The sequence below is a fragment of the Klebsiella sp. Shm-1 genome (assembly GCF_040804525.1).
Lineage (GTDB): Bacteria > Pseudomonadota > Gammaproteobacteria > Enterobacterales > Enterobacteriaceae > Klebsiella > Klebsiella pneumoniae.
Genome location: NZ_CP161823.1, coordinates 740,898 through 797,142, shown reverse-complemented (window position 1 = coordinate 797,142; position 56,245 = coordinate 740,898). Strand labels below are relative to the sequence as shown.

At 57.7% G+C, this 56,245-nt stretch carries 57 protein-coding genes and 1 other RNA gene (1 of these 58 running past the window's edge); 23 read left to right on the top strand and 35 right to left on the bottom strand.

The features are described 5' to 3' along the window. Window positions 1–146: 146 nt before the first annotated feature. From ubiI to AB1E37_RS03930, 4 genes are read right to left on the bottom strand one after another with little or no spacing between them, the layout of a single operon-like run. A complete protein-coding gene (gene ubiI / locus AB1E37_RS03945; protein ID WP_002916481.1) occupies window positions 147–1,349 on the bottom strand; it encodes an FAD-dependent 2-octaprenylphenol hydroxylase in 1,203 nt (400 codons plus the stop codon). A gap of 10 nt (window positions 1,350–1,359) precedes the next feature. Next, window positions 1,360–2,538 (bottom strand): 2-octaprenyl-6-methoxyphenyl hydroxylase, encoded by a 1,179-nt coding sequence (gene ubiH / locus AB1E37_RS03940; RefSeq protein ID WP_021440702.1) that lies wholly within the window; start codon window positions 2,536–2,538, stop codon window positions 1,360–1,362. Further along, complete coding sequence (gene pepP / locus AB1E37_RS03935) at window positions 2,535–3,851, bottom strand: Xaa-Pro aminopeptidase (RefSeq protein ID WP_002916483.1); 1,317 nt, start codon at window positions 3,849–3,851, stop codon at window positions 2,535–2,537. Before pepP ends, ubiH begins: the two co-directional genes overlap by 4 nt. A gap of 23 nt (window positions 3,852–3,874) precedes the next feature. After that, window positions 3,875–4,453 (bottom strand): YecA family protein, encoded by a 579-nt coding sequence (locus AB1E37_RS03930; protein ID WP_002916486.1) that lies wholly within the window; start codon window positions 4,451–4,453, stop codon window positions 3,875–3,877. 166 nt (window positions 4,454–4,619) lie between these two features. Between AB1E37_RS03930 and zapA the strand changes: the two genes are divergently transcribed. The 3 genes from zapA to AB1E37_RS03915 all read left to right on the top strand — a co-directional run bounded on the left by zapA (window position 4,620) and on the right by AB1E37_RS03915 (window position 5,869). Further along, window positions 4,620–4,949 carry a cell division protein ZapA gene (zapA, locus tag AB1E37_RS03925; protein ID WP_002916488.1) on the top strand — a complete coding sequence of 110 codons (330 nt, stop codon included), beginning with the start codon at window positions 4,620–4,622 and terminating at the stop codon, window positions 4,947–4,949. 41 nt (window positions 4,950–4,990) lie between these two features. Beyond that, window positions 4,991–5,174: non-coding RNA, 6S RNA (gene ssrS / locus AB1E37_RS03920), on the top strand. A gap of 98 nt (window positions 5,175–5,272) precedes the next feature. Then, a complete protein-coding gene (locus AB1E37_RS03915; RefSeq protein WP_004144746.1) occupies window positions 5,273–5,869 on the top strand; it encodes a 5-formyltetrahydrofolate cyclo-ligase in 597 nt (198 codons plus the stop codon). An 83-nt stretch (window positions 5,870–5,952) separates the two neighbouring features. On the opposite strand, the gene serA is transcribed toward AB1E37_RS03915, so the two are convergent. After that, a complete protein-coding gene (gene serA / locus AB1E37_RS03910) occupies window positions 5,953–7,185 on the bottom strand; it encodes a phosphoglycerate dehydrogenase (protein ID WP_002916493.1) in 1,233 nt (410 codons plus the stop codon). A 269-nt stretch (window positions 7,186–7,454) separates the two neighbouring features. Then, on the bottom strand, window positions 7,455–8,114 hold the full coding sequence (gene rpiA / locus AB1E37_RS03905) for a ribose-5-phosphate isomerase RpiA (protein ID WP_002916495.1): 660 nt from the start codon (window positions 8,112–8,114) through the stop codon (window positions 7,455–7,457). A gap of 167 nt (window positions 8,115–8,281) precedes the next feature. Between rpiA and argP the strand changes: the two genes are divergently transcribed. Next, a complete protein-coding gene (gene argP, locus AB1E37_RS03900; protein ID WP_002916497.1) occupies window positions 8,282–9,175 on the top strand; it encodes a DNA-binding transcriptional regulator ArgP in 894 nt (297 codons plus the stop codon). A 53-nt stretch (window positions 9,176–9,228) separates the two neighbouring features. Here argP and AB1E37_RS03895 read toward each other — a convergent pair whose 3' ends face one another. From AB1E37_RS03895 to tkt, 7 genes are all read right to left on the bottom strand, one after another. Further along, window positions 9,229–9,996 carry an oxidative stress defense protein gene (locus AB1E37_RS03895; protein WP_002916499.1) on the bottom strand — a complete coding sequence of 256 codons (768 nt, stop codon included), beginning with the start codon at window positions 9,994–9,996 and terminating at the stop codon, window positions 9,229–9,231. A gap of 89 nt (window positions 9,997–10,085) precedes the next feature. After that, window positions 10,086–10,721 carry an arginine exporter ArgO gene (gene argO / locus AB1E37_RS03890; protein WP_004144747.1) on the bottom strand — a complete coding sequence of 212 codons (636 nt, stop codon included), beginning with the start codon at window positions 10,719–10,721 and terminating at the stop codon, window positions 10,086–10,088. 151 nt (window positions 10,722–10,872) lie between these two features. Then, window positions 10,873–11,730, bottom strand: coding sequence for a small-conductance mechanosensitive channel MscS (locus tag AB1E37_RS03885; RefSeq protein WP_002916504.1), 858 nt, complete (start codon window positions 11,728–11,730; stop codon window positions 10,873–10,875). A gap of 190 nt (window positions 11,731–11,920) precedes the next feature. Beyond that, window positions 11,921–13,000 (bottom strand): class II fructose-bisphosphate aldolase, encoded by a 1,080-nt coding sequence (gene fbaA / locus AB1E37_RS03880; RefSeq protein ID WP_004144748.1) that lies wholly within the window; start codon window positions 12,998–13,000, stop codon window positions 11,921–11,923. A gap of 97 nt (window positions 13,001–13,097) precedes the next feature. Continuing rightward, the gene (gene pgk, locus AB1E37_RS03875) at window positions 13,098–14,261 is read right to left on the bottom strand and encodes a phosphoglycerate kinase (RefSeq protein ID WP_002916508.1); all 1,164 of its coding nucleotides are present in this window, start codon (window positions 14,259–14,261) and stop codon (window positions 13,098–13,100) included. A gap of 39 nt (window positions 14,262–14,300) precedes the next feature. After that, window positions 14,301–15,329, bottom strand: coding sequence for an erythrose-4-phosphate dehydrogenase (gene epd, locus AB1E37_RS03870; protein WP_002916512.1), 1,029 nt, complete (start codon window positions 15,327–15,329; stop codon window positions 14,301–14,303). A 384-nt stretch (window positions 15,330–15,713) separates the two neighbouring features. Continuing rightward, a complete protein-coding gene (tkt, locus tag AB1E37_RS03865) occupies window positions 15,714–17,705 on the bottom strand; it encodes a transketolase (RefSeq protein ID WP_004174438.1) in 1,992 nt (663 codons plus the stop codon). Between the two features lie 278 nt (window positions 17,706–17,983). Here tkt and AB1E37_RS03860 point away from each other — a divergent pair, with 278 nt between their 5' ends. Both AB1E37_RS03860 and AB1E37_RS03855 read left to right on the top strand, forming a co-directional pair. After that, window positions 17,984–18,742, top strand: a complete 759-nt coding sequence (locus AB1E37_RS03860; protein WP_032448107.1) for a M48 family metallopeptidase — start codon at window positions 17,984–17,986, stop codon at window positions 18,740–18,742. A gap of 377 nt (window positions 18,743–19,119) precedes the next feature. Continuing rightward, a complete protein-coding gene (locus tag AB1E37_RS03855; RefSeq protein ID WP_004211372.1) occupies window positions 19,120–20,388 on the top strand; it encodes an OprD family outer membrane porin in 1,269 nt (422 codons plus the stop codon). A gap of 136 nt (window positions 20,389–20,524) precedes the next feature. Here AB1E37_RS03855 and AB1E37_RS03850 read toward each other — a convergent pair whose 3' ends face one another. The 14 genes from AB1E37_RS03850 to AB1E37_RS03785 form a co-directional block, all read right to left on the bottom strand. Next, window positions 20,525–22,165, bottom strand: a complete 1,641-nt coding sequence (locus AB1E37_RS03850) for a thiamine pyrophosphate-binding protein (RefSeq protein ID WP_004211374.1) — start codon at window positions 22,163–22,165, stop codon at window positions 20,525–20,527. Between the two features lie 13 nt (window positions 22,166–22,178). After that, window positions 22,179–23,648, bottom strand: coding sequence for an aldehyde dehydrogenase (locus AB1E37_RS03845; protein ID WP_004149795.1), 1,470 nt, complete (start codon window positions 23,646–23,648; stop codon window positions 22,179–22,181). Between the two features lie 15 nt (window positions 23,649–23,663). Further along, window positions 23,664–24,428: an aspartate dehydrogenase gene (locus AB1E37_RS03840; RefSeq protein WP_004151778.1), complete on the bottom strand. Its 765-nt coding sequence runs from the start codon at window positions 24,426–24,428 to the stop codon at window positions 23,664–23,666. 9 nt (window positions 24,429–24,437) lie between these two features. After that, complete coding sequence (locus AB1E37_RS03835) at window positions 24,438–25,232, bottom strand: SDR family oxidoreductase (protein ID WP_002916526.1); 795 nt, start codon at window positions 25,230–25,232, stop codon at window positions 24,438–24,440. Beyond that, a complete protein-coding gene (locus tag AB1E37_RS03830) occupies window positions 25,216–25,986 on the bottom strand; it encodes an alpha/beta fold hydrolase (RefSeq protein ID WP_032440314.1) in 771 nt (256 codons plus the stop codon). The genes AB1E37_RS03835 and AB1E37_RS03830 overlap by 17 nt, the downstream gene beginning before the upstream one ends. A 9-nt stretch (window positions 25,987–25,995) precedes the next feature. Continuing rightward, a complete protein-coding gene (locus tag AB1E37_RS03825; RefSeq protein ID WP_004174433.1) occupies window positions 25,996–26,526 on the bottom strand; it encodes a cupin domain-containing protein in 531 nt (176 codons plus the stop codon). A gap of 10 nt (window positions 26,527–26,536) precedes the next feature. Further along, entirely contained in the window at window positions 26,537–27,793 is a 1,257-nt protein-coding gene (locus tag AB1E37_RS03820) for an MFS transporter (protein ID WP_004149797.1), read from the bottom strand. Between the two features lie 26 nt (window positions 27,794–27,819). Beyond that, a complete protein-coding gene (locus AB1E37_RS03815) occupies window positions 27,820–29,016 on the bottom strand; it encodes an NAD(P)/FAD-dependent oxidoreductase (protein WP_004174432.1) in 1,197 nt (398 codons plus the stop codon). Beyond that, complete coding sequence (locus AB1E37_RS03810) at window positions 29,013–29,939, bottom strand: VOC family protein (RefSeq protein ID WP_032448110.1); 927 nt, start codon at window positions 29,937–29,939, stop codon at window positions 29,013–29,015. Before AB1E37_RS03810 ends, AB1E37_RS03815 begins: the two co-directional genes overlap by 4 nt. An 88-nt stretch (window positions 29,940–30,027) precedes the next feature. Continuing rightward, window positions 30,028–30,816 carry an IclR family transcriptional regulator gene (locus AB1E37_RS03805; protein ID WP_004144761.1) on the bottom strand — a complete coding sequence of 263 codons (789 nt, stop codon included), beginning with the start codon at window positions 30,814–30,816 and terminating at the stop codon, window positions 30,028–30,030. A gap of 13 nt (window positions 30,817–30,829) precedes the next feature. Continuing rightward, window positions 30,830–31,579, bottom strand: a complete 750-nt coding sequence (locus tag AB1E37_RS03800) for an SDR family oxidoreductase (RefSeq protein ID WP_032448111.1) — start codon at window positions 31,577–31,579, stop codon at window positions 30,830–30,832. Next, window positions 31,579–32,601 (bottom strand): aromatic ring-hydroxylating dioxygenase subunit alpha, encoded by a 1,023-nt coding sequence (locus tag AB1E37_RS03795; RefSeq protein WP_004151770.1) that lies wholly within the window; start codon window positions 32,599–32,601, stop codon window positions 31,579–31,581. The genes AB1E37_RS03800 and AB1E37_RS03795 overlap by 1 nt, the downstream gene beginning before the upstream one ends. Before the next feature lie 10 nt (window positions 32,602–32,611). Continuing rightward, window positions 32,612–32,920 (bottom strand): recombinase-like helix-turn-helix domain-containing protein, encoded by a 309-nt coding sequence (locus tag AB1E37_RS03790; RefSeq protein WP_004144765.1) that lies wholly within the window; start codon window positions 32,918–32,920, stop codon window positions 32,612–32,614. Further along, window positions 32,917–33,240: a non-heme iron oxygenase ferredoxin subunit gene (locus AB1E37_RS03785; protein WP_004151769.1), complete on the bottom strand. Its 324-nt coding sequence runs from the start codon at window positions 33,238–33,240 to the stop codon at window positions 32,917–32,919. Before AB1E37_RS03785 ends, AB1E37_RS03790 begins: the two co-directional genes overlap by 4 nt. 427 nt (window positions 33,241–33,667) lie before the next feature. Between AB1E37_RS03785 and AB1E37_RS03780 the strand changes: the two genes are divergently transcribed. Next, window positions 33,668–34,888 (top strand): MFS transporter, encoded by a 1,221-nt coding sequence (locus AB1E37_RS03780; protein WP_032448113.1) that lies wholly within the window; start codon window positions 33,668–33,670, stop codon window positions 34,886–34,888. Between the two features lie 127 nt (window positions 34,889–35,015). Here the strand turns inward: AB1E37_RS03780 and speB are convergent, their stop codons facing one another. The 3 genes from speB to yqgB form a co-directional block, all read right to left on the bottom strand. Next, a complete protein-coding gene (speB, locus tag AB1E37_RS03775) occupies window positions 35,016–35,936 on the bottom strand; it encodes an agmatinase (protein WP_002916572.1) in 921 nt (306 codons plus the stop codon). A gap of 233 nt (window positions 35,937–36,169) precedes the next feature. After that, on the bottom strand, window positions 36,170–38,146 hold the full coding sequence (gene speA / locus AB1E37_RS03770; protein WP_004149805.1) for a biosynthetic arginine decarboxylase: 1,977 nt from the start codon (window positions 38,144–38,146) through the stop codon (window positions 36,170–36,172). Between the two features lie 8 nt (window positions 38,147–38,154). Next, window positions 38,155–38,286: an acid stress response protein YqgB gene (gene yqgB / locus AB1E37_RS03765; protein ID WP_002916578.1), complete on the bottom strand. Its 132-nt coding sequence runs from the start codon at window positions 38,284–38,286 to the stop codon at window positions 38,155–38,157. A 701-nt stretch (window positions 38,287–38,987) separates the two neighbouring features. On the opposite strand from yqgB, the gene metK reads away from it, so the two are divergent. From metK to ruvX, 8 genes are all read left to right on the top strand, one after another. After that, window positions 38,988–40,142 (top strand): methionine adenosyltransferase, encoded by a 1,155-nt coding sequence (metK, locus tag AB1E37_RS03760; protein WP_004149807.1) that lies wholly within the window; start codon window positions 38,988–38,990, stop codon window positions 40,140–40,142. Window positions 40,143–40,526: 384 nt separating this feature from the next. After that, window positions 40,527–41,921: a sugar porter family MFS transporter gene (locus AB1E37_RS03755; protein WP_367777018.1), complete on the top strand. Its 1,395-nt coding sequence runs from the start codon at window positions 40,527–40,529 to the stop codon at window positions 41,919–41,921. Window positions 41,922–41,998: 77 nt separating this feature from the next. Next, complete coding sequence (locus tag AB1E37_RS03750) at window positions 41,999–42,499, top strand: SprT family zinc-dependent metalloprotease (protein WP_002916588.1); 501 nt, start codon at window positions 41,999–42,001, stop codon at window positions 42,497–42,499. Window positions 42,500–42,593: 94 nt separating this feature from the next. Beyond that, window positions 42,594–43,301, top strand: a complete 708-nt coding sequence (endA, locus tag AB1E37_RS03745) for a deoxyribonuclease I (protein WP_002916589.1) — start codon at window positions 42,594–42,596, stop codon at window positions 43,299–43,301. 91 nt (window positions 43,302–43,392) lie between these two features. Next, complete coding sequence (gene rsmE / locus AB1E37_RS03740; RefSeq protein WP_002916597.1) at window positions 43,393–44,124, top strand: 16S rRNA (uracil(1498)-N(3))-methyltransferase; 732 nt, start codon at window positions 43,393–43,395, stop codon at window positions 44,122–44,124. Window positions 44,125–44,144: 20 nt separating this feature from the next. Next, entirely contained in the window at window positions 44,145–45,095 is a 951-nt protein-coding gene (gene gshB, locus AB1E37_RS03735; RefSeq protein ID WP_002916600.1) for a glutathione synthase, read from the top strand. Window positions 45,096–45,269: 174 nt separating this feature from the next. After that, on the top strand, window positions 45,270–45,833 hold the full coding sequence (locus tag AB1E37_RS03730) for a YqgE/AlgH family protein (protein WP_002916603.1): 564 nt from the start codon (window positions 45,270–45,272) through the stop codon (window positions 45,831–45,833). Beyond that, the gene (gene ruvX, locus AB1E37_RS03725; RefSeq protein WP_002916605.1) at window positions 45,833–46,249 is read left to right on the top strand and encodes a Holliday junction resolvase RuvX; all 417 of its coding nucleotides are present in this window, start codon (window positions 45,833–45,835) and stop codon (window positions 46,247–46,249) included. Before AB1E37_RS03730 ends, ruvX begins: the two co-directional genes overlap by 1 nt. 52 nt (window positions 46,250–46,301) lie before the next feature. Here ruvX and AB1E37_RS03720 read toward each other — a convergent pair whose 3' ends face one another. Next, window positions 46,302–46,955, bottom strand: coding sequence for a LuxR family transcriptional regulator (locus AB1E37_RS03720; RefSeq protein WP_002916607.1), 654 nt, complete (start codon window positions 46,953–46,955; stop codon window positions 46,302–46,304). Window positions 46,956–47,303: 348 nt separating this feature from the next. Then, window positions 47,304–48,284 carry a type IV pilus twitching motility protein PilT gene (locus AB1E37_RS03715; protein WP_023282988.1) on the bottom strand — a complete coding sequence of 327 codons (981 nt, stop codon included), beginning with the start codon at window positions 48,282–48,284 and terminating at the stop codon, window positions 47,304–47,306. Between the two features lie 16 nt (window positions 48,285–48,300). Here AB1E37_RS03715 and AB1E37_RS03710 point away from each other — a divergent pair, with 16 nt between their 5' ends. From AB1E37_RS03710 to AB1E37_RS03675, 8 genes are all read left to right on the top strand, one after another. Next, complete coding sequence (locus tag AB1E37_RS03710; RefSeq protein WP_004144780.1) at window positions 48,301–49,002, top strand: YggS family pyridoxal phosphate-dependent enzyme; 702 nt, start codon at window positions 48,301–48,303, stop codon at window positions 49,000–49,002. Between the two features lie 20 nt (window positions 49,003–49,022). Continuing rightward, window positions 49,023–49,589, top strand: a complete 567-nt coding sequence (locus tag AB1E37_RS03705; protein WP_002916613.1) for a YggT family protein — start codon at window positions 49,023–49,025, stop codon at window positions 49,587–49,589. Beyond that, window positions 49,586–49,876: a DUF167 family protein YggU gene (gene yggU, locus AB1E37_RS03700; protein ID WP_002916614.1), complete on the top strand. Its 291-nt coding sequence runs from the start codon at window positions 49,586–49,588 to the stop codon at window positions 49,874–49,876. Before AB1E37_RS03705 ends, yggU begins: the two co-directional genes overlap by 4 nt. Window positions 49,877–49,888: 12 nt before the next feature. Continuing rightward, the gene (locus AB1E37_RS03695) at window positions 49,889–50,482 is read left to right on the top strand and encodes an XTP/dITP diphosphatase (protein ID WP_002916615.1); all 594 of its coding nucleotides are present in this window, start codon (window positions 49,889–49,891) and stop codon (window positions 50,480–50,482) included. Next, on the top strand, window positions 50,475–51,614 hold the full coding sequence (gene hemW / locus AB1E37_RS03690; protein WP_004889776.1) for a radical SAM family heme chaperone HemW: 1,140 nt from the start codon (window positions 50,475–50,477) through the stop codon (window positions 51,612–51,614). Before AB1E37_RS03695 ends, hemW begins: the two co-directional genes overlap by 8 nt. 292 nt (window positions 51,615–51,906) lie before the next feature. Continuing rightward, window positions 51,907–52,956, top strand: coding sequence for a sugar ABC transporter substrate-binding protein (locus AB1E37_RS03685; RefSeq protein WP_032448116.1), 1,050 nt, complete (start codon window positions 51,907–51,909; stop codon window positions 52,954–52,956). Between the two features lie 59 nt (window positions 52,957–53,015). Further along, window positions 53,016–53,825, top strand: a complete 810-nt coding sequence (locus AB1E37_RS03680; protein WP_004181271.1) for an ATP-binding cassette domain-containing protein — start codon at window positions 53,016–53,018, stop codon at window positions 53,823–53,825. Window positions 53,826–53,829: 4 nt separating this feature from the next. Then, window positions 53,830–55,077, top strand: coding sequence for a sugar ABC transporter permease (locus tag AB1E37_RS03675; protein WP_004181281.1), 1,248 nt, complete (start codon window positions 53,830–53,832; stop codon window positions 55,075–55,077). Window positions 55,078–55,123: 46 nt separating this feature from the next. Here AB1E37_RS03675 and AB1E37_RS03670 read toward each other — a convergent pair whose 3' ends face one another. The 3 genes in view from AB1E37_RS03670 to trmB are tightly spaced (at most 50 nt apart) and all read right to left on the bottom strand, a layout consistent with a single transcriptional unit that may run on beyond the window. Then, the gene (locus AB1E37_RS03670) at window positions 55,124–55,843 is read right to left on the bottom strand and encodes a DUF2884 domain-containing protein (RefSeq protein WP_004889772.1); all 720 of its coding nucleotides are present in this window, start codon (window positions 55,841–55,843) and stop codon (window positions 55,124–55,126) included. Window positions 55,844–55,893: 50 nt separating this feature from the next. Beyond that, on the bottom strand, window positions 55,894–56,220 hold the full coding sequence (locus AB1E37_RS03665) for a YggL family protein (RefSeq protein ID WP_002916620.1): 327 nt from the start codon (window positions 56,218–56,220) through the stop codon (window positions 55,894–55,896). Next, window positions 56,220–56,245, bottom strand: partial view of a tRNA (guanosine(46)-N7)-methyltransferase TrmB gene (gene trmB / locus AB1E37_RS03660; RefSeq protein ID WP_002916627.1) — the 3' end only. Its footprint extends 694 nt past the window's final position; only the last 26 of its 720 coding nucleotides appear in the window; the start codon falls outside the window, past its right edge — the gene reads right to left on this strand; the stop codon is at window positions 56,220–56,222. The genes AB1E37_RS03665 and trmB overlap by 1 nt, the downstream gene beginning before the upstream one ends.

Below are 56,245 nucleotides of genomic sequence, written 5' to 3'. Positions count from 1 at the left end.
GTTTTATGCGATTTTACGGCTCTAATTTCTTTAACAAAAAAAAGGACGCATTAATAAATCTAATGCGAAAAAAGAGGTGAAATTAGAATATTTCAAATGAGGGGGAAAACCCGGCGCCCAGGCCGGGTGAAAGAAGTGTGACGCGGTTAACGTAACCAGGCAGGCAGATCGTTGAGGCCCATCGCCTGGCGAATCAGCTGCGGTTTCACGCCAGGCAGCGTATCGGCCAGTTTGAGTCCCACATCGCGAAGAAATTTCTTCGCCGGATGGCTCCCGGAGAACATTTCGCGGAAGCCCTGCATGCCCGCCAGCATCAGCGCCGCGCTGTGCTTGCGGCTGCGCTCGTAGCGGCGCAGATAAAGATGCTGGCCGATATCTTTGCCCTGAGCGTGCAGGCGCTTCAGCTCGTCAATAAGCTCGGCGGCATCCATAAAACCGAGGTTGACCCCCTGCCCGGCCAGCGGATGGATGGTATGCGCGGCATCGCCGACCAACGCCAGTCGGTGGGCGGCAAACTGACGGGCATAGCGGCCGGTCAGCGGGAAAACTTCACGTTCACTTGCCAGCTGGCAGAGGCCAAGGCGATTATCGAACGCGATATTCAGCGCCTGGTTGAAGGTGGTTTCATCAGCCTGCTGCATCCGCTGCGCTTCCCCCGGCGATAGCGACCAGACGATCGAGCACAGGTGCGGATCGCTGAGCGGCAGGAAGGCGAGGATCCCGTCGCCATGGAACGCCTGGCGGGCCACCGCCTGATGCGGCTCAGCGGTACGGATGGTCGCCACCAACGCATGATGATGGTAATCCCAGAAGGTCAGCGGAATATCGGCTTTATTGCGCAGCCATGAATTGGCACCATCGGCGCCGATCACCAGCCGCGCGGTCAGCATGCTGCCGTCCTGCAGGCTGAGAAAGGCTTCATTCTCGCCCCACGCCACCTGCTGAAGTTCCGCCGGAGCCAGCAGGGTAACGTCAGCGCAACGCTGCGCCTTCTGCCACAATGCATGATGCACTACGGCATTTTCGATAATATAGCCAAGGTGGCTAAAGCCCATGCTCTGGTCATCGAAGCTAATGTGGCCAAAGCTGTCTTTATCCCACACTTCCATACCGTGATAGCAGCTGGCCCTCTGGGCGACGATCTCGCGCCAGACGTCCAGCTTTGTCAGCAGCTTTTCGCTGGCGGCATTAATTGCCGAAACGCGCAGCGCCGGCGGCGCATCGGCGGCCAGCGGTCGCGGCTCTGCTTTCTCCAGCACTGCGACGCGCAGGCCGCTACCCTGTAGACCGCAGGCTACCGCCAGCCCCACCATTCCACCGCCAACAATGGCAACATCAACACTTTGCACGTTCTACTCCTTAACGGGGAACCCAACCGAGGGTACGCTGCGCCAGCGCATCGCGCGCCGGGGTAAATAATTCCATCGCCATCAGACCGACGTTGCGCCCCGCCACCAGCGGCGCCCAACGGTTGGCAAACAGATGCACCAGCCCATCGGTCACGCCGATGGTGGCGGCTTTATCCCCTGCCCTGCGCGCCTGATAGCGGCACAGCAGTGGATAATGACCGACATCTTCGCCGCTGAGATGGGCGTCAGCGAGTAATTCCGCCAGGCTCATCACATCGCGCAGGCCGAGATTAAAGCCCTGCCCGGCGATCGGGTGCAGCGTCTGCGCCGCGTTGCCGACCAGCGCCAGGCGGTGCGACACCGCGCGGCTGGCGGTGGTGAGGGCCAGCGGATAAACGCTGCGCTTCCCGGCGTGGGTAATACGCCCCAGCCGCCAGCCGAATGCCTGCTGCAGCTCCTGACAAAAGCGTTCGTCAGACCAGCTCTGCACCTCATCGCGGCGCGACTGCGGATGACACCACACCAGCGAGCAGCGCCCTTGCGACATCGGCAGCATCGCCAGCGGGCCATGCTCGGTAAAGCGCTCGAAGGCGCGACCTTCGTGGGGCAACGCGGTGCTGACGTTAGCAATGATCGCTATCTGCTCATACGGCTGCTGCTGCCAGCTGATGCCGCAGCGGGCGCCCAGTGCCGAACGGGAACCGTCCGCCGCCACCAGCAGCTTACCGTTAATGATTTCGCCGCCCTCAAGCGTAAGGCTGACGCTCTCCTGGCTGCGACTGACCGCTTCCACTTTCGCCGGACAGTGCAGCGTGACGCCCGGCGCCTCGCGCAGCAGACCAAACAGCCGCTGGCCGACATCGTGGAGTTCAACCACCTGGCCCAGCGCCGACAGGCCATAATCCGCGGCCGCCAGATTCACAAACCCGGCATGACCGCGGTCGCTGACGTGTACTCGCTGGATGGGCGTCGCGCGTTCGGCGAGGCGTTGCCAGATACCGATACACGCCAGCTGCTGGCAGGTGCCCGCAGCCAGGGCGATCGCCCGGTCGTCAAAGCCAGGGTGGCGTGAAGAATGCGGATCCTGCGCTTCAATGAGGTGGACCGGCAGCGCGCCGCCGGTCAAACGGGAGATGGCCAGCGCGAGCGTCGCCCCGGTCATCCCGCCGCCGACGATCAGCACGCTCATGACTGGCGCGCCGCCGCCATCAGCGCCTCGATCTCATCCGCCTTCTTCACCACGCCGGCAGTGAGATTTTCGTTACCGTCTTCGGTAATCACGATGTCATCTTCAATACGGATGCCGATGCCGCGATACTGCGCCGGCACGTCGGCATCGGTGGCGATATACAGTCCCGGCTCGACGGTCAGCACCATTCCCGGCTCCAGGACGCGCGAACGGTCGGTGTCGTAATTACCGACATCGTGCACATCCAGACCCAGCCAGTGGCTCAGGCCATGCATAAAGTACGGGCGGTGGGCGTTGTTGGCGATAAGCTCGTCAATCTCGCCTTTCAGGATCCCCAGCCGCACCAGGCCGGTAATCATAATGCGCACCACTTCCTGGTTGACCTGACAGATCGAGGTGCCCGGCCGATAGAGTTTCAGCGCGGTCTCCAGCGATTCGAGCACAATGTCGTAGATCTCGCGCTGCGGCTGGGTAAATTTACCGTTTACCGGGAAGGTGCGGGTAATGTCCCCGGCATAGCCGCGATACTCGCAGCCGGCGTCAATCAGGACTAAATCGCCGTCGCGCAGTTCAGATTCGTTTTCGGTGTAGTGCAGAATACAGCCGTTTTCGCCGCCGCCAACGATGGTGTTATAGGAGGGGAAACGTGCCCCGTGGCGGTTGAATTCATGGAGAATTTCACCTTCCAGCTGATATTCGAACATGCCAGGGCGGCATTTTTCCATCGCCCGGGTATGGGCCAGCGCGGTGATCTCCCCGGCGCGGCGCATCACGGCAAGCTCTTCCGCGGATTTAAACAGGCGCATCTCATGCACAATGGGCCGCCAGTCGATAACCGAGTTCGGCGCCTGCAGATTCTGGCGCGAGCCTTTGCGCAGTTTTTCGAGGGCGTTGAACACAATCTCATCGGCATAGGCATATTCACCCTGGGCGAAGTAGATCGCGTCCAGACCGTTGAGCAGCTGATACAGCTGCTGGTTGATTTCGCTGAACGCCAGCGCCCGGTCGACGCCAAGCTTCGCCGGCGCGGCCTCCTGGCCCAGACGGCGTCCAAACCAGATCTCAGCGGTAAGATCGCGAACCCGGTTGAACAGCACGCTATGGTTGTGGGTTTCATCGCTTTTAATCAACACCAGCAGCGCTTCCGGTTCGTTAAAGCCGGTGAAGTACCAGAAATCGCTGTTCTGCCGGTAGGGATATTCCGAATCTGCACTGCGCACCGCTTCCGGTGCGGCGAAAATCAGCGCCGCGCTGCCTGGCTGCATCTGCGCCAACAGCGTCTGGCGACGCGATAGAAATTCCTGCTGAGTCATGACGCCCCCTGAACGAATTTTAGTTAGTGTAATGTCGGTTTGCGGACTTCCGGTGCGGTTGGCTGCTGACGGGCAAAGGTGTCGTGGCACAGCAGTGCGGCAACGCGGACATACTCGATAATCTCCTCCAGAGACATCTCCAGCTCTTCCTGATCTTCGTCTTCATCGTAGCCCAGCTGGGCAATATTACGCAGATCGTCAATCGCTTCCCCGGTTTCATCCTTCACTTTATCCAGCTTCGGCTGGCTAACGCCAAGACCAAGCAGGAAGTGGTTGACCCAACCGGCGAGGGCGTCGGCACGGTCAAAGACGCTCACCGCATCGCCTTCCGGCAGATACAGTTGAAAGAGGAAACCGTCGTCATCCAGTGAATCGCTGATGGCGGAATGCATGTTACGCAGCGCCTGAGCCAGTTCATGGCCAAAGGCGAGACCTTCGTTGGTCAGGTCGTGCACCAGCGGCTGCCAGCTGCTGTCCGTGTTGCCGCCGCACAGCAATCCGCTGATCAAACCGTGCATTTCGGCCGGGGTGAGACCTACCCCTTGTTGGTTCAGTAACTGGTCTACATCGTTGTAACCAGGCATTTCGTTCTGTATAGACATGCGCATTCGTCATCGTTGGGAGGAATATTCATGGTATGCTACCACTTTGGACCCTGGTGAACCAGAATAGGGCTTGTATCTTCGCACCAGGGTAGCTATAGTGTCGCCCCTTCGCAGACCCGGGCCAGGGTGTGAAGGCAGCGCAGTCAATCAGCAGGAAGGTGGCATGTCTGCACAACCCGTAGATCTCCAAATTTTCGGCCGTTCACTGCGAGTGAATTGCCCGCCTGAACAAAGGGATGCCCTGAATCAGGCAGCTGAAGACCTTAATCAGCGGTTGCAAGATTTAAAAGAACGCACTAGAGTCACAAATACTGAGCAGCTGGTCTTCATCGCGGCGTTGAACATCAGCTATGAGTTGACTCAGGAAAAAGCGAAGACCCGCGACTACGCTTCCAGCATGGAGCAGCGCATTCGCATGCTTCAGCAGACCATCGAACAAGCATTGCTTGAGCAAGGTCGCATAAGCGAAAAGCCAGGGTCGAAGTTTGAATAACACTTTGCAGTTAACTGTGTTAGAGTAATCGCAAGAACAAAATTTCTCTGAGATGTTTGCAAGCGGGCCAGTCCCCTGAGCCGATATTTCATACCACAAGAATGTGGCGCTCCACGGTTGGTGAGCATGCTCGGTTCGTCCGAGAAGCCTTAAAACCGTGACGACACATTCACCTTGAACCAAGGGTTCAAGGGTTACAGCCTGCGGCGGCATCTCGGAGATTCCCTTCTTTACTTCGCATCATCCCCCATACGTGTTTTCGGCTGAAGCCGCCCTGTATTACACTTGCTCCTATTGTTTCGCCAGCCCGTAACGAGACCTGCATGACTATACAGCCCGATACCCTGCTCTCCCGTCAGCATATTCGCCAGCAGATCCGCGATCGTCGACGCGCACTCAGCCCGGAGCAACAGCGCCTGTTTGCCCAACAGGCCGCCGAGCGGATGATGGCCTGGCCGCCGATAGTTCTCGCTCACAACGTGGCGCTGTTTCTCTCCTTTGACGGCGAGCTGGACACCCAGCCGCTGATCGACCAGCTCTGGCGCGCCGGCAAGCGGGTATATCTCCCGGTGCTGCATCCCTTTAGCCCCGGCAATCTGCTGTTTTTACACTACCATCCGCAGAGCCAACTGATCGTGAATCGCCTGAAGATCCGCGAACCGAAGCTCGATGTGCGGGATGTGCTGCCGCTGGCTGAACTCGATGTGCTGGTGACCCCGCTGGTGGCCTTCGATGTCAGTGGCCAACGGCTGGGAATGGGCGGCGGTTTTTACGACCGGACGCTGCAAAACTGGCAGCAGTATCGCCTGCAGCCGGTGGGCTACGCGCACGACTGCCAGCAGGTGGATAGCCTGCCGAGCGAAGAGTGGGATATCCCGCTGCCGGCGGTCATCACCCCGGGAAAAACCTGGTGTTGGTAGGTACGCGGGGACGAAAAATTCAGCCTGGAAAGTATTAACAAAAAAACGGGCAGGTACGCGACCTGCCCGAGAGGCAAAAATGATTAGAACAGCAGACGGGCGCGGATAGTCCCCGGGATCGCTTTCATTGCCTGCAGCGCCTGCTGGGCAACATCTTCTTCCGCTTCAATATCAATCACCACGTAGCCCATCTGCGGCGACGTTTGCAGATACTGGGCGGCAATGTTGATGCTCTGCGCGGCGAAGATTTGGTTGATTGCGGTCAGGACGCCCGGCCGGTTCTCATGGATATGCAGCAGACGGCGGCCGCCGTGCAGCGGTAGAGAAACTTCCGGGAAGTTAACTGCCGACAGGGTTGACCCGTTGTCAGAGTATTTCGCCAGCTTGCCAGCTACTTCCAGACCGATGTTCTCCTGCGCTTCCTGAGTGGAGCCACCGATATGCGGTGTGAGGATCACGTTATCAAACTCGCACAGCGGCGAAGTGAAGGGGTCGCTGTTGGTCGCAGGTTCAGTCGGGAAGACGTCGATAGCCGCCCCGGCCAGATGCTTACTGGCCAGCGCATCGCATAGCGCCGGAATGTCCACCACGGTACCGCGGGAGGCGTTGATCAGCAGCGCGCCCGGCTTCATCAGCGCCAGTTCTTCCGCGCCCATCATATTTTTGGTAGAGGCGTTTTCCGGCACGTGCAGGCTGACCACATCGCTCATGTTCAGCAGGTCGGAGAGATGCTGTACCTGAGTGGCGTTGCCGAGCGGCAGTTTGTTTTCAATATCATAGAAGAAGACGTGCATTCCCAGCGATTCCGCCAGAATGCCAAGCTGGGTACCGATGTGGCCGTAACCGATGATGCCCAGCTTTTTACCACGCGCTTCGAAGCTGCCGACCGCCTGCTTGTTCCACACCCCGCGGTGCGCTTTGGCGTTGGCTTCCGGCACGCCGCGCAGCATCAGCAGCAGTTCGCCGATCACCAACTCGGCCACCGAGCGGGTGTTAGAGAACGGCGCGTTAAACACCGGAATACCGCGCTTCGCAGCGGCGTTCAGATCGACCTGGTTGGTCCCGATGCAGAAGCAACCGACGGCAACCAGTTTTTCCGCTGCGGCGAAAATCTCTTCAGTCAGATGGGTACGGGAACGCAGGCCGATGAAATGGGCATCACGGATCGACGCTTTCAGCTGTTCTGAATCCAGCGCGCCTTTATGAAATTCAATGTTGGTGTAACCCGCTGCGCGAAGGCTATCGATTGCCTTTTGATGCACACCTTCAACCAGCAGAAATTTAATCTTGTCTTTTTCCAGTGATACCTTAGCCATTTCCCCGTCCTGTTTTGTCTTAACTGATGTCGTGCTGAACGAAAGTTCGTCTCAGCAACATATCAAAAAAAACTATCGCGGCAATATGAACGTTTGCGTCGCCGTCCTGAAGAAATGTCATCCAGAGGGAAATCGCAGGACAAAACACCAGAAAGAGAAGAAATGGTAGCGTGTAAATCAGAATGGTTGCATAAATGTGACAGAAGTCACCAAATTGCACCTGGTGAAAAAATATTTGCGAGGGAGCCGGTCGGCTCCCTGCGGACAGACTATTTTACGATGGTCTTCACGCCGTCGGCAGTGCCAATCAGCGCCACGTCGGCGCCACGGTTGGCGAACAGTCCCACGGTGACGACGCCAGGAATACCGTTGATCGCGTTTTCCAGCGCGATCGCATCAAGAATTTCCAGGCCGTGCACGTCAAGGATCACGTTGCCGTTATCGGTCACCACGCCCTGACGGTACTCTGGACGGCCGCCCAGCTTGACCAGCTGACGCGCCACGGCGCTGCGCGCCATCGGAATGACTTCCACCGGCAGCGGGAACTTGCCCAGAATATCGACCTGCTTGGAGGCGTCGGCGATGCAGATAAATTTATCCGCGACCGAGGCGATGATCTTTTCACGGGTCAGCGCCGCGCCGCCGCCTTTGATCATCTGCATATGGCCGTTGATCTCATCCGCGCCGTCAACATAGATCCCCAGGCGATCGACGCTGTTAAGATCGAAGACGGTGATCCCGAGGCTTTTCAGCTTCTCGGTGGAGGCGTCGGAGCTGGAAACCGCCCCTTCGATCTGCCCCTTCATGGTGCCCAGCGCGTCAATAAAATGGGCCGCCGTCGAGCCGGTGCCTACGCCGACAATAGTCCCTGGCTGTACATATTGCAGTGCTGCCCAACCTACCGCTTTTTTCAGTTCATCCTGCGTCATAATTCTGGTCCGAGATGTGAATGCCTGTGGCGCATTATAGAACATCGATAGTGGAAATGTCCCTGCGATGCAGATCACACAACTGAACAGACCAATTTCGTCTGTATCAAATAAAAATTTATGTCATAGTGCGAGATAACGATTAGTTATGGGGGCACGCCAGAATAATGAAACGACCGGACTACAGGACACTACAAGCGCTGGATGCGGTGATTAGGGAACGAGGATTTGAGCGCGCCGCGCAGAAGCTATGTATTACCCAGTCCGCCGTCTCACAGCGTATTAAGCAGCTGGAAAATATGTTTGGCCAGCCGCTGCTGGTGCGTACCGTGCCGCCGCGCCCCACCGAGCAAGGACAGAAACTGCTGGCTCTGTTGCGCCAGGTTGAACTGCTGGAGGAAGAATGGCTGGGCGATGAACAAACCGGCTCTACGCCGCTGCTGCTGTCGCTGGCGGTGAACGCCGACAGTCTGGCGACCTGGCTGCTGCCGGCGCTGGCCAACGTTCTGTCAGACTCCCCTATTCGTCTCAACCTGCAGGTGGAAGATGAAACCCGCACCCAGGAGCGCCTGCGCCGTGGCGAAGTAGTGGGCGCAGTGAGTATCCAGCCGCAGGCGCTGCCAAGCTGCCTGGTGGATCAGCTGGGGGCGCTCGATTACCTGTTTGTCGCATCAAAAGAGTTTGCGCAACGCTATTTCCCGAATGGCGTGACGCGTTCGGCGCTGCTTAAGGCGCCAGTCGTCGCCTTCGACCATCTGGACGATATGCATCAGGCGTTCCTGCAGCAAAACTTCGACCTGCCGCCGGGCAGCGTCCCCTGCCACATCGTCAACTCGTCGGAAGCTTTCGTGCAGCTGGCGCGCCAGGGCACCACCTGCTGTATGATCCCGCATCTGCAGATCGAAAAAGAGCTCAACAGCGGCGAACTTATCGATCTCACCCCGGGCCTGTTCCAGCGCCGCATGCTCTACTGGCACCGCTTCGCCCCGGAAAGCCGCATGATGCGCCGGGTGACCGATGCGCTCATTGACTACGGACACAAGGTGCTGCGTCAGGATTAAACCGCGGGCATAAAAAAGCCACTTCGCTGAAGTGGCTTTTTTGTTTCTATCGCTTACTGGGCCGGTTTCGGCGTTTCCGCCGGTTTCGCCGGGGTGGCTGGAGCAGCGGCTTGCGCCGGCTGCAGCTCAAAGACTACATCGACCTGGTCGTCAAACTGGATAGTCGCCTGCTCGTAGGTTTCCTGGGCAGAAACCGGCGCAGCGTCAGCGGCCTTCATCATGCGAACCATCGGGCTCGGCTGATAGTTGGAGACATGGTAGCGCACGCTGTACACCGGACCCAGCTTGCTGTGGAAGCCTGCGGCCAGCTCCTGCGCCTGATGCACGGCGTCGTCGATCGCCGCTTTACGCGCTTTATCTTTGTAGGCGTCCGGTTGCGCAACGCCCAGCGAGACGGAGCGAATCTCGTTGAGACCCGCTTTCAGGGCGCCATCCAGCAGACCGTTGAGTTTATCCAGCTGGCGCAAGGTCACTTCCACTGTGCGCACCGCGCGATAGCCTTTCAGAATGCTTTTCCCGTTCTGATAGTCGTAATCAGGCTGGGTACGCAGATTCGCCGAGTTGATGTCCTTTTTAGCAATACCGCTCTTTTCGAGGAAAGAGAGATATTGCGCAACGCGATCGTCAGCCTGTTTTTTTGCCGACGCGGCGTCTTTTGCCGACACGTTCACTTCGATCGCCAGGGTGGCGATGTCCGGAACCGCGGCAACGCTTGCTGTGCCTGAAGTCACAATGTGCGGGCCATCCGGCAATTCGCTGGCCTGTGCCGCCATCGTGGTCAATCCGAGTGTTGCCGCCAGGGCTAAGACTTTTAACTTCACTGTCGTTTCTCCATGTTACTTAAATCGCCCTTACGGGACGCATGCCAGCAAGCTTAGCGCGTACAGCAGGAAAGTCCATCGGACAACGCTTAGTTAAGCAACGCCTGGATATGGCTGACGCCTTCTCTTGCCAGCTGAAACGCAATAAACCACATGACGGCGCCGACCACAATATTGATGATCCGCTGGGCTCTGGCGGTACGCAGTCGCGGCGCCAGCCAGGCGGCTAACAGCGCCAGGCCAAAGAACCACAGGAAAGAGGCGCTAATGGTCCCTAGCGCAAACCAGCGCTTCGGCTCCACCGCCAGCTGACCTCCCAGGCTGCCTAACACCACAAAGGTGTCCAGATAAACGTGCGGATTAAGCCAGGTCACCGCCAGCATGGTGATAATGATTTTCCAGCGCCCCTGCTGCATTACCTCTGCATTGGCGAGTTCAAGACTCTGACTGAACGCCGTTTTCAATGCGCCGAAGCCATACCACAGCAAAAAGGCCACGCCGCCCCAGGTCACTAGCGCCAGCAGCCACGGGGATTGCATCAGCAGTGCGCTACCGCCGAAAATGCCAGCGCAGATTAACAGCAAGTCGCTGACCGCGCATAGCAGGGCAATCATCAGATGATACTGACGACGGATCCCCTGATTCATCACAAAGGCATTTTGTGGGCCAAGCGGCAATATCATAGCCGCTCCCAGGGCAAGCCCCTGAAAGTAATAAGTAAACATAAGGATTTATCCGCTGAGTTCGAGAGTGGCGCTGACTATAGCGCGAATGAATTATTAGCGGAAATTGAAAGAATTAATCATTAATTAGAACAACTAATGATGAGCTATTGAAAAAGGCCGGCATGGCCGGCCTAAGTTATTGAGAGGCGGTTTACTCTGCTTTTTCCGGCAGGCGCACCACATGAACATCCATCTGCGGGTAAGGGAAGCTGATGCCGTTGGCGTCAAATTCACGCTTGATACGCTCGAGGATATCCCAGTAGACGTTTTGCAGATCGCTGCTTTTGCTCCACACGCGCACCACGAAGTTCACCGACGAGGCGCCGAGTTCGTTCAGACGAACGGTCATTTCCCGATCGCGCAGAATTCGATCGTCAGATTCGATAATCGAGGTCAGTAGCTGCTTTACCTTGTCGATATCAGCATCGTAAGCGACGCCGATAATAAACTCATTGCGACGCGCAGGCTCCCTGGAGAAGTTAATGATATTGCCGGCGATGATTTTCCCGTTCGGGACCACCACTACTTTACCGTCCGCGGTACGCAGGGTGGTGGAGAAAATCTGCACGTTCAACACCGTACCTGCCACGCCGCCAAGGTCGACATACTCGCCAGCGCGGAACGGGCGGAACATCACCAGCAGTACGCCTGCGGCAAGGTTCGACAGCGATCCCTGCAGCGCTAAACCCACCGCCAAACCGGCAGCACCCAGCACCGCAATCACCGAGGCGGTCTGCACGCCTACCCGCCCCAGGGCGGCAATCAGCGTAAAGGCGATAACCGCATAGCGCACCAGCGCAGAGAGAAAATCGGCCACGGTAGCGTCAATTTTACGCGCCAGCATCAGGCGGTTGACGGTATTAGAGACGACGCGCGCCACGATCATCCCGACGATCAGGATAGCGATAGCCGCGACGATGTTGACGGCATAGCTCAGCAGCAGCTCCTGGTTGCGTGCCAGCCACGTCCCGGCGTGGTTGATGCTATCGACAACGTTCAAATCTTCCATTTAACATTCCTTATGAATCCCCTGGGGGGAAGTAAATAACTCAGCCTGCGACAGGGCAGTCAGGTTATAGGGTAAACAATAAGTGCACGTTTTGCCAAATGGATCACAGTTTTCTGCCGCGCTATCCTGTTGTTAAGATAATAAAAAAGCCCGCATTGCTGCGGGCTTCCGGGTAAGAAACAGATTTTTCTTACAGAACGTCGATCGCGTTCAGCTCTTTAAATGCCTGCTCCAGACGAGTCACCATGGAAGTCTGGGCAGCACGCAGCCATACGCGCGGGTCGTAGTATTTCTTGTTCGGCTGGTCTTCGCCTTTCGGGTTGCCCAGCTGGCCCTGCAGGTAAGCTTCGTTCGCTTTGTAATACTGCAGGATACCGTCCCAGGTTGCCCATTGGGTGTCGGTATCAATGTTCATTTTCACCACGCCGTAGCTGACGGAGTCTTTAATTTCCTGAGCGGAAGAACCGGAACCGCCGTGGAACACGAAGTTCAGGCTGTTGTGCGGCAGGTTGTGTTTCTTGGAAACATATTCCTGAGAGTCGCGCAGGATGGTCGGGGTCAGAACTACGTTACCTGGTTTGTACACGCCGTGTACGTTACCGAAGGAAGCGGCGATGGTGAAACGCGGGCTGATTTTGCTCAGCTCGGTGTAGGCGTAATCCACGTCTTCCGGCTGGGTGTACAGGGCGGAAGCGTCCATGTGGCTGTTATCCACGCCGTCTTCTTCACCGCCAGTGCAGCCCAGTTCGATTTCCAGGGTCATGCCCATTTTGGCCATGCGAGCCAGGTACTTAGAGCAGATCTCGATGTTTTCGTGCAGGGACTCTTCAGACAGGTCGATCATGTGGGAAGAGAACAGCGGTTTGCCAGTAGCGGCGAAGTGTTTTTCACCGGCGTCCAGCAGGCCGTCGATCCACGGCAGCAGTTTCTTCGCGCAGTGGTCAGTGTGCAGGATAACCGGCACGCCGTAGTGTTCAGCCATCTGGTGCACGTGGTGGGCGCCAGAGATAGCGCCGAGGATAGCAGCACCCTGAGGAACGTCAGTTTTCACGCCTTTACCTGCGATGAACGCTGCGCCGCCGTTAGAGAACTGAACGATAACCGGAGAGCGAACTTTCGCTGCAGCTTCCAGAACGGCGTTGATGGAATCAGTACCTACGCAGTTTACCGCCGGCAGTGCAAAGTTGTTTTCTTTCGCTACCTGGAACACTTTCTGAACGTCGTCGCCAGTGATGACGCCCGGTTTTACGAAATCAAAAATTTTAGACATGTTACTTAGTCCTGTATCTGTATCTTCGACCGTTGAAGAAGGTTCGCGAGCCCTTAAGCGCGCTGAAAAACAGGCGGGTTTCCCCGCCTGAACTGAATTACTGCTTAGCGCGCTCTTCGAGCATCGCTACTGCCGGCAGGACTTTGCCTTCGACGAATTCAAGGAATGCGCCGCCGCCAGTGGAGATGTAGGAAATTTTGTCAGCGATGCCGAACAGGTCGATCGCTGCCAGGGTGTCACCGCCGCCGGCGATGGAGAAACCTTCGCTGTCCGCGATAGCGTTAGCCACGATTTCAGTCCCTTTACGGAAGTTAGGGAATTCGAATACGCCAACCGGGCCGTTCCACAGGATGGTTTTGGCGTTCTTCAGGATTTCAGCCAGTTTCTGTGCGGAAACGTCGCCAAGGTCCAGAATCTGCTCGTCATCTTTGATGTCGTTAACAGACTTCAGGGTTGCCGTTGCGGTTTCGGAGAACTCGGTCGCTACGCGAACGTCGGTCGGAACCGGGATATCGCAGGTGCCCAGCAGGCGCTTGGCTTCATCAACCAGATCTGCTTCGTACAGGGATTTACCGACGTTGTGGCCCTGAGCGGCAACGAAGGTGTTAGCGATACCGCCGCCCACGATCAGCTGGTCAGCGATTTTAGACAGGGAATCCAGAACGGTCAGTTTGGTGGACACTTTAGAACCACCAACGATAGCGACCATCGGACGAGCTGGCTCTTTCAGCGCTTTACCCAGCGCGTCCAGTTCAGCGGCCAGCAGCGGGCCTGCGCACGCCACGTCAGCAAATTTGCCGATGCCGTGGGTGGAAGCCTGCGCGCGGTGCGCAGTACCGAAAGCGTCCATCACGAACACGTCGCACAGCGCAGCGTATTTCTTAGACAGTTCTTCGTCGTCTTTTTTCTCGCCTTTGTTGAAGCGAACGTTTTCCAGCACCACCAGTTCACCGGCAGCCACTTCCACGCCGTCCAGGTAGTCTTTAACCAGGCGTACCGGGTTGGACAGTTTGTCTTTCAGGTAATTAACAACCGGCAGCAGAGAGAATTCTTCGTTGTACTCGCCTTCGGTCGGACGACCCAGGTGAGAAGTAACCATGACTTTCGCGCCCTGCTTCAGCGCCAGTTCAATGGTCGGCAGAGATGCACGGATACGTGCGTCGCTGGTTACTTTCCCGTCTTTAACTGGTACGTTCAGATCCGCACGGATAAAAACGCGTTTACCAGCCAGATCCAGATCGGTCATCTTAATTACAGACATGGTGAATCCTCTCGTTGATTCATAAAGTTTTGTCGACGTTTACGCGTCGAACCTGAAACCAATAGCCGCCATCGCTAACGTCGTGTCGAGCATTCGGTTAGCAAAGCCCCATTCGTTATCGCACCAGACCAGCGTTTTGATCAGATGCGCGCCACTGACCCGGGTTTGCGTACCATCGACGATGGCGCTGTGCGGATCGTGGTTAAAATCTGTCGAGACCAACGGTAATTCCGTATAGTCAACTATACCATGAAATGCACCTTGTGCTGCTTTTTGCAGCAACTGGTTGACTTCACATGCTTTTACCGGTTTTTTCACCGTCACGCTCAGGTCAATTGCCGTCACGTTAATCGTCGGCACCCGCACGGCAATCGCTTCAAAACGGTCGTTAAATTGCGGAAAAATACGGGTGATCCCTGCCGCCAGTTTGGTATCCACCGGAATGATCGACTGGCTGGCCGCGCGGGTACGCCGCAGATCCGGATGATAAGCGTCAATCACCTGCTGGTCATGCATCGCCGAGTGAATGGTGGTGACGGTGCCGGACTCAATGCCATAGGCGTCATCGAGCAGTTTAATGATCGGAATAATGCAGTTGGTGGTGCAGGAGGCGTTGGAGACAATGCGATGCCCGGCGCGAAGTTCATCCTGATTTACGCCGTACACCACCGTCGCGTCGAGGTCGTTGCCGCCGGGGTGGGAAAAGAGCACTTTTTTCGCCCCCGCCTGAAGATGGGCCTCACCGTGTTCACGACTCCCGTATACCCCGGTACAGTCAAGCACGACGTCCACCGCCAGTTCGCGCCAGGGCAGCGCCGCAATGGTCGGCTCATGCAGCAGACGGATGGCATCGTCGCCAACAAACAGCTGCTCGCGCTCCTGACGGACATCCCAGGCGAAACGGCCATGGCTGGTGTCATATTTCAATAAATGCGCGATGCCCGCGGCATCCGCCAGCTCATTGATTGCCACCACGGTGATTTCCGCACGACGCCCGGATTCATATAGAGCACGAACCACGTTGCGTCCAATGCGACCGAAGCCATTAATCGCGATGCGAATGGTCATAGATCTCCTGCAAGGCTGTCCCTGTTATGAGGTGGCTGACAGAGTAATCCAGCAACGCTCTGAGGGGAACCTTACCAGCTGCAAACTGCGACTGATTGATTAATTGTCGAACATTTAAACGACTGAAACGCTTCAGCTAGAATAAGCGAAATGAGGAATAAAAGGAATGTTTGTCCAGCGCAATAAACCAGCTATATGACTCACATCACATTTTTGCTGGAATAATTTACAACCGTATTACATGGTTCAGGAATAGCAGATACAAAAAAGCCGGGTGGCGAGATAAAAGCAAAACGGTAACCCAGGGGTTACCGTTTTGGTGTTTGCACCCTCTCCTGTGGGAGAGGGTTGGGGTGAGGGCATCAGCCCGCACCGTACCAGCGATTACAGCAGCGCTTTCGCTTTAGCGACCACGTTATCAACGGTGAAGCCGAACTCCTCGAACAGCTGCTCAGCCGGCGCAGACTCACCGAAGGTGGTCATGCCAACGATAGCGCCGTTCAGGCCAACGTATTTGAACCAGTAGTCAGCGATACCCGCTTCCACGGCAACGCGCGCGGTCACGGCTTTCGGCAGTACGGATTCGCGATAAGCCGCATCCTGCTTGTCGAACGCGTCGGTGGACGGCATGGAAACCACGCGCGCCTTCACGCCTTCGGCAGTCAGTTTGTCCCATGCGGCAACCGCCAGCTCCACTTCTGAACCGGTGGCGATGAAGATCAGCTCCGGCTGGCCGGCGCAATCTTTCAGCACATAACCGCCGCGGGCCACGTTCGCCAGCTGCTCTGCGGTACGCTCCTGCTGCGCCAGGTTCTGACGGGAGAGGATCAGCGCGGTCGGGCCGTCCTGACGCTCCACGCCATATTTCCACGCAATCGCGGATTCAACCTGGTCACACGGACGCCAGGTGGACATGTTCGGGGTCACGCGCAGGGAAGCCACCTGCTCTACCGGCTGGTGAGTCGGGCCGTCTTCGCCCAGACCGATGGAGTCGTGGGTGTAGACCATCACCTGACGCTGTTTCATCAGCGCGGCCATACGTACCGCGTTACGCGCGTATTCCACGAACATCAGGAAGGTGGAGGTGTACGGCAGGAAGCCGCCGTGCAGCGCGATACCGTTGGCGATAGCGGTCATACCGAACTCGCGCACGCCGTAGTGGATGTAGTTCCCGGCAGCGTCTTCGTTGATCGGCTTAGAGCCAGACCACAGGGTCAGGTTGGACGGCGCGAGATCTGCGGAGCCGCCGAGGAATTCCGGCAGCAGCGGGCCGAAGGCTTCGATGGCGTTCTGCGAGGCTTTACGGCTGGCGATTTTCGCCGGGTTGGCCTGCAGCTTCGCGATGAACTCGTTAGCTTTCGCGTCGAAGTCAGACGGCATCTCGCCTTTCATACGGCGGGTGAATTCGGCTGCTTCCTGCGGGAAGGCTTTGGCGTAAGCCGCAAACTTCTCGTTCCATGCGGCTTCTTTCGCCTGGCCGGCTTCTTTGGCATCCCACTGGGCATAGATGTCAGACGGGATGTCAAACGGCGCGTGTTTCCAGCCCAGCGCTTCGCGGGTCAGGGCGATTTCGGCGTCGCCCAGCGGCGCGCCGTGGGAGTCGTGGGTACCGGCTTTGTTCGGCGAACCGAAACCGATGATGGTTTTGCACATCAGCAGGGACGGTTTGTCGGTGACCGCCCGCGCTTCTTCTACCGCGCGTTTGATGGCGTCAGCGTCGTGACCGTCCACGCCGCGCACCACGTGCCAGCCGTAGGCTTCAAAGCGTTTCGCGGTGTCGTCGGTGAACCAGCCTTCAACGTGGCCGTCGATGGAGATGCCGTTGTCATCATAGAACGCCACCAGTTTACCCAGTTTCAGGGTACCGGCCAGGGAGCACACTTCGTGAGAAATGCCTTCCATCATGCAGCCGTCGCCCATGAAGGCGTAGGTGTAGTGGTCGACGATATCGTGTCCCGGACGGTTGAACTGCGCCGCCAGGGTTTTCTCGGCGATAGCCATCCCGACCGCGTTAGCGATACCCTGGCCCAGCGGACCGGTGGTGGTTTCCACGCCTGCGGTGTAGCCGACTTCCGGGTGACCCGGGGTTTTGGAGTGCAGCTGGCGGAAGTTTTTCAGCTCTTCAATCGGCAGATCGTAGCCAGTGAGGTGCAGCAGGCTGTAAATCAGCATCGAACCATGGCCATTTGACAACACAAAACGGTCACGGTCAGCCCAGGCCGGATTGTTCGGGTTATGGTTCAGGAAATCACGCCACAGCACTTCGGCAATGTCAGCCATACCCATCGGGGCCCCCGGGTGGCCGGATTTGGCTTTCTGTACAGCGTCCATGCTCAGCGCACGAATAGCGTTAGCAAGCTCTTTACGTGAGGACATTTTGACTCCAGTTCGGACTGTTGAAGGCCATGCCCTTAACGACTTGACGAGAGCGCGTTTTGGGCTACGCCGGAAAAAAGTGTGAACAATGTAACCCAAGCGACAAGTCATGTACATGGAGCATCCTTTTGCCCTTTAAGAAATCTCTGGAACAGGTTGTGCTACGCCGGAATCCGCTCGCCCGCATCCTGCGATACTCTTTATAATTTACGCAGAATACGGTTCCCTGCCGTCGCCGTATTTTCGGATAAACAACCATAAGATTGTGGAAGATAAAAATGAAAATTCGCTCAACCGTACTTGCTCTTGGGATCGCAGCAACCCTCACCGGATGTCAGAACATGGACTCCAACGGTCTGCTCAGCTCAGGCGCCGAAGCCTTCCAGGCATACTCTCTCAGCGACGCGCAGGTGAAAACCTTAAGCGACCAGGCCTGTAAAGAGATGGACGCCAAAGCGAAAATCGCCCCGGCCAACAGTGAATACAGCCAGCGGCTGAACAAAATCGCGGCTGCGCTGGGCGATAACATCAATGGTCAGCCCGTGAACTACAAGGTCTATGAGACCAAGGATGTCAACGCCTTCGCCATGGCCAACGGCTGCATCCGCGTCTACAGCGGGCTGATGGATCTGATGAACGATAATGAAGTCGAGGCGGTGATCGGCCACGAAATGGGCCACGTCGCGCTGGGCCACGTGAAGAAAGGCATGCAGGTCGCCCTGGGTACCAACGCCGTGCGTGCGGCGGCGGCCTCCGCGGGCGGTATCGTCGGTAGCCTGTCGCAGTCTCAGTTGGGCGATCTGGGCGAAAAACTGGTGAACTCGCAGTTCTCCCAGCGTCAGGAATCGGAAGCGGATGACTACTCTTACGACCTGCTGCGTAAGCACGGTATCAATCCGTCGGGACTGGCCACCAGCTTCGAGAAACTGGCCAAGCTGGAAGCCGGTCGTCAGAGTTCGATGTTTGACGATCACCCGGCCTCAGAAGCGCGCGCCCAGCATATTCGCGATCGCATGAAGGCCGACGGGATTAAATAATCATCAGCGGGAGGCATTATTGCCTCCCTTTTTTATATATCCGTAAAAATATTTAGCCGCATTAATTGATAATTTAAGCGCACAAACCGTTAATTATTATCACAGCGCATCACAGCCAATTATTTTATGCCCGGCGATTCAGAAATATATTATTTGGTAAATTAAAAAGGCCGCACACTATCTGGCTTCCAGAATCGTCTTTACCCGAATAATAAATAGTCCACCCCTTACTGCCTGGCGCACGGCTCATGCACCATACAACCTGTTTCCGGCTGCAATAACTGCTCACACAATGATTGCTTTCGACATTATTTCAGGAGAATATCTGGTCAGCAGTGATTCCCTTGAATATATCGACAGACAGAGAAGTGCCCTCAGTGAAAAAAGAATTACCATTAATCGCACTTGGCATTATTGCCGCCGCGCCGGCTTTCGCCAGCCAACAATCTACCAGTCAGGGCTTTATTGAAGACAGCCACCTGGATCTCTTTTTACGTAACGCTTATATCAAACGCGATTATCGCGATGGTTTGCCGGATAAAGCCGAATGGGGTCAGGGTATCATCGCGACCTTTGAGTCCGGCTTTACTCAAGGGCCGGTCGGCTTCGGCGTTGACGGCATTGCGCAGTACGCCGTGCGCCTCGACGGCGGCCGCGGCCGCAGCGGCGCGGGCGGTATCGACTTTTTCGCCCAGGATGATGATGGCCGCGCGAAGTCCGATTTAGCAAAATTTGGCGCTACCGCTAAAATGCGCTTCTCGAATACCGTCCTCAGCTACGGTAGCCAGCGCCCGATGCTGCCTATCGTCTACGCCGATGACTCGCGACTGCTGTACGAGAGCTATACCGGTACCATGCTGACCTCAAGAGAAATCGACGGTCTGGAAATTAACGCCGGTTATCTCACCGATCAGCAGCGCAAAAGCGACGACAGCCACAACAGCGGCCTGAAAAGCCTGACCTTTGGCGGCGTCAGCTATCAATTCAACGACCAGCTCAGCGGCGCGCTTTACGCTTCGCACGTCGAAGACGTGCTGAATAAGCAGTATCTCGGCCTGAACTACAAGCAGCCGTTCGCCGCCGACCAGCAGCTGATTGTTGACTTCAACGGCTATAACTCGCGCTTAAATCAAGAATATGCCGACGCCAATGGCACCGGGCGCAGCAACAGCATCTGGAGCCTTGCCGCCAGCTATATCTGGGATATTCACACCTTTAAGGTCGCTTACCAGCAAAGCAGCGGCAGCACCGGCTACCATTATGGCGGCTACCAGAACCAGGGCGGCGTCGGCGATGGCGGCAACACCATCTGGCTGGCTAACTCCTACTGGTCAGATTTTAACGGCGAGGATGAACGTTCCTGGCAGGCCTCCTATGGCCTGGATTTTGCCGGACTGGGCGTACCGGGCCTGAGCTGGACCACCGCCTACGTTCGCGGGGATAACATTAAAACCGCCGAGACCAGCAACGGTAAAGAACACGAATGGTTCAACCAGGTGCAGTACCAGGTGCAAAACGGCATGGCGAAAGATTTGAAATTGAGACTCCGCTATTCGGTGCTGCGCGTTTCCAGCAACGCCAGCGACTATAACGTCAGCGGGAATGAAGTGCGGTTCTACGTCGAATATCCGTTTAACGTGTTTTAACCATATAATGAACCCTCTCCAGTGAGCCGGCCCTCTCCCGGCGCGCAGGAGCAACCGTCCGGCGCCTTGATTAACCCCCTGTGCCGTGCGGTACCCTCTCCCCGGAAGGGAGAGGGTTGGGGTCACTGGGTTATCATTAATACAGCGTCTTCTGCGGCGGGCCGGCAAAGCGCAGCGCGCCAATCTGGCCCATCTTCACTTCCACCACCGATGGCCCCGGCATCGCCAGCGCTTCGGTCATCACCGCCTGGAAATCCTCAGCCCGATCCACGCTCCACGCCTGCAGACCCATCGCCTGCGCCAACAGGGAAAAGTCTGGCGTGTGCAGCTCGTTGTAATACTGGCGGCCGCCAAAATACTTATCCTGAATACCGCGCATTACGCCGTAGCCGCCGTCATTCATAATCAACAGCGTCACATTGGCCTTCTCCTGCGCCAGGGTCGCCAGTTCGCCAAGGTTGAGGCTCAGGCCGCCGTCGCCGACCAGGCCGACCACTTTACGTTGCGGATTGGCAATCGCGGTACCCACCGCCATCGGTAGCCCCATACCGATGGCTCCGGCCAGAGAATGGATATTCATCAGCGGGCCGTGAGCGCGGAACAGACGGCTGCCCCACAGGCTGCCAGAAACGGTAATATCGCGCACCAGGATGCCGTCATCGGGCAGCGCCTGCGCAATCGCGTCATTCAATTTAGCGTAATCGCCGCACTGGTCGCGCAGCCCCTGCTCCGCCGCCTCTACCGCCTCTTTAAGTTGGCTATCCCAACGCGCATCGCCCCATATCCGGCCCTGCACCCGCGCTGCCAGCGCCGCTAATAGCGCCCGGCAATCCGCCACCAGGGTATTGTCCATCAAGTAGTTACGGCTGGCCGCCGCCGGGTCAATATCAATCTGCACCCGCGGCGTGGGCAGTTCCAGCGTCCACGAGCGCGTTTCGTTGCTGCGCAGCCGGGAACCGGCAACAAGTGTGAAATCACATTGTGAAATCAGCGCTTCAACCGAGGGAGAATTATGAAACGCGCGCAGGCTGGCGCGATGGCTGTCCGCCAGAATGCCGCGGCCGTGGGTACTGGAAATCACCGTCACCCCGGCATCCGCCAGCGTCTTCACCGCCTCGCCGCTCTCTAACGCGCCGCCGCCAAGCCACAGCAGCGGCTGCTTCGCCTGCTTAAGCTGCGCCCACAGCGCATCGACCAGCGACGCTTCCGGCTCAACCGCCGGAGCGCGTTTCAGCGGCGCGGTCAGCAGTGAAAGCGGAATTTTGGCGCTCTGAATGTCGATTGGGATCTCCACCGAGACCGGGCCGCACGGCGGCGTCTGCGCCTCCTGAATCGCCTTATGCAGGATAGCCACCGCCTGGTTGGCGTTGCTAATGCGGTAAGCGCGCTTCGAACTGGCTTTCAGGAAGGTCAATTGATCGCGGGTTTCATGAATGAAACCGGTGTCGGCGTCCAGCCAGGCTTTTTCGACCTGTCCGGTCAGGTGCAGCAGCGGCGTACCGGCGTTCATCGCCTCAACCAGCGCGCCGACCGCATTACCCGCACCCGCGCCGGTACTGGTCAGCGCCACGCCGAGCCCTGAAAAACGGCCGTGGGCGTCAGCCATGGTCACCGAGCCCGCTTCACCGCGCGCCGGAACAAAGCGGATTTTTTCCCGCTGGCCGACGGCATCGGCGATCGGCAGGTTATGGATGGAAATGACGCCATAAATGGCTTCAACGTGATACTGCTCCAGCGTTCTGGCGATGGCATCGCCGACGGTTATCATTTCGCTCATTGCTCACCCTTTCTCAGTCGCACCAGTGGTTGACGCTATTACCCGTCGCCAGATAAATGCTCTTTTGTTGCATCCAGGCTTTCAGCCCCTGGATCCCTTTTTCGCGGCCCAGACCGCTCTCTTTAAAGCCCCCAAACGGGGTCGAAATGGAGAAAACTTTGTAGGTGTTGATCCACACCGTACCGGCTTCCAGTTGTTCGCTCAGACGCAGCGCGCGGCCGGTATCACGCGTCCAGATCCCCGCCGCCAGTCCGAAGACCGAATCATTGGCCTCGCGGATCAGCGCCGCTTCATCGTGAAAACGCATCGCCACCAGAACCGGTCCGAAGATCTCTTCCTGGCAAACGCGGGCCTGATTGTTCAGCCCTTCAATGATGGTCGGCAGGAAATAGCTGCCTGCCGCCAGCGCCGGATCCGCCGGGATCTCGCCGCCGCATAGCACGCTGCCGCCTTCGCGTTTCGCCAGCTCGACGTACTCCAGCACGCTCTGCCGGTGTTTATCGTTGATCAGCGGCCCGACGTGGGTGCCAGCGCTGAACGGATGACCAACCCGCAGCCCTTGGGTTAACTCCAACAGGCGGGCCATTAATTGCGGATACACTTTGTCATGAACAAACAGCCGCGAGCCGGCAATGCAGGCCTGGCCGCCGGAGCTGAAAATGCCGTAGCAGATGCCCCGCGCCGCCTGTTCGATATCGGCATCTTCCAGCACGATGGTCGGCGATTTGCCGCCCAGCTCCAGCGACGCCGGGATCAGCTTTTCCGCCGCCACGTGCGCCAGGTGACGTCCGGTGGTGGTGCCGCCGGTAAAGGAAATTTTGCGCACCTTAGGATGGCGGGCCAGCGCATCGCCGATAATCGATCCTTTACCCGGCAGCACGCTCAGCAGTCCGGCGGGTAAACCGGCCTGCTCAAAGATCTTCGCCAGCTCCAGCGCCATGAGCGGCGTGGCTTCCGCCGGTTTGAGGATCACCGCATTTCCGGCGGCGATCGCCGGGGCCACCTTCTGCATTTCGCTGGCGATCGGCGAGTTCCATGGGGTGATCGCCGCCACCACGCCCAACGGCTCATAGCGGCTCAGAGTCAATAGATCCGCCTGCCGCGGCGTCGGCAGCTCGCCTTCCAGTAACTCGCAGGCGGCGGCAAAATAGCGCGCCGTCCCCGCCGCGCTCATCACCAGCCCTCGCGCTTCCGCCAGCGGTTTACCGTTATCGCGGCTCTGCTTTTGGGTGAGCTCATCAAGCTGTGCTTCAATCAGATCGGCGACTTTATGCAGGATCTTCGCCCGCTGATGCGGCAGCATCGCCCGCCACGTTGGCTCCCGCCAGGCGCGGTCGGCGCTGTCGATCGCCTCCTGTAAATCATCGAGGCTTGCCGCATGCAGCGCCGCGTTAATAGCGCCATCCGCCGGAAACTGGCTGTGCATCAAATTGCCGCCGCCGCGACGCCATTGGCCGCCGATAAAAATGTCTAATTCGTCCATCTCAGCCTCTCTGCGTTATGCCAGTTCACGGCAGGCGCGTACCGCGCTCAGTGCCGCGAGGGTCGATGTTTTCGGATTGCTGGCGAGCGGCAGGCCGCTCAGCTCCAGGTGAAACTCGCCGAACAATCCTTCGGCGTGTAGCGTATGGGTGTTGCGTTGCGTCGCCGGATCGACCATCAGCTGTACTCGGGTCGCGTCAAGGCCAATACCGCCCAGCGCGATGGTTGCCGCCACGTTGGCATTTGCCGGGAATAGCCGCGCCGCCTCGCGGGCGCTGCCTTCGAAGAAAATTTTCGCTTCATTGACCGCGCTGAGGTCGATAAGCTGTTCGGCATAGCTGCCGCGCCAGCTGGCCGGGCTTTTACGCGACCGATAGGTCACTCGTTCAAGCCCCCCCTCTTTGGCCGCCGCCAGGCCGTCAATCCCGGCTACTGCGCCAGCCAGCAGCGTCAACTTGCCGCCCGCCTGACGTAAACGCTGTTCCAGTTCGCTGTCCGCCAACGCACCGGTCGAGATCACCGCCAGATGCCAGCCGCGCGCCAGTACCGCTTCGCCGTATTGCGCGACCGCCTGCTGACTGGCGCATTCCAGCACCAGATCCGGCGTCCCACCGCATTGCAGCGGATCGGTAAGCGGCGTCACCGCTTGACCAAACTGCAGGCAGATCGCTGCGTGATGCGATTCGCGCGCCACGATCCACTCCACCCTCACCTGCGGCGGCAGGCGTTCAATCACCGCCTGGGCCATCGCGCCATAGCCAATTAACATGACCTTTTTCATCATCTTTCCTTACAGATGGCGACAGAAACCGCCGGAAACGTCCAGCGCCGCGCCGGTGGTAAAGGAGGCCAGCGGCGAAGCGAGGAATAGCAGCGCTTGCGCTGGCTCCTGCGGCTTACCGAGACGCGCCATCGGGATCCCCCGCTTACGGGCGATATCGGCGGTCCACTGCTGCCAACTCTGGCTCTTATCGCTTCGGCTCTCAAAACGGCGCTGCCACTGCCCGGACTCCACCATCCCCAGCAGAATGGAATTCACACGAATACCTTTATCCACCAGCTCTTTCGACAGAGTCAGCGTCATATTGAGCAGCGCGGCGCGGGCGGCAGAGGTGGCGATCATGTGCTCTTCCGGCTGCAGAGCCAGCAGCGAGTTCACACAGGTAATCGAGGCGATATCCGACGCCTCTAGCAGGGACTGAAAGGCCTTTACCGGGTTAATCACGCCGAACAGTTTCAGTTCGGCTTCGTGCAGCCAGGCCTCACGTGGCGTATCGGCGAAGTGGGCGACATAGCCCTGGCCGGCGTTATTAATCAGCATATCGACGCCGCCGAAACGCGCGGCGACCGCGGCGGCGAACGCCTCAACTTCAGCTTCGTTCAGTACGTCACAGCGCCAGGAGAACACCTCACCTTCTGGATATTCGTTTTGCAACGCCGCATGGGCGCTAGCCAGCCGATCCGGGTTGCGGCCGCAAAAGGCGACTTTCGCCCCTTCGCCCAGCAGCAGGCGCAGCGTTTCAAAGCCGATTCCTGACGAACCGCCGGTGACTACCGCGACGCGTCCTTCAATTTGTGCATTCATCGCGCACCTCTTCCCCTATGCGTAAAAGCTGTTGATTAAAAAAGATTTCGTTATCGAGATAGCTGGCATGTCCAGCCTGAGGGATGGCGATGTAAGGAGCGCCGTAACGCAGCGCCACTCCCTGCACTAACTCCGGTTGGGTAATGGCATCCTGCTCGCCACACCACACGGAGAGACGACCGCGATAGTCGGCGAGCCAACGGTGAATGTCGTCATGGGCCAGCATCCAGGCCGCGGCGAGATAACCGTCGCGGCGTAGCCTGCGCATCCCCGCCGCCACCGTCGCCACATCGGCTTCGCGCGCGCCAGGGCGCAGCAGTTTTGCCGCCCGCCCCTGGGCCATCGCCTCGCCGCCCAGCGCTATCTGCTGTTGACGCCCCTGCCAGACTTTTTCCCGCTGTGCGGCTTCCGCCTGGCCGTAGCCCTGCGCGACGTCGGCGAGCACCAGGTAAAGCACCCTCTGCGGGTATTTCGCGGCGAAGGCGGCCGCCACCAGCGCGCCCAGCGAATGGCCGACCAGTATGGTTTGCTCTACTCCAGCGCGGTCCAGCATTCGCGCCAGCGCGTCGGCGTAATCGCCGGCATCCGCCGGCGCCGCCGCCAGCATCGGGCTTTCGCCATAACCGGGCATATCCCAGGCCAGCACGCGGTAGCCGGGCAGCGCCATCTGTTTATGCCAGGAGGCCGCGCCGGAACTGATGCCGTGCAGCAGCGTCAGCGGAATACCGCTTCCTTGTTCACGAAACCCCGTCATCATCGCCCCTTAGTTACGTTTTACTTTTGCCAGCGGATGATCTTCCGGGTAGGTCGGAATATGCGGCTTATGGGTGCCGAGCATCACGCACATCAGCGCCTCTTCTTCGCCGTGGTTAAACAAACCGCGGTAAATTCCAGGCGGCACCGAGATCAGATCGCGTTCGCGCAGCACGGTTTCGGTATAGTTGTCGCCGTCCTGAATCATCAGAGTGATCTGCCCTTTGAGCATGAAGAACACCTCTTCTACGTCATCATGCAGGTGCAGCGGGCCTTCACATTTGGACGGCAACACCATGGTGGAAAAGGTGAAGTGCTCGGCCGGAACGGTGTTGGTATCACTGGCGACGCCGGTGGCGCCGGTGCCGATGTAGCGCATCTGCGCGCGGCGATATTTCGGATCGAAATCGGCCTGGAATTTCAGCGCATTCCAGTCGTATTTACGGCCTTCAAAGCGCGCGATACGCGACTCCACCCACTCTTCCATCGTCATATGGTCAGGTTTCAAACTCTGTTTTGCAGTTACGGTTGAATCAGTCATCGTTTTATCCTCAGTAACGTCTCAGCAGCGGCAGTAACAGGGCGCAGCCCACCGCCGCCATCACCGCCAGAAAAATCAGCCCGGAATCCATGCTATGGGTGAAGGCGATAAGCGCGCCCATCACCGCCGGCGATAGCGCCCCGGCAAAGTTTCCCAGCCCGTTGAAAATTCCACCCGCCGTGGCGCTGACCCGTGGATGGGTCGCTTTAGCCAGCAGCGCGAAAATGTTTGGCGCGCCGGTGCCCCACATAAAGGTGCTAAAGCTCATCGCCGCGATTACCGGCAGCGGCGTGGTGAAATGCATCACTGCCGCCAGGCCAATACCCGCGCCTGCCAGGGAAATAAAGCAGGCGGCGGCGCGCCTATCGACGCGGTCGGACAGCCAGGCGCCGATAATTTCGCCTAGCAACATGGCGATAAATGGCATCGACGACAGCCAGCCGGCGTGTTCCAGATGAATGCCTTTGCCTTTAATCAGGTAGCCCGGCAGCCAGCCGTTGATCCCCCACAGATAGGCGAGAAAGGCGATGTTGAAGATGCAGATCATCCAAAAATGCGGACTCACAAAGAGCTCGAGACGCGCGCTGCGGCGCGCTTCCTGCGAGGTTTTATCGCTGCTCGCTCTCGCCTCCAGTTGTACGCCGCGCAGCCCGATGCGTACAAAAATCAGCACCGGTATCGTCAGCATCGCCATCACGAAAAATGTGCTCTGCCAGCCGAAGGTATTGAGTAGCCAAATTGACAGCGGGAAACCCAGCGCCGCGCCAACCGGCGTGCCGAGCAGCCACAGCATGGTGGCGCGGGCCTGTAGCCGCTGCGGGAAGGTGTGGCGCACCACGGCGAACGCCAACGGAAACAGCGGCCCTTCAGCAATGCCCAACAGGATGCGCAGCGTCACCATCAGCGCGTAGTTGTGGGTGAAGCCCATGATCACCATCAGGATGCACCACACCACCATCATTCCAGTCAGCAGACGCAGCGGCGCAATCCGGTCGCCAAGGCCGCTTAATAACACTGACGAGAAGCCGTAACTCAGCAAAAAGGCACTCATCAGAATGCCCAACCGGGTGGTGTCGAAATCGATGCCCATCGCCTGCTGGAAGTGACTATCGGAAAACAGCGCGGCGATACTGATTTTGTCGAAAAAAGCCAGCAGCACGCAGGCCAGCAGCGACAGCGGAATGGCCCAACGAACTGCTTTTTCAGGCGTGCGGACGCCCTCGCCGCTCGCCTCTGCAGGCGCGGCGTTGGTCTCTAATGTGGTCATTTCTCCCCCTTAAGGGTTCGCGTTTCTTATCGCAATGACATCAGCGAGAAAGTCGGGTCAGCGAGCGGGACGTTAGAGAGATCCCTTCCCGCCGCCATCCAGCGCTTCGCCAGCTTCACGATACGTGCATTATTGAAGGCCACCAGCTGAGTTAAGCGTCCATCGGCATTCAGGGAGAAGTAGATCGCGCCCTGCGGCTCGTCACGCACAATGGTCCGGCTGCCCGCTTGCGGGATCCCGAGGATCTGGATATTGCGATCGTATTGATCTGACCACAGCCACGGCGCCTCGTCGTAGCCGCTGGCCTGTGGATCGAGCATCGCTTTCGCTGTCGCGATGGCCTGATTTTGCGCAAAGGCCCACGACTGAATGCACAGACCGTACTGATGGTGCTGGGCGACATCCCCAGCGGCGAAAATCGCCGGATCGTTACTGCGCCCTTGGGCATTAACGACAATCCCGCGATCGACAGTGAGCCCGGCATCGCGCGCCAGTTCGAGATTCAGATCGACGCCGATCCCCACCACTACCGCATCGAAGGTTTCCCGCTGGCCGTCGCAGTGCAGCGTCGGCAAGCCGTTATCATCTTCCAGCTCCAGCGCGCCGCAGCCGCGGCGAATATCAACGCCCTGCCCGCGATGCAACTCATCCAGCGCCTGCGAGACCTCCATACTGACCGAGCGCATGCACAGCGCCGGCTGCTGTTCATAAAGGGTCACGGCTACGCCGCTTTTGCGCGCCGAGGCGGCGATTTCGAGGCCAATCCAGCCGCCGCCGACGATCGCCAGCCGCGTTGCCGATGCCAACCGCTGCTTCAGACGCTGCGCGTCCTGCCAGTGGCGCAGGGTATATACCTGAGGATGCTGCCCCCAGGCCTCGGACGGCAGCCGCGCGCGGCCGCCGGTGGCGATCAGCAGTAGGTCGTACGCCAGCGTTTCGCCGTTGCTCAGCGCCAGGGTTTTATTTTGCCGGTCGATCGATTTCGCGCGCAGCGGGCGGTACCAGCGCAGATCCAGTGCCTGCTGCACCTCGGCGCTGAATAACCGCGGCAGCGCCGGTTCGGCCTCCAGCAATGCCGCTTTCGACAGCGGCGGGCGCTCGTAAAAATCCCATTGCTCTTCGGCAACCACGCAAATCTCGCCGCTAAACCCTTCATCACGCAGCGTTTTCGCCGCCCAGCCGCCAGCCTGGCCGCCGCCGATAATGACTATCCGCGCCGTCATACCGCCTCCGGTTTTTTCTGCTGGCGACGGGTATCGTGATCGATACCGCCTTCCACCGCCCATTCGGTAAAGGACACGAGTGAATGCTCCAGCTCGCGCGGCTGCCAGTTTTCCGTCAGATAGTCATCGTTGGTGTAGTACTCAAAAGCGCCGCCGGTCGGGCTGTTGACATACCAGAAGTAGGCCGAGGAGACCGGATGGCGGCCGGGACCGATAAACGTGCTCCACGCGTTTTTGTTCATCGCAATGCCGCCGCCGATCACTTCATGAATATCCCGCACGGTAAACGCGACGTGGTTTAGCCCGCGTTTGCGGTTGGGCAACTGCAATAAGAAGAGGTTATGGTGTCCGCCGCGCACGCCGCAGCGCAGGAACACCGCGCGATTGATATAGCGGTCTGACACCTGAAAGCCCAGCACTTCGCGATAGAAACTTTCCACCGCCGCCAGCTCTTCAACAAAGAATACGACGTGGCCGACGTTAATCGGCTGCGCGCGGTCGTATACCGGGCTCGGAGTGTCGATGCGACGCACATCGCCCCACTGGTTGATCGGTTCAACGTTCAGTTCAACCGCCGTTTGCTGGCTAACCTGCACCCGCAGCGTCATACCGTTGGGATCGCGGCACTCCAGCGCGCCGTCGATTTCACGGAAACCGGGCTGGCGTTCCAGCTTCGGGCGCAGCGCATCCAGCGTCGCCCGATCCGCCACGCCCCAGGTCATGCGACGCAGAGTGTTGCCCGCCTCAAAGGCTGGCGGGAGATCGGCGGCATCGGTCGGGTTAAGTTCGACCCGCGCGCCGCTGAGGGTGGTAAACGCGCGGCCGCTGGCGTCGCCGGTCAGGCCAAAATCGCGCATAAATTTGGCGCTGTGGTTCAGGTCGTCTACGCCAAATTCCAGCTTTTCAATTCCGGTAATACTCATTATTCGTCGCCTCTTTACCGTTCAGTCGCCCGAATTTGGGCGTAAAACATGCCCGACGCAATCAAGCGCCTGCCGTTAAGTTGTTGATTTAACTTGCCTGTGACAAATATCCGAGGAAGCCGGAAATTTTGTCCGCCGCCATACTGACTTCGTTCTGCAACCGCTCGCGATCGCTTTGCGGGATCTCGTCCGACGGCACCAGAATGCTGACGACCGCCGCCACCCGGCCGCTGCGGTTAAAGACCGGATAGACAATCGATGAGATGCCGTGGCGGTAGAACGATTCGCCAATCACGTAGCCGCGGGCTTTATCCTGCTGCACCATCTGCCACAGCGCTTCGCGGTCGTACAGCTGGCCCGGCGCATTGCCCGGCAGCCGTTCATCCGGGAACAATTGTTCAAACTCGCTGCGGGAAACATCGGTCAGCAGCATGCGGCCAAGCGAGGTGCAGTGCACCGGTAGCCGCGTTCCGACGCTGACCTGGTTGATACGCGAACCGGCGGCGCTGACGCGGGCGATGTAGATAATGTCGCGGCCGTCGCGGATCGCCAGATGGCTGCTGCACTGGCTGATATCGCGCAGTTGCTCGATGACCGGCTGACCCACCTGAGCGACATCCAGTGAGGCGATATATTCAAAGCCCAGACGCAGTACGTTCATGCCCAGCGAAAAGGTATTGGTGCGGGCGTTGCGCTCGAGAAAGCCCATATATTCCAGCGTCTGCACCACGCGATAGGCGGTCGCTTTCGGCATATCCACCAGCCGATGCAGCTCGGCAAAAGTCAGATCGCGATGCTGTTCGCCAAACGCCAGCAGCAGTTGTAAACCGCGCTCCAGACCCGGTACCAGGTACTTCACTTCCTGATCGTTCGCCATACCGCCTCACTTGTTAGTTAAAGACAAAACCGCCGTTGACCGGGATCAGTTGGCCGGTGATAAAGCGCGAAAGATCGCTCAGCAGCCAGACCACGCTGCCGGTGACATCTTCCGGCTGCTGCGCGCCGCTGAGCGCGCGGCCGTTCTCATACAGCTGATGACGCTCGGCGGGAACGTATTCCGTGGCCTCAACGCGGGTCAGTCCCGGCGCGATGGCGTTGATACGGATCCGCTTTTCACCCAGCTCGCGGGCCATGGAGCGGGTCATCGCAATCACCGCGCCCTTACTGGCGACATAGGCCATCAGCCGCGGCGCGCCCCACAGCGCGGTATCCGAAGCGACGTTGACGATCGCCGCCCCTTCGCGCAGCAGCGGTACCGCCGCGCGGGTCACCAACCAGGTGCCTTTAACGTTGACCGTCATTACCCGATCCCACAGATCCGGATCGTAATCGATCATATTTTTTCCGCCGACGCCGGTGGCCATCGCTGCGTTATTGACTAAGCCATCGATAGACCCCTGCGCGCCGATGGCGCTGAAGACCTGCTCGATCGATGCTTGACTGGCAAGATCGATGGCGTGAGATTCGACCTGATAGCCCTTCTGCTGCAGGCGATGAGCGCTTTCCGCCAGCTCTCCCTGCAGGATGTCGCACATCACCACCGTCGCGCCCTGAGCGGCGCAGGCTTCGGCAAAGTGGTACCCGAGGCCGCGCGCCGCGCCGGTGACGACAATACGTTTACCGGTTAGCAGGCCGTTCATCAAGCGGCACCCTGCTGCGCTTCGCGGAGCGCTAACTGCTCTTTCGCCGCTTTCTGCATCATGCGGCGCAGGCGGGACAGACCGACGTCATGTTGATAAAGGTATTCATGATCGCGGGCGTTCGGCGCCAGGCTTTCCAGCACCACGCGATCCTGCTCCAGTACTTCCCAGTGCAGTTTTTCCAGACGGTTGCGGTACATAAAGCGCCACAGATCGCGCTGCCAGCCCTGAACGCCGCGGATGCGCCAGAAGAAGACGCGACAGTTATCGTTATCTTCCGGAACCACCATGCCGACGATCCAGAAGTGGCCGCCCGGCCCGAAACGCTTTTTGTACGGAATAGACAGACGCATCCAGTAGGCGCCGCTGTTGCCCAGTTCAACCCAGTCAAAGTTAACGCCGCTCTGCCCTTTTTTCTCGAAGATAAAGCCGGTTTTCGTCGGCTGCAGGACCATATCGGCTTTGCGATCGCCTTCTGCCATCGAGTGCGATGATGAGTGCAAATAGGTGCCATGCATCGGGTCCATCACGTTTTCCAGCGCGTACTGGTAGTTGCATTTCCACGCCGCGGTGCACAGGAAGTTACTGTATTTTTCGCTATCGGCTAGTTCCTCAGGGAAGCTCAATTCATCAGGCTGCTGATCGGCGGTGACGCCAAACCACAGGAAGATTGCCCCGTGCGCTTCGTGCACGCTGTAGCTGCGCACGCACTGCTGGCCGACCAGCGGGCAGCGATCCACCGCCGGAACGTCTTTCACTTCGCCGTTGCCGGCGACTTCCACGCCGTGATACCAGCAGGCGATACGATCGCCTAAGTTCCAGCCCATCGACAGGCGCGCGCCACGATGCGGGCAGCGGTCTTCCAGGGCCTGCACCTGGCCATCTTTATTCCGCCAGACCACGATCTGCTCGCCGAGACGGGTTATGCCTACCGGCGCAGACTGCACTTCCCAGCTCGCCAGCACCGGATACCACAGGCCGCGCAACCCTTTATCAAGATAGTTTTGTACCGTTGTCGTCATCGCTGTGTCCTCAGTAGCCGTTAACCTGTAAAAATGCCTGGAAGCTGCTTTCGCTCCACGGTTCGCCCTGTTGGTCATGCATCCTGACGCCATTGAGGCCGTTCACCAGTTCACCGAGACTTTCCGCTCCCTGCTCGAACAACGTTTCCAGGGTGGCGATAAGCTGCAGTTCCCAGTTTTCCGGTACCCGGCTGCGGGTTTGCCAAATCAGATTGTGATAGTCGCCAGGCTTATGGATATTGCCGTTTCCGCCTTCCGCCGGTGGCGTAAACTGGCGGCTTTCCGGTAGCGCCGGGTTGAAGTCCAGGGATTCGCTCATGCCACGTTCTCCTCGATAAAGGTAATCTGGATCTGATTGTCGTATACCCGCACCGGGTAACGATTAAGGTTGCGACCGCCGGGTCCATGCAGGCACTGGCCGGTTTTGACGTCGAATACCGCCTCATGCAGCGGGCATTCCACCTTGCCATCTTCGACAAAGCCCTGGCTCAGGAGCGCATAGGCATGAGGGCAAACGTCTTCCAGCGCGTAATATTCGCCATCAATCAGATAAATACCGATTTCCTTACCATCGATATTGCCGCTATATGGGAAATCTTCCTGTACTTGCTCCGCGTCACATACGCCTATCCAGCTCATCGCAATCCTCCAGGCTTTTGTTTCATATATGAAACTCTGTTTCTTATTTAATACGGTCAATATAAAAGCGGTGAATGTTTCGTCAAGCATTAATGTGACGAATTTGTTAATGAGTGGCTTTTAAATTAGCTAAGTGTGCAATTGATCACGAAAAACTGCATTCAGATGAAATGATGATATTTAAAGCGGTGATCCATTATAAATAAAAATGCCGATTTAAATTTCACATACGACTATTGACTTCTTTTCAAATCGATCATTAAAAATGGGCAACAGCGGAAACCATGGTGTTTCACCCATGAAACAGCTATTTATTTAATCATTCAAAAACAATGAGTTTCATAGGTGAACCATTTTACTCATGTAACTATTTCTGGCGTTAAAAAATAATAACTGGCAATCATTAAATTAAGCGTGGAGACAACGAATGGCGGCAAGATGGCAAGGGGTAATAGCATTACTTTTGTTAATAATTATTTCCTACGTCGATCGGGTTAATATCTCGGTGATGATCCTTAACCCGGAATTCGCTGCCCATTTTCAGTTAAATGAAAACAGAATGTTACAAGGTATGCTAATGACATGCTTTCTTCTGGGTTATGGTTTTTCGGCATTATTATTAACCCCAGTTATAGAAAGTAGATGGCATTATCGTCAGGGACTCTTAAGCAGCATTGCTATATGGGCGCTGGTGTGCGCCATTTCCCCGCTACTCGGCTCACTGCTGGGAATGTTGATCGCGCGCATCGTTCTTGGCGTGGCGGAGGGGCCGCTGTTCTCTCTGAAAACGCGCTTTATCAACGACAACTTCGCCGCTGATGAAATAGGCAAGCCGAATGCGCTGACCGCCCTTGGCGTATCGTTGGGGCTGGCGGTAGGCTTCCCGCTGGTCACCTGGCTGATGGCGCACGTTGGCTGGATCGGCTCCTTCTATGCGCTGGCGCTGCTTAACCTGCTGCTCGGCGGCGGATTAATCTGGCGGTTTCTCCCCGCGCCACAAGTAACCTCACAGCGCGCGAAGCCGGGTTTCAGGCAGACTTTCGCCCTCGCCTGGCGTACGCCGCTGCTAGGCTGGATCCTGCTGGTAGAAATCGCCACGCTCAGCTATCTGTGGGGGAGTAGCGCCTGGTTGCCCGCCTGGCTGCGCGACGAGCACCACTTCTCGCTACAGGCTACCGGCCTGCTGGCGGCTGTCCCCTTTCTGTTAAGCCTCGGCTCAAAGTTTCTTGGCGGCGTGCTCCTCGACAAAATGCGCCCGGAGCAGGCGCCGCTGCTGTTTATTATCGGCGGCCTACTCACCGCCGGTTCTGTGCTGGCGCTGATGCTCAGCCAGCAGCCGGCGATGCTGGCGCTGTTTATGCTGGCGGCGAACGTTTTCTGGGGATTACAGGGGGCAGCGATCCCCGCGGTGGTTCAGCATCACGCCCCGCGCGAAGCGGTGGGCAGCGCCTATGGGATCATTAACGGCATTGGCAATATTTGCGCGGCGTTTATTCCGCTGCTGATGGGAGTGGTGATGAAATCGGTGGGATCGGTCAGTTCAGGTATTTCCGTTCTGGTGGCATCGCAGCTGATCACGCTGTGCGCCGGCGGCGCACTGCTGCTGCGTATGCGTCGCGCAGCAGCAGTAAACGCGTCTATACCCTAAATAAGTTGCAGGACAAAACGGCTAGTCGTTTTGAACAGCGCTTGCGCTGGCCCCGTAAGGACGAGGCCCAGGGATGGGCCGATTTATTGCCCACGCCTATGCAACTTGAAGTATGACGGGAACAGATTTATTCGCCCTTTTTCGCCGCCTGGATGTACAGCATCTCCAGCGCCAGGGTCGCCGCCGCCAGAGCGGTAATTTCGGACTGATCGTAGGCCGGGGCGACTTCCACCACGTCCATCCCGACGATGTTCAGGTCCTTCAGGCCGCGCACCAGCTTGATCGCGCGGTCGGAGGTCAGCCCACCGATAACCGGGGTACCGGTGCCTGGCGCAAACGCCGGATCCAGACAGTCGATATCAAAGGTCAGGTACACCGGCATGTCGCCGACGATCTGCTTCACCTGGGCAATCACGTCATCAACGCTGCGGTCGTTAACCTGGCCGGCGTCGAGCACCGTAAAGCCATTGTCTTTGTCGAACTCGGTGCGGATCCCGATCTGTACGGAGTGGTTCGGATCGATAAGCCCTTCGTTCGGCGCGGTATAGAACATGGTGCCGTGGTCGAACTCGCAGCCGTTGGCGTAGGTATCGGTGTGAGCATCGAAGTGCACCAGCGCCATTTTACCAAAGTGCTTGGCATGGGCGCGCAGCAGCGGCAGGGTAACGAAGTGGTCGCCGCCAAAGGAGAGCATACGTTTGCCGGCCGCCAGCAGCTTCTCGGCGTGAGCCTGCAGCTTCTCGCTCATTTCGCGCGCGTCGCCGAAGGCGTACACCAGATCCCCGCAGTCCACCACGTTCAGGCGCTCGCGCATATCGAAGTTCCACGGGAAACGGTTGTGCTCCCAGGCAAGGTTAGTGGAAACCTGACGGATCGCCGCCGGGCCATGACGGCCGCCCGCGCGCCCGGAGGTCGCCATATCGAACGGCACGCCGGTGATGACCCAGTCCGCATCGCTTTCATACGGCATAAAGTTCATTGGCAAACGCAGAAAGCCAAAGGCATTGGATACCAGGGAGTTATCGTATTGATGACCTAAAGTGCTCATGGATATGACCTCTTTTGACAGTCGTGGAACGTAAAAAATAAGTATAAAAAAACCCCTCCGCGTCGTTAGGCCCGACGAGGAAGGGTTTGATAGATAAATCGCTTATTGGCGTGAATTATCGCCGGTAATGCATACGGGTTCAAGTGAGTATCGCATGCTGCCGGATGACGGCTTCGCCTTATCCGGCCGACATACGCAGGCCCGGTCAGCGCAGCGCCACCGGGCATCAGCGGCTACTCGTCTTCCAGATAAGTATAGCCGTACAGTCCCGCCTCGAACTCCTCGAGGAACTGCTGCTGCAGCGCGTCGTCCAGACCGGTATTTTTCACCTGATCGCGGAACTGGGTCAGCAGCGTGTTCGGATCCAGCTGCACATACTGCAGCATATCCGCCACGGTATCGCCCTCGTCGGACAGCTCAACCTCAACGCTGCCGTCAGGGAAGACGAACACGTCCACCGCCTCGGTATCGCCGAACAGGTTATGCATGTTGCCGAGGATCTCCTGATAGGCGCCAACCATGAAGAAGCCCAGCATCGGCGGGTTCTCCGGGTCGTATTCCGGCATCGGCATGGTGGTGGCGATCCCGTCGCCGTCCACGTAGTGATCGATGGCGCCATCGGAATCGCAGGTGATGTCCAGCAGCACCGCGCGGCGCTCCGGCGACTTGTTCAGCCCTTCCAGCGGCATCACCGGGAACAGCTGATCGATCCCCCAGGCATCCGGCATCGACTGGAACAACGAGAAGTTGACGTAGATTTTATCCGCCATTCGCTCCTGCAGCTCATCGATGATGGGACGATGGGCGCGGTTGCTCGGGTCGAGCTGCTTCTGCACCTCATGGCACATGTTCAGATACAGCTGTTCCGCCCACGCGCGCTCCTGCAGGTTGAAGGTGCCTGAGGAGTAGCCGATGTGGATATCGTGCAGGTCCATCTGGCTGTCGTGCAGCCATTCGCGCAGCGAGCGGCGGTTGCCGGTCTCGTGCATCTCCAGCCAGGTTTCCCACATGCTCTGCAGCGGACGCGCAGCGTCTTCCGCCGGCGGGGTCGCCTCGGTGTATTCGTTACGCTCAACGCCGATGATGTTGGAAACCAGCACGGTATGGTGCGCGGTCACCGCGCGGCCGGACTCGGTGATCACCGTCGGGTGCGGCAGGCCATTCTCTTCGCAGGCATCGCCGATCGCCCAGATGATATTGTTGGCGTATTCGTTCAGACCGTAGTTCACCGAGCAATCGGACTGCGAGCGGGTGCCTTCATAGTCCACGCCCAGGCCGCCGCCGACGTCGAAGCACTGAATATTGACACCCAGCTTATGTAGTTCGACGTAGAAACGCGCCGATTCACGCACGCCGGTGGCGATATCGCGAATGTTAGCCATCTGCGAACCGAGGTGGAAGTGCAGCAGTTGCAGGCTCTCAAGATGGCCTGCCTCGCGCAGAATTTCGACCAGTTGCAGCACCTGGGTCGCTGCGAGGCCGAACTTGGACTTCTCGCCGCCGGAGGACTGCCATTTACCGGAGCCCTGCGAGGCCAGACGCGCACGTACGCCGAGGCGCGGCACCACGTTCAGGCGCTCGGCCTCTTCCAGTACGATAGCGATCTCGGACATCTTCTCAATGACCAGATAGACCTTGTGGCCCATCTTCTCGCCCACCAGCGCCAGACGGATATATTCGCGGTCTTTATAACCATTACAGACGATGACGCTGCGGGTCATCCCGGCGTGCGCCAGCACGGCCATCAGTTCCGCTTTCGAACCGGCTTCCAGGCCCAGCGGCTCGCCGGAATGGATCAGCGATTCAATCACGCGACGGTGCTGGTTAACCTTGATCGGGTAGACGAGGAAGTAATCGCCGTTATAGCCATACGATTCACGCGCGCGTTTGAAGGCGGCGTTGATCGAGCGCAGGCGGTGCTGCAGGATCTGCGGGAAGCAGAACAGCGCCGGCAAGCGCTGCCCTTGCGCCTCGCGGGCTTTGACTAATTCCGCGAGGTCAACGCGCGCTTCCGGGACGTCCGGATCCGGGCAAACGCTGATGTGGCCCAGTTCGTTGACGTCATAATAGTTATTGCCCCACCAGGCAATATTATAAGTACGCAGCATCTTGCTGGCTTCCTGGGAGCTCATCGCTACCTCCTGCATGGAACGTAGTACACCGTGTTCGCCTGCTGACGAAGGCGAAACCATAGACATGTCGTCAGACATAGCGAACCTCAATTTTTAATAATAAGTGTAAGACAGTTAACTACTATCGCAGTCCAAAGATGCGATAACAACCCATGAACAGTCCTAAAGCCCAGCACTATCTGCTGGTTTTGCGACTGCGCGACCGGTTTCTTATTCATATCATCGTAAAACACGTAGCCGAACAGAGTATGACAGTCCGGAGAAACCACGAGAAAACTCTTGCCAGGCAAGAGCGCCCTTGTTCAGTTTTCTGACGGCCGACCGGCCCTGGAATCCTGAGAAGCGCCGAGATGGGGTGAACATCGGCTGGTTTGCATGAGAGAGATGCAGGTTGCGGAGTGCTGACGCGCGACAGAACGACGCGACGAATCAAACGAAAAACATTGGTTCATTATCTGGTATCACCTCCACACCGCCCTGCGACAGGGTCGGCGACAAGCCAAAGCTATACATACCGGGCAACAGGCGCTACGCCGCTGCGAGATTCTGTAAATACAGACTGCTTAACCCGGCTGGAAGTGGCACCACAGGGCCATGCCCCGTGCGCTTTTTTAATGAGCCGCGCGCGGCGTTTTATACCGAGAAGCGGGGTAAAAAGCAAAATAAAAATGTGCCTGTTTGCGCGGTTGTCAGGAAATTTTGCCAGGCGGGTTTTCCCATAAATGCGACCGCCATCAAAAAAGGCTGGAAATGGGCTCAAGATTTGACCTAAAATGGCCGTCCAGAAGTTAATCCGTCTATACTGATTAACACTCAGACTGCTCGTGTCGCTACCTGCGCGGCTTTGCGCTGATTATCCACCAAAGCCACATTACACAACAGTATGAGCTATCCGAATCGTCCACAGGTGAAATAAAATATGGCAAAACACCTTTTTACGTCTGAGTCCGTATCAGAAGGGCATCCTGACAAAATTGCTGACCAAATCTCCGATGCCGTGCTGGATGCGATCCTCGAGCAGGATCCGAAAGCGCGTGTCGCATGTGAAACCTATGTCAAAACCGGCATGGTGCTGGTAGGCGGCGAAATCACCACCAGCGCATGGGTTGATATCGAAGAGATCACCCGCAACACCGTCCGCGAAATTGGCTACGTGCATTCCGATATGGGCTTTGACGCCAACTCGTGCGCCGTACTGAGCGCCATTGGTAAACAGTCTCCGGACATTAACCAGGGCGTTGACCGTGCCGATCCGCTGGAACAGGGCGCCGGCGACCAGGGGCTGATGTTTGGCTACGCCACTAACGAAACCGACGTGCTGATGCCGGCGCCGGTGACTTACGCTCACCGTCTGGTGCAGCGTCAGGCTGAAGTGCGTAAAAACGGCACCCTGCCGTGGCTGCGCCCGGATGCGAAAAGCCAAGTGACCTTCCAGTATGACGACGGCAAAATCGTCGGCATCGACGCGGTCGTTCTGTCGACTCAACACGCGGAAGATATCGATCAGAAATCCCTGCAGGAAGCAGTGATGGAAGAGATCATCAAGCCGATTCTGCCGACCGAATGGCTCAACGCGTCCACCAAATTCTTCATCAACCCGACCGGCCGTTTCGTTATTGGCGGCCCGATGGGCGACTGCGGTCTGACCGGTCGTAAGATCATCGTTGATACCTACGGCGGCATGGCTCGCCACGGCGGCGGCGCGTTCTCCGGTAAAGATCCGTCTAAAGTTGACCGTTCCGCAGCCTACGCGGCGCGCTATGTGGCGAAGAACATCGTTGCCGCAGGCCTGGCCGATCGTTGCGAAATTCAGGTTTCCTACGCTATCGGCGTTGCAGAACCGACGTCCATCATGGTGGAAACCTTTGGCACCGAGAAAGTGCCTTCTGAACAGCTGACCCTGCTGGTGCGCGAGTTCTTCGACCTGCGTCCATACGGCCTGATTCAGATGCTGGATCTGCTGCACCCGATCTACAAAGAAACCGCAGCCTACGGTCACTTTGGTCGCGAACATTTCCCATGGGAAAAAACCGACAAAGCGGCGCTGCTGCGGGAAGCGGCCGGTCTGAAATAATCTCCGCGCTTCCTCTCTTCAAGGCCAGCCTCGCGCTGGCCTTTTTATTTACACCTCCCCCCCTTTTCTGCGCCCCCATTTCAACGCGCGGCCGCCACAAAATGAAAGCGATTACATAGTAAAGACTGTCACCTTCTGCCCAAAGACGCTATCTCCTGTACCCATTTTTCACAATGTTACATATTGTTTCGGTCAACTCTGATTACCGTTTTTCAAAATGTCGTCTATCCTTGTTTATGTTGCTGATTTAAAAAGCATTTAATGAATTACGTTTCTTTACCTTTGTGGAAACGATTACACAGCCGTGATTATAGTCACGTTTTTTTACCGACGAGTGTCCTACCCTAACCATCGACAGAATCAATAACTCAACTGGAGGGCGTTATGCCTGACAACAAAAAACAAGGGCGTTCGAACAAGACTATGACGTTCTTCGTCTGTTTCCTCGCCGCGCTGGCTGGCCTGCTGTTCGGCCTTGATATCGGTGTTATTGCGGGTGCCTTACCCTTTATTGCCAATGAGTTCCAGATTTCCGCCCACACCCAAGAGTGGGTGGTCAGCTCCATGATGTTCGGGGCTGCCGTCGGCGCGGTCGGCAGCGGCTGGCTCTCTTTCAAACTGGGCCGGAAAAAGAGCCTGATGATCGGCGCAATCCTCTTCGTCGCCGGTTCGCTGTTCTCTGCCGCCGCGCCAAACGTCGAGATCCTGCTGGTTTCCCGTGTGCTGCTCGGCCTGGCGGTGGGCGTCGCCTCATATACGGCTCCGCTGTATCTGTCGGAAATCGCGCCAGAAAAAATTCGCGGCAGTATGATTTCCATGTACCAGCTGATGATCACCATCGGGATCCTTGGCGCCTATCTCTCTGACACCGCTTTCAGCTACAGCGGCGCATGGCGCTGGATGCTCGGGGTTATCATCATTCCGGCGGTATTGCTGCTGATCGGCGTTATCTTCCTGCCGGACAGCCCGCGCTGGTTCGCCGCCAAACGTCGCTTTGTCGATGCGGAACGCGTGCTGCTGCGCCTGCGCGATACCAGCGCCGAAGCGAAACGCGAGCTCGATGAAATCCGTGAAAGCCTGAAGGTAAAACAGTCCGGCTGGTCGCTGTTTAAAGACAACAGCAACTTCCGCCGCGCGGTGTTCCTCGGCATCCTGCTGCAGGTGATGCAACAGTTCACCGGGATGAACGTCATCATGTACTACGCGCCGAAGATCTTTGAGCTGGCGGGTTATGCCAACACCACTGAGCAAATGTGGGGGACAGTGATCGTCGGTCTGACTAACGTGCTGGCCACCTTTATCGCCATCGGTCTGGTCGACCGCTGGGGCCGTAAACCGACGCTGATCCTTGGCTTTATCGTGATGGCCGCGGGTATGGGCGTCCTGGGTACGATGATGCACATCGGCATTCACTCCTCTACCGCCCAGTACATCGCCGTCCTAATGCTGCTGATGTTCATCGTCGGTTTCGCCATGAGCGCCGGCCCACTGATTTGGGTACTGTGCTCCGAAATCCAGCCGCTGAAAGGCCGCGACTTCGGTATCACCTGCTCCACAGCGACCAACTGGATTGCCAACATCATTGTCGGCGCCACCTTCCTGACCATGCTCAACTCGCTGGGCAGCGCCAATACCTTCTGGGTGTACGGCGGTCTGAACGTGCTGTTTATCCTGCTGACGCTGTGGCTGATCCCGGAAACCAAAAACGTCTCGCTGGAACATATTGAACGTAACCTGATGCAGGGTCGTCCACTGCGCGAGATCGGTGCCCGCGATTAACCTTCCTGAGCTTCCTCCCATCCCGGGAGGAAGCTTCCTCTTGCTCTCCCCCCTCCGCCGCACTATCCTCTGGCGCTATGAAAACGCCCCGTATTCCCATCGCTATTCAGCAGGCCGTCATGCGCAGCCTGCGGGAGCATCTCGCCAATGCGAATCGCAAGCTGGAACGCCGCTATGCGGAACCGACGCTGGTCTACCAGCAGCGTGGTACTTCCGCCGGCACCGCCTGGCTGGAGAAAAACGAAATTCGTTTAAACCCGGTGCTACTGCTGGAAAATCAGCGGGAGTTTATCGATGAAGTGGTGCCGCATGAGCTGGCGCACCTGCTGGTCTGGCAGCATTTCGGCCGCGTCGCGCCGCACGGGAAAGAGTGGAAATGGATGATGGAGAGCGTCCTTGGCGTTCCCGCGCGTCGCACCCACCGCTTTGAACTCGCTTCGGTCCGCCAGAACACCTTCCCCTATCGCTGTCGCTGTCAGCAGCACCAGCTCACCGTCCGTCGCCATAACCGGGTGGTTCGCGGCGAGGCCACCTACCGCTGCGTTCGCTGCGGCGATCTGCTGGTGGCTGAAAAATAACCATCGGAATTAATTAGAAACTTTCTGATCTGACTGATTGCATCCGGCACCCTCATTCGCTACGTTGCGGGCTCGTTTTGACACGGAGTTAACGATGTCCCGTATGCATGTTTTAGCCGTAGCGGTATTGAGCGCGGCAGTCAGTGGTCCGCTTGCGGCCGCTGGTATTAATAGTTTTTCCCAGGCCAAAGCCGCTGGCGTCAAAGTGAATGCCGACGTTCCGGGCGATTTTTATTGCGGCTGTAAAATCGACTGGCAGGGGAAAAAAGGCGTTATCGATTTGGAATCCTGCGGCTATAAAGTGCGTAAAAATGAGAACCGCGCCAGCCGGGTTGAATGGGAGCACGTAGTGCCGGCATGGCAGTTCGGCCATCAGCGTCAGTGCTGGCAGGAGGGTGGACGTAAAAACTGCGCCAAAGATCCGGAATACCGCAAGATGGAAAGCGACATGCACAACCTGCAGCCGGCGGTGGGAGAAGTGAATGGCGATCGCGGCAACTTCATGTACAGCCAGTGGAACGGCGGTGAAGGCCAGTACGGCCAGTGCACCATGAAGGTCGATTTTAAAGATAAAATCGCCGAGCCCCCTGCCCGCGCTCGCGGCGCTATCGCCCGCACCTACTTCTATATGCGCGACCGCTATCAGCTGAATCTTTCCCGCCAGCAAACTCAGCTGTTTACCGCCTGGAATAAACAGTACCCGGTCACCGCCTGGGAATGTGAACGTGATGAGCGCATCGCGAAAGTGCAGGGCAACCATAATCCGTATGTCCAGCAGGCTTGCCAGGCGCAAAAGAGCTAACCTACACTAGCGGCAATTGTTAATTTGCAGCCCTGTGCTTCCCGCCCGATGGCGGGAAGCTGGCATCTGCGCAACGAACGGAATATCAAGCATGCGCATTCCTCGCATCCATCATCCAGAACGCCTCATTGTCGGCAGCCAGATCGCGCTGAGCGATGACGCGGCCAACCACGTCGGCCGCGTCCTGCGCATGACCGCCGGTCAGCACCTACAGCTTTTTGACGGCAGTAACCAGGTGTTTGACGCGGTCATCACCGAGGCCGGTAAGAAAAACGTTACGGTTGAGGTGCTCAGTGGCGAACCCGACGATCGGGAATCGCCGCTGCATATCCATTTAGGCCAGGTGATGTCCCGCGGCGAAAAAATGGAATTCACCATCCAGAAATCGATCGAACTCGGGGTAAGCCTCATAACGCCACTGTTTTCCGAGCGCTGCGGCGTTAAACTGGATGCCGAACGTTTGCAGAAAAAGATCCAGCAGTGGCAGAAAATCGCTATTGCCGCCTGCGAACAGAGCGGTCGTAACGTGGTACCGGAAATACGTCCGGCGATGCAGCTGGAGGCGTGGTGCGCCGAGCAGGACAGCGGGCTGAAGCTCAACCTGCACCCGCGCGCCAGCGCCAGCATTAACACGCTGCCGCTGCCGGTTGAACGCGTCCGTCTGCTGATTGGCCCGGAAGGCGGGCTGTCGGCTGAAGAGATAGCGATGACCGCGCAATACCAGTTTACTGATATCCTGTTGGGACCGCGCGTTCTGCGTACAGAGACTACTGCGCTCACCGCCATCACCGCCCTACAGGTGCGTTTTGGCGACTTAGGTTGAGGCGTTAACGGAGAAGAACCATGATCAAGCTCGGCATCGTGATGGATCCCATCGCAACCATCAACATCAAGAAAGACACCAGCTTCGCTATGTTGCTGGAGGCGCAGCGTCGCGGCTATGAACTCCATTATATGGAGATGAACGACCTCTATTTGATCAACGGCGAAGCCCGCGCCCGGACGCGCACGCTGAGCGTCGAACAGAACTACGATAAATGGTATGACTTCACCGGCGAGCAGGATCTGCCGCTTGCGGACCTTGACGTCATCCTGATGCGTAAGGATCCGCCGTTTGATACCGAATTTATTTATGCCACCTACATCCTGGAGCGAGCGGAAGAGAAAGGCACGCTTATCGTCAACAAGCCGCAGAGTCTGCGCGACTGTAACGAGAAGCTGTTCACCGCCTGGTTCTCTGAACTGACTCCGGAAACGTTGGTCACCCGCAATAAAGCCCAGCTGAAAGCCTTCTGGGAAAAGCACGGCGATATCATCATGAAACCGCTCGACGGCATGGGCGGCGCCTCTATTTTCCGTGTTAAAGCCGGCGATCCAAACCTTGGGGTGATTGCCGAGACGCTGACCGAACTGGGCAGCCGCTACTGCATGGCGCAGAACTATCTGCCGGCCATTAAAGATGGCGACAAGCGCGTGTTGGTAGTGGATGGAGAGCCCGTGCCTTACTGCCTGGCGCGAATTCCGCAGGGTGGCGAGACCCGCGGCAATCTGGCCGCCGGCGGCCGCGGCGAAGCCCGCCCGTTGACCGAAAGCGACTGGGAAATCGCCCGCCGCGTCGGCCCGACGCTGAAGGCCAAAGGCCTTATCTTCGTCGGCCTGGATATCATCGGCGACCGTCTGACGGAAATTAACGTCACCAGCCCCACCTGCGTACGCGAAATCGAAGCCGCCTTCCCGGATATTTCGATCACCGGTATGCTGATGGACGCTATCGAAAGACGTATCGATAAATAAGCACGACGGCGGACCAACGTCCGCTTTTGGCGCAGCGAGCGCGGATTACCGCGCTCGTGAAACGTTGCCAGCCTGACGCCACTCGGGCGCCAGCCAGATAAAGTGCATCGACACCATTCTACTTTGCCCGCATACTGGGTGTTGCTTTTTTGAACCAGGAACGAACCTCTGACAATGAATTTACAGCATCACTTTCTGATTGCCATGCCCGCGCTTCAGGACCCCATTTTCCGCCGCTCCGTAGTCTATATCTGCGAGTACAACGACGAGGGTGCCATGGGCATTATTATCAATAAGCCGCTGGAAAATCTGCAGGTGGAAGGGATCCTTGAGAAGCTCAAAATTGTCCCGGAGCCGCGCAATCCAGAGATCCGTCTGGATAAACCGGTGATGCTGGGAGGCCCGCTGGCGGAAGACCGCGGCTTCATTTTGCATACCCCGCCCTCTGACTTTTCCTCGAGCATTCGCATCTCGGATAACACGGTGATTACCACCTCGCGGGATGTTCTTGAAACCTTAGGTACCGATCGGCAGCCGGGCAACGTGCTGGTTGCGTTGGGCTACTCTTCGTGGGAGAAAGGGCAGCTGGAGCAGGAGATTTTAGATAATGCCTGGCTCACCGCCCCGGCGGATCAGAATATTCTTTTCCGTACGCCGATCGCCGATCGCTGGCGCGAGGCGGCTAAACTGATTGGTATCGACATTGTGACGATGCCAGGCGTCGCGGGGCATGCGTGATGAGCGGAACCTTTCTCGGCTTTGACTTTGGCACCAAAAGCATCGGCGTGGCGGTGGGACAACGCATCACCGCGACCGCACGACCATTACCGGCGCTGAAGGCGCAGGACGGTAAACCGGACTGGAACGTCATCGAAAAACTGCTTAAAGAGTGGCAGCCTGAGGCGGTAATCGTCGGCCTGCCGCTCAATATGGACGGCACCGAGCAACCGCTGACGGCGCGCGCGCGTAATTTCGCCAATAAAATTCATGGCCGCTTTGGCGTCGCGATCCTTCTCCACGATGAACGGCTGAGTACGGTTGAGGCCCGCGCGGGCCTGTTTGAACACGGCGGCTACCGGGCGCTGAATAAAGGCAGCGTCGATTCAGCCTCTGCCGTAGTCATACTGGAAAGCTACTTCGAGCAGAGCTTTTAAACTCTGCCCTCCTGCGCCGCCGGCGGACCGCTGACGGCGCACGTTTACCCGCTTAGTGGCGCAGATGTTCGTTAGCCCAGCTCACCGCCTGGGTGCGATTTTTCACGCTCAGTTTACGAAACACATTGTACAGGTGCGTCCGCACCGTGTTCTCGCTGATAAACAGCGCGCGGGCGATATCCAGGTTCGTTGCGCCGCAGCGCAGTTCGTTGAGGATCTCGCATTCCCGCTCGGTCAGCGGCGAGTTCTCTACTGGAGTCGATGCATGGTCCGCAGCGTACATCGCCGGGTGCATCACGCTCAATTCAGCCGTCTGCTCGCCGTTCAGCACGGCCTTAACGCCCTCAATTAAGCGCGATTCATCATCGTCATGACGGAACACGCCATATAAAGCCGGCCACTGCGCCATTTCGTATAGCTCATACTTTTGTGCGCTATTAATAATCAACAAACGAGGATTATCTGCCTGCAGGCGAATAATATCCCGCCACACCCCGTTTAATTTCTTATTTGACACTGCAATATCAAATAATATTACAGAATCTTTTGCCAAACGCTGCGCCAGCGGTTTATTAATATTTTGTAAAACCACCGGTGCCATCAGGGTTTCGCTCAGATAGCTGGCAAAGGCTTTGCTTTGAATCGACGGGTGGGTAATAAAGGTTACCTGACGAGAAGATGATGAATTTCCATTTAAATTAATCACTTAAAACTCTCCTTAGCTGTTACCCACCGCCATGGTGGTTAAATGAATAAAAAAAGATACAAACAGTCGTGAATTTATAAATCACCAAGGTAATTTACAAACTGAAACGTTATTCCATGAGAATCATCCTATTCCCACAAACAGCATAAATCGAATGACTCAAAGCTGTCAAAAGATAATCAAACTTTTTTCCTGGAAATGCGTATTCACTGTCGACATATCTAATCTGAATGTGTTATTTGAATTTATAATCAAAAGTTATTTGTATTACCAAATAATATTAATAAACAACAAATAAACATTCATCTAACATATCATTTAACCTGTCATATCAATCTCTTTCTCATCTTATAGCGCGCCTGCAGCGACACGTTGCTGAAAACTCTGGGTAAAGGTCAACATTCCGGCCTGCATCCCGGTCTGCATCACACCAGGCAATTGATGTACTTTTCCTTCACGGATCAAATTCGCCACCGCTGGCGTGTTGACCAGAAGCTCGTATAGCGCAACTCTCCCGCCCTGACGTGCAGGTAACAATTTTTGCGCCAGCACCGCGCACAGGCTTCCGGCAAGCTGGCTACGAACCTGATCTTTCTCCTCCGCCGGAAAGACATCGATCAATCTCTCCACCGCCGGCGCCGCGCCGCGGGTATGTAATGTCGCCATTACCAGGTGCCCGGTCTCCGCCGCGGTTAACGCCAGGCGAATGGTTTCGCTGTCGCGTAGCTCCCCGAGCAGGATCACATCCGGATCCTGGCGCAGCGCCACGCGGAGCGCCGCGGCGAACGAAGGACAGTGACGGCCAACTTCCCGCTGCTGGATCAGACAGCGCTCGCTGTGATGAATAAATTCCACCGGATCTTCAAGCGTCAGAATATGGCCATCAAGATGCTGATTGAGGTGCCCCACCATTGCCGCCAGGGTGGTCGACTTGCCGCTGCCCGTCGCTCCGGTGACCAACAGCAAACCACTCTCTTCCGCCAGCAGTTCGCTCAGCGCAGGCGGGGCGCCGAGCGTGTCCAGACGCGGGCACTGTTCAGGAAGGAGGCGCAGCACCAGCGATATCCCACGCGTATGGGCGAAGGCGCTGGCGCGCAGCCGCGCACCGCAGGCCAGGTTCAGCGCAAAGTCAATCTGGCCGTGTTCCTGCCAGTGCAGTAACTGTGCGGCATCGAGCCAGTCATTGAGTAAATTCGCAATATCCGGCGCGGGAAAGGGCGCGGGCTCCAGCCTGCCCTGCCGCCGCCAGCGCGGTGCGGCGGAATTGCACAGGTGTAGATCGGAGACATTATGCTTTACACTAAGGGCTACGATTTCTTCCAGCTTCATAACTCATCCTCGGAATATGAACGATATTGCGCATAACCTGGCACAGGTCCGGGACAAAATCTCCGGTGCTGCCGCCCGATGCGGGCGTGCGCCAGAAGAAGTGACATTGCTTGCAGTGAGTAAAACGAAACCTGCGAGCGCGATCGAAGAAGCCATTGCGGCAGGCCAGCGGGCATTTGGTGAAAACTACGTCCAGGAGGGCGTGGAGAAGATTAACCATTTCCAGCAGGCTGGCGTCAGCGGGCTGCAGTGGCACTTTATTGGCCCCCTGCAGTCCAACAAAAGCCGGTTGGTGGCAGAGCATTTTGACTGGTGCCACACCGTCGATCGGCTGAAAATCGCCACCCGCCTGAACGAGCAGCGCCCGGCGCATTTACCGCCGCTGAAGGTGCTGATTCAAATTAACATCAGCGATGAGCAGAGCAAATCCGGCATCCCGCTGGAAGCGCTCGACGGCTTAGCGGCGGAGATCGCTGAGTTACCTCATCTGGAACTGCGCGGCCTGATGGCCATCCCCGCGCCTGAGTCAGAATATGTAAGGCAGTTTGCCGTCGCCCGGCAAATGGCGGTAGCATTTGCGCGATTAAAAACGCGGTACCCCACGGTCGATACGTTGTCTCTGGGAATGTCGGACGATATGGAAGCCGCAATCGCGGCGGGAAGCACGATGGTGCGCATCGGTACAGCCATTTTTGGTGCGCGCGACTACAGCAAATAATAAGGAATCTGAGGAACGCCATGAAGACGTTGACTTTCCTGCTTTCAACGGTCATTGAGCTTTACACGATGGTCGTGTTGTTACGCGTCTGGATGCAGTGGGCGCGCTGCGACTTTTACAATCCGTTTTCGCAGTTTGTGGTGAAAGCCACGCAGCCGATTGTCGGACCGCTGCGCCGGATTATCCCGGCAATGGGGCCGATTGACAGCGCCTCGCTGCTGGTGGCATTTATTCTCTGCGTCATCAAAGCGATCGTGCTGTTTATGGTGATCACCTTCCAGCCGATCATCTGGATCTCCGCTCTGCTTATTCTGCTGAAAACCATCGGCTCGTTGATCTTCTGGGTACTGCTATTGATGGCGATCATGAGCTGGGTCAGCCAGGGCCGTAGCCCGGTGGAGTATGTGCTGATGCAGCTGGCGGACCCGCTGCTGCGCCCTATCCGCAACCTGCTGCCGTCGATGGGCGGTATCGATTTCTCGCCGATGGTGCTGGTACTGCTGTTGTACGTAATCAATATGGGCATCGCCGAAGTGCTGCAGGCCACCGGTAATGTACTGCTGCCGGGGCTGTGGATGGCGCTATGAGTGCCGTTGAAACCTGCGCTGACGGGCTGGTGTTGAGGCTGTACATTCAGCCTAAGGCCAGCCGCGATAGCATCGTGGGCGTACATGGCGACGAGCTTAAAGTCGCCATTACCGCCCCGCCCGTTGATGGCCAGGCCAATGCCCACCTGGTGAAATTTCTCGCCAAACAGTTCCGCGTCGCCAAAAGCCAGGTACTGATTGAAAAAGGCGAGCTGGGCCGCCATAAGCAAGTTAAAATCATCGCCCCACAACAGATCCCGACTGCGGTCGCGGCGCTAACTGAATAAACAGGATTCATCATGCAAAAAGTCGTCCTCGCTACCGGCAACGCCGGCAAAGTGCGCGAACTGGCCTCGCTGCTGGAAGATTTTGGTCTCGATATCGTCGCTCAGACCGAGCTTGGCGTGGACTCTGCGGAAGAGACCGGCCTGACCTTCATTGAAAACGCGATTCTGAAAGCGCGCCACGCGGCGCAGATCACCGGCCTGCCGGCCATCGCCGACGATTCCGGTCTGGCCGTCGATGCTCTTGGCGGCGCGCCGGGTATTTACTCCGCACGCTATTCCGGCGTCGATGCCAGCGACCAGCAGAATCTTGAGAAGCTGCTCGACGCGTTAAAAGACGTGCCGGACGACCAGCGTCAGGCCCAGTTCCACTGCGTGCTGGTCTATCTGCGCCATGCCGAGGATCCCACGCCGCTGGTGTGCCACGGCAGCTGGCCTGGGGTAATCACCCGACAAGCCGCCGGTCATGGCGGCTTCGGTTACGACCCGATCTTCTTCGTCCCGTCAGAAGGTAAAACCGCGGCCGAACTGAGCCGTGAAGAAAAGAGCGCCATTTCCCATCGCGGGCAGGCGCTGAAACTGTTACTGGAAGCATTACGTAATGGCTAATTTGCCGCCGCTGAGTCTCTATATCCATATTCCCTGGTGCGTGCAGAAATGCCCGTACTGCGATTTTAATTCGCATGCGCTGAAAGGCGAGGTGCCGCATGATGACTACGTCCAGCATCTGCTGAACGATCTGCAGGCTGATGCGCAATATGCCCAGGGACGGGAAATAGGCACTATTTTTATCGGCGGCGGTACGCCGAGCCTGCTGTCCGGCCCGGCCATGCAAACCCTGCTCGATGGCGTCCGCGCCTGCCTGCCGCTGGCCGCCGGGGCGGAAATCACCATGGAAGCCAACCCGGGTACCGTGGAGGCCGATCGCTTCGTTGATTATCAGCGCGCCGGGGTAAACCGCATCTCCATCGGCGTACAAAGCTTTAGCGAACCGAAGCTGCAGCGCCTGGGGCGGATCCACGGCCCGGAGGAAGCCAAGCGCGCAGCACGTCTCGCCAGCGGCCTCGGCTTGCGCAGCTTCAACCTCGACCTGATGCACGGTCTGCCGGACCAGTCGCTGGAGGAGGCACTGGACGATCTGCGTCAGGCGATTGCCCTCAACCCGCCGCACCTGTCGTGGTACCAGCTGACCATTGAGCCGAACACCTTGTTCGGCTCCCGGCCGCCGGTGCTGCCGGATGACGACGCGCTATGGGATATTTTCGAGCAGGGGCATCAGCTGCTGAGCGCCGCCGGCTATCAGCAGTACGAGACGTCCGCCTATGCTAAGCCAGGCTTCCAGTGTCAGCATAATCTCAACTACTGGCGCTTTGGCGACTACCTCGGCATCGGCTGCGGCGCGCACGGCAAGATCACCTTCCCTGACGGACGCATTCTGCGAACCGCCAAAACCCGCCACCCGCGCGGGTATATGGAAGGCCGTTACCTTGAGCGTCAGCATGATGTGGAAGAAGCGGATAAACCGTTTGAGTTCTTTATGAACCGTTTTCGCCTGCTGGAGGCCGCGCCGCGCGCGGAGTTCAGCTTGTATACCGGCCTTGATGAGCAGGTTATCCGTCAGCAAATCGATGCCGCTATCGCCGAAGGCTATCTGCTGGAAGATGCGCAAAACTGGCAAATTACCGAGCACGGTAAACTGTTTTTAAATTCGCTGCTGGAGCTGTTCCTCAGCGAAGAGTAATCCCTGCGGGCGGCACGTCGTCGCCCGTATCTTTCCCCTTACATCCTCCCCCGCTACGGTCAAATCGACTGGCGTTTTTTTGTTCACTTATTTGCAGCGAATCACAAAATCCGATCGACTTTTTTCCTTTTCTTGACTCATTTTTTGCGCAGTGGTAATCCTGCTTCATCGGTTGAGCAAATGTAAAACCGACGTATCCTACATGTAAATTATTGGTAACTCTGATTAAAAAAGTCTCTGTAACGTCGGCGCAACCCGGCGGGCTTAAGCCTATAAAAAAGAGGGTAACACAATGAATTACCGTAATATTTTTATCACACTCGCCGCACTATCCGGCGCCGTCACGGCTTCAGCCTGGTCTGCAGAGTCCGCCACCGTGGCCTTTTTAATGCCCGATCAGGCCTCTACCCGCTATGAACAGCACGACTTCCCCGGTTTTAAGGCGGAAATGAGCAAGCTTTGCGCGGATTGTAAGGTCATCTATCAGAATGCCAACGCCAACGCGTCGCTCCAGCAGCAGCAGCAGTTCAACTCGGTTATCGCCCAGGGGGCGAAAGTGATCGTCCTGGATCCGGTTGACTCTTCCGCCGCCGCCGCGCTGGTCGAAAACGCCCAAGCGCAGGGGGTCAAGGTCATTGCCTATGATCGCCCGGTACCAGACAAACCGGCTGATTTCTACGTCTCATTTGATAACGAGGGCATTGGCTACGCCATCGCAAAATCTCTTACCGACCATCTGAAAGCGAGCGGCGTGCCGCAGGATGCCGGCGTGCTGCAAATTAACGGTTCGCCAACCGATGCCGCCGCAGGGCTGATCCGCGACGGTATCCATCGCGGATTGAAAGAGTCCGGTTACAAAACGTTGGCCGAATTCGACACCCCGGAGTGGGCGCCGCCGAAAGCCCAGGAGTGGACCGCCGGGCAGGTTACCCGCTTTGGCGACAAAATTAAGGGCGTGGTCGCGGCAAACGACGGTACCGGCGGCGGCGCAATTGCCGCCTTTAAGGCTGCCGGCGTCCAGCCGCTGCCGCCGGTCACCGGCAATGACGCCACTATCGCCGCGCTGCAGCTGATCATCGCTGGCGATCAGTACAACACCATCTCCAAGCCATCGGAGATCGTCGCCGCGGCGGCGGCCAAAGTGGCGGTTGATTTTATCCAGGGCAAAAAACCGCAGGCCAGCACCACCCTGTACAACACCCCTTCCCAGCTATTTACCCCGGAAGTGGTGACGGCCAAAAACATCAAAGCGGAAATCTTCGATAAAAAAATCCAGACCTGGGATCAGGTGTGTAGCGGCGAGTACGCCGCCGCCTGCCAGAAGTTAGGCATCAGCAAGTAACTTTTGCCCCTGCGCCCGCCGCGGCGGGCGCGATTTCGCCATTATTGAGGTCGTTTTGTATGCCGCAACAACAACACAACTCCGCCGCCGGGCGGCCAATACTGCAACTGCGCAACGTCTCTAAACATTTTGGCGCGGTGTCCGCGCTGACGGATATCGAATTAGAAGTCCACGCCGGCGAGGTGGTCGCGCTGGTCGGCGACAACGGCGCGGGCAAATCCACGCTGGTGAAGATCCTCGCCGGCGTCCACCAGCCGACCTCCGGCACCATTGAGTTTGACGGCAACCCCGTCACCCTCGATAGCCCCGGCAAGGCGCTGGAATACGGTATTGCCACGGTGTTTCAGGATCTGGCGCTGTGTGAAAACCTTGATGTGGTGGCAAACCTGTTTCTGGGTCATGAAATTTCGCCGTTCCAGCTCGATGAAGTGGCGATGGAAGTGAAAGCCTGGACGCTGCTGCAGGAGCTGGCGGCACGTATTCCGTCGGTACGCGAACCGGTGGCATCGCTTTCCGGCGGCCAGCGGCAGACCGTCGCCATCGCCCGTTCGCTGCTGCTGAACCCTAAAATCATTATGCTCGATGAACCCACCGCGGCGCTGGGCGTCGCGCAGACCGCGGAAGTGCTCAACCTGATTGAGCGCGTTCGCGAGCGCGGGCTTGGCGTCATCATCATCAGTCACAACATGGAAGACGTTCGCGCCGTCGCCGACCGTATCGTGGTGCTGCGTCTCGGGCGCAACAAAGGGATCTTCACGCCCGATGCTTCTAATCAGGATCTGGTCGCCGCGATCACCGGCGCGACGGAAAACGCCGTCTCACGCCGGGTTGAACGTAAATCACAGCCAACGACTTCCGGAGCGATGTAATTTTATGAACAGTAAGACCGCATCCCACACCGCGCTGGATCGCAGCGATGAGCGCGTTCGTCACGACGAGGGGCTGTTCGGCGCCCTACGCGCGCAGATAACCCGCATCAAAACCGGCGATCTCGGCACCGCGCCGGTGATAGCCGGGCTGATTGTGATTTCCCTGGTTTTCACCTTCCTCAACCCGGTCTATATCGCGCCGAATAACCTGGTGAACCTGCTGTTTGACTGCGCGACGGTCGGGTTTATCTCGCTCGGCATCGTCTGCGTGCTAATGCTTGGTGAGATAGACCTGTCGGTCGGCTCCATGAGCGGCCTGGCATCGGCTATCGTCGGCGTGCTGTGGGTGAACGCAGGATGGCCGCTGGCGGGAGCCATCGCCGTGGCGCTGGCCTGCGGCGTGGCCGTCGGGCTGGTCTACGCGCTGCTGTATACCCGCGTCGGAATGCCGAGTTTCGTCGCCACTCTCGCCGGCCTGCTGGCGCTGCTGGGTATGCAGCTGTATATCCTCGGGCCGAGCGGCAGCATCAACCTGCCCTATACTTCGCCGCTGGTGCGCTTTGGCCAACTGCTGGTGATGCCCGGCTGGTTCTCACACCTGATGGCATTGCTGCCAGGGCTGGCGATCCTTATTTTTGGCCTGAAAAAACGCTCGCGGCGCCTGGCGGCCAATCTTTCCGCCGAGGGAGTCAGCTCGCTAGTGGCGCGCGCGATCGCGCTGACGATTATCTTCGAGGCCGCGGTGCTTTACCTCAATCAGGGGCGCGGTATTCCATGGATTTTCGGTCTCTTTGTCGCCTGCGTGATGATCCTCAACTACGCGCTGAAACGGACAAAATGGGGTCGCTCGATGTTCGCGGTTGGCGGCAACCGTGAAGCGGCGCGCCGTTCGGGCATTAACGTGCGGGCGATTTATGTGAGCGCTTTCGTCCTGTGTACCACGCTTGCGACCTTCGGCGGCATTCTCGCGGCGTCGCGACTGGCTTCCGCCAGCCAGCAGGCCGGCACCGGCGACGTCAACCTCAACGCCATCGCCGCGGCGGTGATCGGCGGCACCAGCCTGTTTGGCGGACGCGGCAGCGCCTGGTCCGCGCTATTGGGGATCATCGTGATTCAGTCGATTTCAAATGGGCTGACGCTGTTGAACCTGCCGTCTTCGCTGCGCTATATCATTACCGGCGCGGTACTGGCGATTGCGGTAATCATTGATTCTCTGGCTCGCCGTTCACGCGTGTCGCACGGCCGCGCCTGAGTGGCGAAGTGCGCGGCCCAAAGGTATGCGGGCCGCGAAATTTTGATTATTTTAACGAGCCAACCAGCGCTTTGCGGCTGTCCTCCAGCGATACCACCCGGCTGCAGACGTCCTTACCAAACTGCTGGAAATCGGCCTCCTGGTTTTTCCATTCCTCCTGAATCGCCGTTTGCAGGCCGCCGAGGCTGCCGAGAATGCCCTGTAGCGGATTACCGCCGCCTTTGAGCACCGCTTTCGCCCCCATCTCGTTAATGCTGTCCTGCAGAATGCCGCCCATCGCCTGATTCACCAGCTGCTGGCCATCGGCGCGTACCTGGTCGATAGCTTTATAGTGGAAGGTCAGGCCATCGCTGCGACGTTCGATAATGCGGTTCATCTGTTCTTTCAGCTGCGCGTCCAGTTTGGTCAGGCGACCGTGCATGCTGCTGTTGGCGCCAACCTGTTCGGTAATGATTTTATCCAGCGCCTTGCGGCTTTTTTCGACTCGCGAACGCGCGCCTTGGTCAATCCACGGCAGGCTGCTGCGCAGGCTGGCCTGATAATCCTGCGCCTGTTCGCGCTGGGCGGCGCTGAGCGCATAGGCCTTGCCGTTAAAGGTCAGATTGCCGTCCGGCTTTATCACCAGATCGCCGTTTTCCCCTTTCACCTGCACCTGCTGCGGGCTGAGGATCACATCGTCACGCGGCGTGACGCTACACTGGTAGTCCGCATGGGCAGACAAAGCGGTGATGGAGAGCGCCACCGCCAGCAGCGTTTTACGCATCATAAAACTCCCTTAAGACAAAACGGGCCGGCAATTGCCGACCCTTGTCAAACTTAGTCCCACCAGACGTCAAAAAGTTCGCTGGTGCGCACATCCTCTAACTTACGCGCTTCCAGCCATTTGCGTACGATAGCCTGATGCTCTTCAGTGCACTTACCAATCTCCTGCATGCAGATGAGCCCTTCCCAGGAGAGATAACCGCTGCCGTCGAAGGCCAGCTTGTTCGGCTCTATCACCTCTTCGATCAGATCGTTGACCGTCTGGTCGATCTGCTCTTCGCTGGTCCCTTCCGGGAAACGCCAGGCGACGGAGAAGCCTAACTCCTGAAACTCATCGATATGCATTTTTTTACGCAGACGACGGCTACGATTCTTGGCCATTATTTCACCCTCTCGAACATTAAGT

Excerpts from the sequence above, each read along its gene's own strand:
- yggU (WP_002916614.1), top strand. The coding sequence starts at position 49,586 with ATGAGTGCCGTTGAAACCTGCGCTGACGGGCTGGTGTTGAGGCTGTAC.
- AB1E37_RS03780 (WP_032448113.1), top strand. The coding sequence starts at position 33,668 with ATGGCGGCAAGATGGCAAGGGGTAATAGCATTACTTTTGTTAATAATT.
- AB1E37_RS03800 (WP_032448111.1), bottom strand. The coding sequence starts at position 31,579 with ATGAACGGCCTGCTAACCGGTAAACGTATTGTCGTCACCGGCGCGGCG.
- fbaA (WP_004144748.1), bottom strand. The coding sequence starts at position 13,000 with ATGTCTAAAATTTTTGATTTCGTAAAACCGGGCGTCATCACTGGCGAC.
- pepP (WP_002916483.1), bottom strand. The coding sequence starts at position 3,851 with ATGACTCAGCAGGAATTTCTATCGCGTCGCCAGACGCTGTTGGCGCAG.
- speA (WP_004149805.1), bottom strand. The coding sequence starts at position 38,146 with ATGTCTGACGACATGTCTATGGTTTCGCCTTCGTCAGCAGGCGAACAC.
- yqgB (WP_002916578.1), bottom strand. The coding sequence starts at position 38,286 with ATGAATAAGAAACCGGTCGCGCAGTCGCAAAACCAGCAGATAGTGCTG.
- AB1E37_RS03705 (WP_002916613.1), top strand. The coding sequence starts at position 49,023 with ATGAAGACGTTGACTTTCCTGCTTTCAACGGTCATTGAGCTTTACACG.
- rsmE (WP_002916597.1), top strand. The coding sequence starts at position 43,393 with ATGCGCATTCCTCGCATCCATCATCCAGAACGCCTCATTGTCGGCAGC.
- AB1E37_RS03805 (WP_004144761.1), bottom strand. The coding sequence starts at position 30,816 with ATGGCGAACGATCAGGAAGTGAAGTACCTGGTACCGGGTCTGGAGCGC.
- AB1E37_RS03755 (WP_367777018.1), top strand. The coding sequence starts at position 40,527 with ATGCCTGACAACAAAAAACAAGGGCGTTCGAACAAGACTATGACGTTC.
- AB1E37_RS03665 (WP_002916620.1), bottom strand. The coding sequence starts at position 56,220 with ATGGCCAAGAATCGTAGCCGTCGTCTGCGTAAAAAAATGCATATCGAT.
- AB1E37_RS03785 (WP_004151769.1), bottom strand. The coding sequence starts at position 33,240 with ATGAGCTGGATAGGCGTATGTGACGCGGAGCAAGTACAGGAAGATTTC.
- AB1E37_RS03830 (WP_032440314.1), bottom strand. The coding sequence starts at position 25,986 with ATGACGGGGTTTCGTGAACAAGGAAGCGGTATTCCGCTGACGCTGCTG.
- AB1E37_RS03930 (WP_002916486.1), bottom strand. The coding sequence starts at position 4,453 with ATGTCTATACAGAACGAAATGCCTGGTTACAACGATGTAGACCAGTTA.
- argO (WP_004144747.1), bottom strand. The coding sequence starts at position 10,721 with ATGTTTACTTATTACTTTCAGGGGCTTGCCCTGGGAGCGGCTATGATA.
- AB1E37_RS03670 (WP_004889772.1), bottom strand. The coding sequence starts at position 55,843 with ATGATGCGTAAAACGCTGCTGGCGGTGGCGCTCTCCATCACCGCTTTG.
- AB1E37_RS03790 (WP_004144765.1), bottom strand. The coding sequence starts at position 32,920 with ATGAGCGAATCCCTGGACTTCAACCCGGCGCTACCGGAAAGCCGCCAG.
- AB1E37_RS03675 (WP_004181281.1), top strand. The coding sequence starts at position 53,830 with ATGAACAGTAAGACCGCATCCCACACCGCGCTGGATCGCAGCGATGAG.
- AB1E37_RS03850 (WP_004211374.1), bottom strand. The coding sequence starts at position 22,165 with ATGAGCGAAATGATAACCGTCGGCGATGCCATCGCCAGAACGCTGGAG.
- pgk (WP_002916508.1), bottom strand. The coding sequence starts at position 14,261 with ATGTCTGTAATTAAGATGACCGATCTGGATCTGGCTGGTAAACGCGTT.
- hemW (WP_004889776.1), top strand. The coding sequence starts at position 50,475 with ATGGCTAATTTGCCGCCGCTGAGTCTCTATATCCATATTCCCTGGTGC.
- argP (WP_002916497.1), top strand. The coding sequence starts at position 8,282 with ATGAAACGACCGGACTACAGGACACTACAAGCGCTGGATGCGGTGATT.
- AB1E37_RS03730 (WP_002916603.1), top strand. The coding sequence starts at position 45,270 with ATGAATTTACAGCATCACTTTCTGATTGCCATGCCCGCGCTTCAGGAC.
- AB1E37_RS03845 (WP_004149795.1), bottom strand. The coding sequence starts at position 23,648 with ATGGACGAATTAGACATTTTTATCGGCGGCCAATGGCGTCGCGGCGGC.
- AB1E37_RS03685 (WP_032448116.1), top strand. The coding sequence starts at position 51,907 with ATGAATTACCGTAATATTTTTATCACACTCGCCGCACTATCCGGCGCC.
- ruvX (WP_002916605.1), top strand. The coding sequence starts at position 45,833 with ATGAGCGGAACCTTTCTCGGCTTTGACTTTGGCACCAAAAGCATCGGC.
- ubiH (WP_021440702.1), bottom strand. The coding sequence starts at position 2,538 with ATGAGCGTGCTGATCGTCGGCGGCGGGATGACCGGGGCGACGCTCGCG.
- serA (WP_002916493.1), bottom strand. The coding sequence starts at position 7,185 with ATGGCTAAGGTATCACTGGAAAAAGACAAGATTAAATTTCTGCTGGTT.
- tkt (WP_004174438.1), bottom strand. The coding sequence starts at position 17,705 with ATGTCCTCACGTAAAGAGCTTGCTAACGCTATTCGTGCGCTGAGCATG.
- AB1E37_RS03680 (WP_004181271.1), top strand. The coding sequence starts at position 53,016 with ATGCCGCAACAACAACACAACTCCGCCGCCGGGCGGCCAATACTGCAA.
- AB1E37_RS03695 (WP_002916615.1), top strand. The coding sequence starts at position 49,889 with ATGCAAAAAGTCGTCCTCGCTACCGGCAACGCCGGCAAAGTGCGCGAA.
- AB1E37_RS03795 (WP_004151770.1), bottom strand. The coding sequence starts at position 32,601 with ATGACGACAACGGTACAAAACTATCTTGATAAAGGGTTGCGCGGCCTG.
- AB1E37_RS03840 (WP_004151778.1), bottom strand. The coding sequence starts at position 24,428 with ATGAAAAAGGTCATGTTAATTGGCTATGGCGCGATGGCCCAGGCGGTG.
- AB1E37_RS03825 (WP_004174433.1), bottom strand. The coding sequence starts at position 26,526 with ATGACTGATTCAACCGTAACTGCAAAACAGAGTTTGAAACCTGACCAT.
- AB1E37_RS03860 (WP_032448107.1), top strand. The coding sequence starts at position 17,984 with ATGAAAATTCGCTCAACCGTACTTGCTCTTGGGATCGCAGCAACCCTC.
- AB1E37_RS03810 (WP_032448110.1), bottom strand. The coding sequence starts at position 29,939 with ATGAGTATTACCGGAATTGAAAAGCTGGAATTTGGCGTAGACGACCTG.
- endA (WP_002916589.1), top strand. The coding sequence starts at position 42,594 with ATGTCCCGTATGCATGTTTTAGCCGTAGCGGTATTGAGCGCGGCAGTC.
- AB1E37_RS03915 (WP_004144746.1), top strand. The coding sequence starts at position 5,273 with ATGACTATACAGCCCGATACCCTGCTCTCCCGTCAGCATATTCGCCAG.
- AB1E37_RS03715 (WP_023282988.1), bottom strand. The coding sequence starts at position 48,284 with ATGAAGCTGGAAGAAATCGTAGCCCTTAGTGTAAAGCATAATGTCTCC.
- AB1E37_RS03710 (WP_004144780.1), top strand. The coding sequence starts at position 48,301 with ATGAACGATATTGCGCATAACCTGGCACAGGTCCGGGACAAAATCTCC.
- AB1E37_RS03820 (WP_004149797.1), bottom strand. The coding sequence starts at position 27,793 with ATGACCACATTAGAGACCAACGCCGCGCCTGCAGAGGCGAGCGGCGAG.
- metK (WP_004149807.1), top strand. The coding sequence starts at position 38,988 with ATGGCAAAACACCTTTTTACGTCTGAGTCCGTATCAGAAGGGCATCCT.
- AB1E37_RS03750 (WP_002916588.1), top strand. The coding sequence starts at position 41,999 with ATGAAAACGCCCCGTATTCCCATCGCTATTCAGCAGGCCGTCATGCGC.
- zapA (WP_002916488.1), top strand. The coding sequence starts at position 4,620 with ATGTCTGCACAACCCGTAGATCTCCAAATTTTCGGCCGTTCACTGCGA.
- AB1E37_RS03815 (WP_004174432.1), bottom strand. The coding sequence starts at position 29,016 with ATGACGGCGCGGATAGTCATTATCGGCGGCGGCCAGGCTGGCGGCTGG.
- speB (WP_002916572.1), bottom strand. The coding sequence starts at position 35,936 with ATGAGCACTTTAGGTCATCAATACGATAACTCCCTGGTATCCAATGCC.
- AB1E37_RS03885 (WP_002916504.1), bottom strand. The coding sequence starts at position 11,730 with ATGGAAGATTTGAACGTTGTCGATAGCATCAACCACGCCGGGACGTGG.
- rpiA (WP_002916495.1), bottom strand. The coding sequence starts at position 8,114 with ATGACGCAGGATGAACTGAAAAAAGCGGTAGGTTGGGCAGCACTGCAA.
- gshB (WP_002916600.1), top strand. The coding sequence starts at position 44,145 with ATGATCAAGCTCGGCATCGTGATGGATCCCATCGCAACCATCAACATC.
- epd (WP_002916512.1), bottom strand. The coding sequence starts at position 15,329 with ATGACCATTCGCATCGCGATTAATGGCTTCGGTCGCATTGGACGCAAC.
- AB1E37_RS03835 (WP_002916526.1), bottom strand. The coding sequence starts at position 25,232 with ATGAATGCACAAATTGAAGGACGCGTCGCGGTAGTCACCGGCGGTTCG.